The 57671-nt window shown below is 59.0% G+C and carries 47 protein-coding genes (2 of these 47 running past the window's edge); 33 read left to right on the top strand and 14 right to left on the bottom strand.

All coding sequences use genetic code 11. The features are described from left to right. The 3 genes from HMPREF3098_RS08525 to HMPREF3098_RS08515 all read right to left on the bottom strand — a co-directional run. A protein-coding gene (locus HMPREF3098_RS08525) for an alpha-(1->6)-mannopyranosyltransferase A (protein ID WP_035113411.1) crosses the window boundary here: on the bottom strand, positions 1-1213 show its 5' portion. The gene continues 383 nt to the left of window position 1, outside the view; 1213 of the gene's 1596 nt are visible here — the first part of the coding sequence; its start codon is at positions 1211-1213; its stop codon lies beyond the left edge, outside the window. 15 nt (positions 1214-1228) lie between these two features. Then, positions 1229-2914 (bottom strand): phytoene desaturase family protein, encoded by a 1686-nt coding sequence (gene crtI, locus HMPREF3098_RS08520; RefSeq protein ID WP_070434782.1) that lies wholly within the window; start codon positions 2912-2914, stop codon positions 1229-1231. A 110-nt stretch (positions 2915-3024) separates the two neighbouring features. Next, the gene (locus HMPREF3098_RS08515) at positions 3025-4212 is read right to left on the bottom strand and encodes a polyprenyl synthetase family protein (RefSeq protein WP_070434781.1); all 1188 of its coding nucleotides are present in this window, start codon (positions 4210-4212) and stop codon (positions 3025-3027) included. 70 nt (positions 4213-4282) lie between these two features. Here HMPREF3098_RS08515 and metF point away from each other — a divergent pair, with 70 nt between their 5' ends. Next, a complete protein-coding gene (metF, locus tag HMPREF3098_RS08510; RefSeq protein WP_070434780.1) occupies positions 4283-5251 on the top strand; it encodes a methylenetetrahydrofolate reductase [NAD(P)H] in 969 nt (322 codons plus the stop codon). A gap of 159 nt (positions 5252-5410) precedes the next feature. Here the strand turns inward: metF and HMPREF3098_RS08505 are convergent, their stop codons facing one another. Continuing rightward, a complete protein-coding gene (locus HMPREF3098_RS08505; protein WP_070434779.1) occupies positions 5411-6040 on the bottom strand; it encodes a GNAT family N-acetyltransferase in 630 nt (209 codons plus the stop codon). Positions 6041-6295: 255 nt separating this feature from the next. Between HMPREF3098_RS08505 and HMPREF3098_RS08500 the strand changes: the two genes are divergently transcribed. From HMPREF3098_RS08500 to HMPREF3098_RS08390, 23 genes are all read left to right on the top strand, one after another. Then, positions 6296-6742: an SAV_6107 family HEPN domain-containing protein gene (locus HMPREF3098_RS08500; protein WP_235700681.1), complete on the top strand. Its 447-nt coding sequence runs from the start codon at positions 6296-6298 to the stop codon at positions 6740-6742. 213 nt (positions 6743-6955) lie between these two features. Then, a complete protein-coding gene (locus HMPREF3098_RS08495; protein ID WP_070434778.1) occupies positions 6956-7381 on the top strand; it encodes a DUF3040 domain-containing protein in 426 nt (141 codons plus the stop codon). Positions 7382-8053: 672 nt separating this feature from the next. Beyond that, positions 8054-8485 carry a division/cell wall cluster transcriptional repressor MraZ gene (mraZ, locus tag HMPREF3098_RS08490; protein WP_035113408.1) on the top strand — a complete coding sequence of 144 codons (432 nt, stop codon included), beginning with the start codon at positions 8054-8056 and terminating at the stop codon, positions 8483-8485. 380 nt (positions 8486-8865) lie between these two features. Next, a complete protein-coding gene (gene rsmH / locus HMPREF3098_RS08485; RefSeq protein WP_070434777.1) occupies positions 8866-9924 on the top strand; it encodes a 16S rRNA (cytosine(1402)-N(4))-methyltransferase RsmH in 1059 nt (352 codons plus the stop codon). Between the two features lie 128 nt (positions 9925-10052). Further along, the gene (locus HMPREF3098_RS11545) at positions 10053-11009 is read left to right on the top strand and encodes a cell division protein FtsL (protein WP_168156005.1); all 957 of its coding nucleotides are present in this window, start codon (positions 10053-10055) and stop codon (positions 11007-11009) included. 330 nt (positions 11010-11339) lie between these two features. Beyond that, the gene (locus tag HMPREF3098_RS08475) at positions 11340-13178 is read left to right on the top strand and encodes a peptidoglycan D,D-transpeptidase FtsI family protein (RefSeq protein ID WP_141739727.1); all 1839 of its coding nucleotides are present in this window, start codon (positions 11340-11342) and stop codon (positions 13176-13178) included. After that, positions 13178-14926 (top strand): UDP-N-acetylmuramoyl-L-alanyl-D-glutamate--2,6-diaminopimelate ligase, encoded by a 1749-nt coding sequence (locus HMPREF3098_RS08470; RefSeq protein WP_070434775.1) that lies wholly within the window; start codon positions 13178-13180, stop codon positions 14924-14926. Before HMPREF3098_RS08475 ends, HMPREF3098_RS08470 begins: the two co-directional genes overlap by 1 nt. Before the next feature lie 7 nt (positions 14927-14933). Then, positions 14934-16448: a UDP-N-acetylmuramoyl-tripeptide--D-alanyl-D-alanine ligase gene (murF, locus tag HMPREF3098_RS08465; protein ID WP_070434774.1), complete on the top strand. Its 1515-nt coding sequence runs from the start codon at positions 14934-14936 to the stop codon at positions 16446-16448. 8 nt (positions 16449-16456) lie between these two features. Then, on the top strand, positions 16457-17557 hold the full coding sequence (mraY, locus tag HMPREF3098_RS08460; RefSeq protein WP_070434773.1) for a phospho-N-acetylmuramoyl-pentapeptide-transferase: 1101 nt from the start codon (positions 16457-16459) through the stop codon (positions 17555-17557). Positions 17558-17745: 188 nt separating this feature from the next. Next, complete coding sequence (murD, locus tag HMPREF3098_RS08455; protein WP_371440977.1) at positions 17746-19329, top strand: Mur ligase family protein; 1584 nt, start codon at positions 17746-17748, stop codon at positions 19327-19329. Then, positions 19326-20948, top strand: a complete 1623-nt coding sequence (locus tag HMPREF3098_RS08450; RefSeq protein ID WP_070434772.1) for an FtsW/RodA/SpoVE family cell cycle protein — start codon at positions 19326-19328, stop codon at positions 20946-20948. Before murD ends, HMPREF3098_RS08450 begins: the two co-directional genes overlap by 4 nt. A 6-nt stretch (positions 20949-20954) precedes the next feature. Then, positions 20955-22073, top strand: coding sequence for an undecaprenyldiphospho-muramoylpentapeptide beta-N-acetylglucosaminyltransferase (gene murG, locus HMPREF3098_RS08445; RefSeq protein ID WP_070434771.1), 1119 nt, complete (start codon positions 20955-20957; stop codon positions 22071-22073). Positions 22074-22090: 17 nt separating this feature from the next. Next, a complete protein-coding gene (gene murC / locus HMPREF3098_RS08440; RefSeq protein ID WP_371440976.1) occupies positions 22091-23566 on the top strand; it encodes a UDP-N-acetylmuramate--L-alanine ligase in 1476 nt (491 codons plus the stop codon). 104 nt (positions 23567-23670) lie between these two features. Then, complete coding sequence (locus HMPREF3098_RS08435) at positions 23671-24216, top strand: cell division protein FtsQ/DivIB (protein ID WP_371440975.1); 546 nt, start codon at positions 23671-23673, stop codon at positions 24214-24216. 107 nt (positions 24217-24323) lie between these two features. Further along, positions 24324-25622 (top strand): cell division protein FtsZ, encoded by a 1299-nt coding sequence (gene ftsZ, locus HMPREF3098_RS08430; RefSeq protein ID WP_070434768.1) that lies wholly within the window; start codon positions 24324-24326, stop codon positions 25620-25622. Between the two features lie 13 nt (positions 25623-25635). Then, on the top strand, positions 25636-26403 hold the full coding sequence (gene pgeF / locus HMPREF3098_RS08425) for a peptidoglycan editing factor PgeF (RefSeq protein WP_070434812.1): 768 nt from the start codon (positions 25636-25638) through the stop codon (positions 26401-26403). 71 nt (positions 26404-26474) lie between these two features. Further along, the gene (locus HMPREF3098_RS08420) at positions 26475-27167 is read left to right on the top strand and encodes a YggS family pyridoxal phosphate-dependent enzyme (RefSeq protein ID WP_070434767.1); all 693 of its coding nucleotides are present in this window, start codon (positions 26475-26477) and stop codon (positions 27165-27167) included. Between the two features lie 39 nt (positions 27168-27206). Then, positions 27207-27773: a cell division protein SepF gene (locus HMPREF3098_RS08415; RefSeq protein ID WP_070434766.1), complete on the top strand. Its 567-nt coding sequence runs from the start codon at positions 27207-27209 to the stop codon at positions 27771-27773. A gap of 51 nt (positions 27774-27824) precedes the next feature. Continuing rightward, positions 27825-28118: a YggT family protein gene (locus tag HMPREF3098_RS08410; RefSeq protein ID WP_070434765.1), complete on the top strand. Its 294-nt coding sequence runs from the start codon at positions 27825-27827 to the stop codon at positions 28116-28118. An 821-nt stretch (positions 28119-28939) separates the two neighbouring features. After that, the gene (locus HMPREF3098_RS08405) at positions 28940-30019 is read left to right on the top strand and encodes a DivIVA domain-containing protein (protein WP_070434764.1); all 1080 of its coding nucleotides are present in this window, start codon (positions 28940-28942) and stop codon (positions 30017-30019) included. A 632-nt stretch (positions 30020-30651) separates the two neighbouring features. Next, the gene (gene ileS, locus HMPREF3098_RS08400; RefSeq protein WP_070434763.1) at positions 30652-33855 is read left to right on the top strand and encodes an isoleucine--tRNA ligase; all 3204 of its coding nucleotides are present in this window, start codon (positions 30652-30654) and stop codon (positions 33853-33855) included. 59 nt (positions 33856-33914) lie between these two features. Continuing rightward, positions 33915-34904, top strand: coding sequence for an EamA family transporter (locus tag HMPREF3098_RS08395; RefSeq protein WP_083284362.1), 990 nt, complete (start codon positions 33915-33917; stop codon positions 34902-34904). Next, complete coding sequence (locus HMPREF3098_RS08390) at positions 34901-36361, top strand: DNA polymerase IV (RefSeq protein WP_070434762.1); 1461 nt, start codon at positions 34901-34903, stop codon at positions 36359-36361. The genes HMPREF3098_RS08395 and HMPREF3098_RS08390 overlap by 4 nt, the downstream gene beginning before the upstream one ends. Positions 36362-36413: 52 nt before the next feature. On the opposite strand, the gene HMPREF3098_RS08385 is transcribed toward HMPREF3098_RS08390, so the two are convergent. Beyond that, complete coding sequence (locus tag HMPREF3098_RS08385; RefSeq protein ID WP_070434761.1) at positions 36414-37370, bottom strand: asparaginase; 957 nt, start codon at positions 37368-37370, stop codon at positions 36414-36416. Between the two features lie 166 nt (positions 37371-37536). Here HMPREF3098_RS08385 and HMPREF3098_RS08380 point away from each other — a divergent pair, with 166 nt between their 5' ends. After that, positions 37537-38040 (top strand): WKL family lipoprotein, encoded by a 504-nt coding sequence (locus HMPREF3098_RS08380; RefSeq protein ID WP_070434760.1) that lies wholly within the window; start codon positions 37537-37539, stop codon positions 38038-38040. Positions 38041-38078: 38 nt separating this feature from the next. Here HMPREF3098_RS08380 and HMPREF3098_RS08375 read toward each other — a convergent pair whose 3' ends face one another. After that, positions 38079-39050 (bottom strand): hypothetical protein, encoded by a 972-nt coding sequence (locus HMPREF3098_RS08375; RefSeq protein WP_070434759.1) that lies wholly within the window; start codon positions 39048-39050, stop codon positions 38079-38081. A gap of 40 nt (positions 39051-39090) precedes the next feature. On the opposite strand from HMPREF3098_RS08375, the gene lspA reads away from it, so the two are divergent. From lspA to rarD, 4 genes are read left to right on the top strand one after another with little or no spacing between them, the layout of a single operon-like run. After that, positions 39091-39579: a signal peptidase II gene (gene lspA, locus HMPREF3098_RS08370; protein WP_070434758.1), complete on the top strand. Its 489-nt coding sequence runs from the start codon at positions 39091-39093 to the stop codon at positions 39577-39579. Beyond that, entirely contained in the window at positions 39576-40556 is a 981-nt protein-coding gene (locus HMPREF3098_RS08365) for an RluA family pseudouridine synthase (protein ID WP_246815901.1), read from the top strand. The genes lspA and HMPREF3098_RS08365 overlap by 4 nt, the downstream gene beginning before the upstream one ends. Next, on the top strand, positions 40540-41217 hold the full coding sequence (locus HMPREF3098_RS08360; RefSeq protein ID WP_141739718.1) for a hypothetical protein: 678 nt from the start codon (positions 40540-40542) through the stop codon (positions 41215-41217). Before HMPREF3098_RS08365 ends, HMPREF3098_RS08360 begins: the two co-directional genes overlap by 17 nt. A gap of 29 nt (positions 41218-41246) precedes the next feature. Further along, positions 41247-42146 carry an EamA family transporter RarD gene (gene rarD, locus HMPREF3098_RS08355; protein WP_070434756.1) on the top strand — a complete coding sequence of 300 codons (900 nt, stop codon included), beginning with the start codon at positions 41247-41249 and terminating at the stop codon, positions 42144-42146. Between the two features lie 64 nt (positions 42147-42210). Here rarD and HMPREF3098_RS08350 read toward each other — a convergent pair whose 3' ends face one another. Next, positions 42211-43389 carry an amino acid deaminase/aldolase gene (locus HMPREF3098_RS08350; protein WP_070434810.1) on the bottom strand — a complete coding sequence of 393 codons (1179 nt, stop codon included), beginning with the start codon at positions 43387-43389 and terminating at the stop codon, positions 42211-42213. Between the two features lie 79 nt (positions 43390-43468). Between HMPREF3098_RS08350 and dnaE the strand changes: the two genes are divergently transcribed. Continuing rightward, on the top strand, positions 43469-47038 hold the full coding sequence (dnaE, locus tag HMPREF3098_RS08345) for a DNA polymerase III subunit alpha (RefSeq protein WP_070434755.1): 3570 nt from the start codon (positions 43469-43471) through the stop codon (positions 47036-47038). A 107-nt stretch (positions 47039-47145) separates the two neighbouring features. On the opposite strand, the gene HMPREF3098_RS08340 is transcribed toward dnaE, so the two are convergent. Then, on the bottom strand, positions 47146-48936 hold the full coding sequence (locus HMPREF3098_RS08340) for an alpha-amylase family glycosyl hydrolase (protein WP_246815900.1): 1791 nt from the start codon (positions 48934-48936) through the stop codon (positions 47146-47148). A gap of 30 nt (positions 48937-48966) precedes the next feature. On the opposite strand from HMPREF3098_RS08340, the gene HMPREF3098_RS08335 reads away from it, so the two are divergent. From HMPREF3098_RS08335 to HMPREF3098_RS08325, 3 genes are read left to right on the top strand one after another with little or no spacing between them, the layout of a single operon-like run. Next, positions 48967-49623 (top strand): IMPACT family protein, encoded by a 657-nt coding sequence (locus tag HMPREF3098_RS08335; RefSeq protein ID WP_070434754.1) that lies wholly within the window; start codon positions 48967-48969, stop codon positions 49621-49623. Further along, positions 49613-49846 (top strand): hypothetical protein, encoded by a 234-nt coding sequence (locus HMPREF3098_RS08330; RefSeq protein WP_070434753.1) that lies wholly within the window; start codon positions 49613-49615, stop codon positions 49844-49846. Before HMPREF3098_RS08335 ends, HMPREF3098_RS08330 begins: the two co-directional genes overlap by 11 nt. Before the next feature lie 10 nt (positions 49847-49856). Further along, positions 49857-50234 carry an RNA-binding S4 domain-containing protein gene (locus HMPREF3098_RS08325; RefSeq protein WP_070434809.1) on the top strand — a complete coding sequence of 126 codons (378 nt, stop codon included), beginning with the start codon at positions 49857-49859 and terminating at the stop codon, positions 50232-50234. A gap of 42 nt (positions 50235-50276) precedes the next feature. Here the strand turns inward: HMPREF3098_RS08325 and HMPREF3098_RS08320 are convergent, their stop codons facing one another. From HMPREF3098_RS08320 to HMPREF3098_RS11380, 6 genes are all read right to left on the bottom strand, one after another. After that, positions 50277-51266, bottom strand: coding sequence for a GTP pyrophosphokinase (locus HMPREF3098_RS08320; protein WP_070434752.1), 990 nt, complete (start codon positions 51264-51266; stop codon positions 50277-50279). 57 nt (positions 51267-51323) lie between these two features. Continuing rightward, entirely contained in the window at positions 51324-53648 is a 2325-nt protein-coding gene (gene treY, locus HMPREF3098_RS08315) for a malto-oligosyltrehalose synthase (protein WP_070434751.1), read from the bottom strand. 10 nt (positions 53649-53658) lie between these two features. After that, complete coding sequence (locus HMPREF3098_RS08310) at positions 53659-54111, bottom strand: hypothetical protein (protein WP_070434750.1); 453 nt, start codon at positions 54109-54111, stop codon at positions 53659-53661. A 92-nt stretch (positions 54112-54203) separates the two neighbouring features. Then, positions 54204-55019, bottom strand: a complete 816-nt coding sequence (locus tag HMPREF3098_RS08305; protein ID WP_070434749.1) for a BRCT domain-containing protein — start codon at positions 55017-55019, stop codon at positions 54204-54206. 56 nt (positions 55020-55075) lie between these two features. After that, positions 55076-57289 carry a glycogen debranching protein GlgX gene (gene glgX / locus HMPREF3098_RS08300; RefSeq protein ID WP_070434748.1) on the bottom strand — a complete coding sequence of 738 codons (2214 nt, stop codon included), beginning with the start codon at positions 57287-57289 and terminating at the stop codon, positions 55076-55078. 2 nt (positions 57290-57291) lie between these two features. Then, positions 57292-57671, bottom strand: the 3' portion of a protein-coding gene (locus HMPREF3098_RS11380; RefSeq protein ID WP_070434747.1) for a TetR family transcriptional regulator. Its footprint extends 163 nt past the window's final position; 380 of the gene's 543 nt are visible here — the last part of the coding sequence; its start codon lies off the right edge, out of view — the gene reads right to left on this strand; it ends in the stop codon at positions 57292-57294.

Here is a 57671-nt window from a genome sequence, read left to right as displayed (position 1 = left end):
AGAGCCACCACGACACCACCAGGCCGATGCCCATCGCCAGCGTAGACCAGGGGCGGAAGGCTGAAACGAGGGAGTTGAACGTGATGGAATCATCGATGCGGGAAACAACGGGGTCCAAGGTGGATGCAATAAACGTGGGCAGAGCCAAGGGGTTGATGACCTTGGAGTTGCCCGTTAGCTCGCTGATCCATCCAGATGTTTGGCCCGATAACACGGTCACGGCCCACACCACGCCGACGGTGAGGACGACGGAGGCGATTCCGGTCCAGATCAACGTGAAGAAGCGCGGAAGCGTCTCGCGCCACACCGGGGTGGCGATTGCGCTGGAATGGGTGACCGGCAAGCGGCCTGCGATCCTGCAAACCATAATCCACACAATGAAAGGCAACGCGATAAAAGCCGTAGCCTTTAACGAACCCCCCACGGCCACGAGCGCAACGGCAAGGAAGCCACCGGGCAGGGGGCGCAGCTCGATCGCGGCGACAAGAGCGGTAAGTACGAGCGCCATCATCAGATTCTCGTTGTGCATGCCACCGATCAGATGAATCACACTCAGCGGGTTGAAGACACCCAGCCACACGGCGACATCGGAACGAACTCCGCAGTGAGGTGCCAAGCGCCACACGGCCCATGCCATGACCAGAACACTGCCGATGGACAGTGCTTTGAACACGAGCGTCCCGGCGGTGATGTTATCGCCCGTCACCGTGGTGATGGCTTTGCCCAAGCCTAGGTGGAGGGGGCCATATGGTGTGGTTGTGTTACGCCAGTCCGCAGATACTTCAAACAGCAACGGGCCGGGGTTGGCCGCGGCGCCGTGCTGGTATGCATCAATTCCATCGCGGGCTAGGGTGCCCTGCATGAGGTAAGAATAAAGATCCCGAGACATCAATGGCCCAGCGAAAGCCAGCGGGCCAATCCAGGCGGCAATGGCCGAACGCGCGAGGGACGCCCCGTGGCGGAGAATATGACCACCCACCATAATCCAGCTGGCGGCCATCAAGAGGATCCCGATCCAAAGCAAGATGACGAAGATGCCCGAAAGATGCCCAAATGTGAGGGCATCCAATCCCAAGGCCTGCATGATTCCACCGCGAGCGCGGATCGCTCCCACAGTGTGCGAGCACAGCGTCACAATGATGGATCCGATGAGGCCGACCTTGACCGCCGTTGAGTAGGAGGCTAGACGTAGTTTCTCTGCCAATCGATTCATCAGTTGTATTGTCGCTTATCGCACCCCGCCGCCGGTAATCCGCCGCGCGGCTAACGCCCCGGAAAGGATGACGGTGGGCACGCCCACGCCGGGTGTGGTGCCCGTACCGGCCAGCACCAGGTTGTTTAGTCCGAAAGCAGCGCGGTTGCGGGGACGGAACGGTCCCGTCTGGCTGAACGTGTGAGCGAGCGAAAACGGGGTGCCCGCAGCGAAACCGTGGTCCGCTGCCCAACTGCGCGGGGATTCCACCCGAGCTATGGCTAAGGAATCGGCCAGCCCGTGGAATCCACGTGATTCTAGTTCTGCGAGAAGCTCGGTGACATACGGACCGGTGATGTCTTGCCATCGCTGGCTGCCGCGCTGCACGTTCGGAGCGGGTGCCAAGATGCTAACCGGCTCATATTGACCTTGTTCGCCGAAGAGGCGGGACGGACTGGATACGGCGGGGCGGGTCACCAACAGGGACGGGTCGCTCATCAGAGCGCCGTCAGTAATCAGCTCGCTAAACGTGCGCTCCCAGCTCATGCCAAAACTGATGGTGTGGTGGCGTGAACTCGGCCAGTGTGCGGTGATGCGACTGGGAATGGAACCGTGCACCACCACAGCTGAGGGGGACCAATTGTATTTCAATCCTTTTCGGCGCCGTTTCAGCGGTTGCCCAAACAACTCGCCGGCCGCCCCTAAATCGATCGTGGAAATCACTACATCGGGGTGGAACTCTTTGCCGCTTTCAGTGCGGATTGTGGTGATATGACTGTCGGTCGTGCTCACACTCGTGGCTGCGTCACCCAGCACAATTTCCACCCCGGCATTGCGGGCGGCTGTGGCCATCGCCTCGGCGACCTCACCGATATTGTCCTGTGGATAGTACACACCCATGGTGGAATCCATATGCGAAATGACCGCGTACACCGCCCGTGCCTGCTTGGGCGAGGTTCCCGCGTACAGCGCCTGGAACGTGAACAGCTTCTCCAGTTCCTCGTCTGCCAGGTGCTTCCGAGTCACCGCTTGCAGGTTCCCAAACGCGCCGATTGCCGCTAGGTGGCCTAGATCCGACGCCGCGGCGGGAGTGGAGACCATATCCAATAGGCCATCGAAATCCGCGGCGAGGAAGTTGTCGTACGAAGCCGAAAACACTTCGCCCACCCACGCGCGGTGCCGATTGTAGCCCTCTACTAGGCGCGTGGCTTCCTCTGTGGCACGATCCCCGAATTTCTCGGCGGCGAAACGGGAGATTTCTGTGCGCATCACATCGGCGTCGGAATAAAGATCGATGTGCCGACCGGAGGGGAAGAGACCCCGATAAGCCGGCTGCAAGCGGCGGAATGTGAGGCCCAGTTCGGCCGGGGTTCGGCCGACGGCAGCGAGTGCGGAGGCCACCAGCTGGGGCATGGTGAACACGGTGGCGCCGGTATCCGCACGGAATTCGCCATGGGCGCTGGTCAAGGTCTCGGTGGCGCAGCGACCGCCGACGTGTGAGGTGGCTTCGATGACCGTGACTCGTTTACCGGCGCCGCGCAGGCGCAAGGCAGCAGAAAGCCCCGATAGACCCGCCCCGATGATGACTACGTTGTCGCAAGCGCCATGGTGCGACCGTACGGATTTGCGACGGGTGGGAAGAGTCAACGGGATCGCTGGGTTGGGAAGGTTGAGGTGGCGGCGGGGGCGCAACCGTGGGGAATCTGTGGAACGGGAATTCATGAGTGGGACCTGCTTAATGACGCAAAGGGCGATGCGAACTGAGGGATAGAACGGTGGGACAAAAAGGGTGGCGTTAATTGGGAGGTAGGGGCCGCGGTGAGAACCGAGGGCTAAAAGGACCGGGCGGTCAGTTTGCGGGCGTATCCCTCCAGTTCTGCAGTGAGATTCGGACTGAGGCCGGCTTTGTGAATGTCTTGGATAGCGGCTTCGGATTTCTCGGTGATAAGGCTTTCCACGTGACCAGCGGCACCCGAATCACGGATGATCGCACGGAGAGCATCGACATCGTCTTCGGCGGTCACGTTGCCGAGACCCTCGCGTAGCGCAGCAGCCTGGGCGGTAGATCCCATCTCGAGCGCTGAATCAATGAGGACGGTGCGCTTACCCGTGCGCAAGTCATCGCCACTGGGCTTGCCCGTGACGGCCGGATCCCCAAATACTCCCAGCTGGTCATCGCGCAGTTGGAACGCGATCCCGATGTTTTCACCAATCGTGCGTAGGGCTTGGACCAGTTGGTCAGATGCGCCAGCGAGAGCTGCACCTACGTGCAAGGGGCGAGAGACCGTGTAACTGGCGGTTTTGTATTTAATGACGGCCCACGCGTAATCCACGTTTTCTGTACCACTGGCTTCCACGGCGAGGTCAAGAATCTGCCCACCGATAACTTCAGTGCGCATTGCCCGCCAGGCACGGCGGCATTGGTGGAGCCTCTCAGGGCTCAAACCCGAACCCCACAGCAGGTCATCGGCCCAGGCCAAGGCAAGATCGCCGGTGAGGATAGCCTGACTCGTACCGTAATGGGCGGATTCACCCCACCATTCACGTTGACGGTGATGGCCCTCGAATACGCGGTGGACGGTGGGGGTGCCACGACGGGTATCGGATTGATCCACGATGTCATCGTGGATCAGGGCGCAGGCTTGAATGAATTCAAACGCGCTGATTGCCGAGAGGAAGGAATTCGCTAACGTGTTGGGATCTTGCGCATCGTTACCCGAGGTGGTGAGGGGCTGCCTTCCGCCAGCAGTTGTGGCCTTGGCTTCATCCAATCCGGCTCGCACACCCGCCCACGCAAATGTGGGGCGCACACGCTTGCCACCATTAACAATGAAATCACCCATGGTCTCAATGGCCTGCGTAACCAAGGGATTGATCTCGAGGAATTCAAGCTGCGATGCGGCCAAGTACTGGTTCAATCGGCGGTTCACAGCCACGGGAACTGCGTTCAACGGGGAATCCAGCGCCCAATCATCGGGAGTGTCAAAGGAATTGGCGAAAGCATTGCCCTGAGTTCTCATAGTTCCCCAGTGTAGAGATAATTCGCGGAGCTAACGGCGCCGGCGAAACTAGACAGGTTAGTATGTTTTCATGTCAGCTATTAATCGCCAGGTTGCCGTTTCTTCCTCTTTGAATTTTACGACGCCAGGGAGGATCCCCTTCTCGGTTGAATTCATGCCCCCGAGGGACGATGCCGCCGAGATGCGTTTGTGGAACGCGGCCGAAGCGTTCCATGACCTTGGGGTTAGTTTCGTGTCGGTGACTTATGGTGCGGGCGGATCAACGCGCGCCCGTACCCTTCGCGTGGCGGAGCGATTGGCGACTAAGCCGTTGACCACGCTGGTGCACATGACCCTGGTGCAACACACTGTGGAGGAGCTCAAAGAGATCCTGCGTGGTTACGCGGAGCTGGGATTGACGAATTTGCTCGCTCTGCGGGGTGATCCGCCAGGGGATGTGAATGCCGAGTGGATCCCTACTGAAGGTGGGTTGGAGTACGCACATGAGCTCATTGAGCTCACCAAATCGATGCCGGAATGCGAACACTTCGATATCGGTATCGCGAGTTTTCCCGAGGGGCACTTCCGCGCCGGGGATTTGGACAACGATACGAAATACACGCTGCGGAAGCTTCGGGCGGGGGCCGAGTATTCGATTACTCAGATGTTCTTTGATGTTGACCACTATCTGCGGTTGCGCGATCGACTAGCAGCGGTGGACCCAGAACATGGCGCGAAGCCGATTATCCCCGGGTTAATGCCGATAACGAGTTTGCGCTCAGTGCGGCGTCAGATGGAATTGGCGGGAGCCAGCCTGCCTTCAACCCTTGAGCAACGACTGCTGAAGGCGGCGGCAGGTGGCGAGGAAAGGAACCGTGCCGCGATCCGCGAGGTGGGGATTGAAGTGACGACCGAGATGGCAGAACGGCTCATTGCGGAAGGTGCACCGGACCTGCATTTCATGACTATGAACAACGTGCGGGCGACACAGGAAGTTCTGCATAACCTAGGAATGGCGCCGGCATGGGGGCCCGATCTGGGACACGACATGGTGCGTTAGTGGCTGCTTGGCGGTCGTACCTCGTCCGCGTTGTTTGATTGTGCACGTGGTGCGAGTGAGAAGATGTGTGCACGTGGTGCAAGTGGGACGATATGTGCATGTGGTGCGAGTGAGACGATATGTGCACGTGGTGCGAGTGAGAAGATATAGGGGGGGGAGTTAGGGGGTTGTTGTAGTGGATTTGTTGAGTTGTAGGATCCCGAACGGCCGGGGGTCTGCGCTGAAGCGGAAGTTGCGCAGTAGGTCGGTGAACCCTTTACTGCGGTAAATCTGCCACGCGGAATTTCCTTCGAGTGGGACCTCTGGGGTGGACAGCATGATCGTTGGTCGCGTTAAGTGTTCCACGATGTGGTCTAACAGGGTATGGCCTAGGCCCAGACCTTGGAATTGCGGATCGACGTGGATTTCTGCCAGTTCAGAGTAGTCGGACAGCATCTGAGCAGCCCGATTTGCGGGCAATCCGGCCTCGATTAATCCACGACGTACCTGCGAGTACCACCATGAATGGGGTTCGCCTGTGAAGCCGTAGGCTACTCCGGCGATGGTATGTGCCGGGTTGTGAATTGAGGGGGCCTGGTCTTGGGGGTGGGAAAGGGCAAGTACGCAGGCGAATCCCGCATTGTCAGCACTAGATCGCCACAGTTGCCTGCGTTGGTTGCGCGTGGATTCGGAATATGCCATGGCGCGCAGGTGGATGGTGATGAGCTCTTCCAGTCGGGAGAGAAATTCCGTAGGGCTGGCGGGGACGATCGAAAACATCTCAGGAGAGTTGGTGCTGGAGCTGGGCATGCATTCTAGTGTGCCATTTATATGTAGGGGGCAATGCGGAATGTCGTAGGTTTGTCAGCGTCGATTACCGGAAGGGTGAAGGGGAGGGGTGACATATTCTTTAGAGCATATGTTCGATTATGTGGGGCGAAATGGATGGGGTGTCTGGGGTGCTTTTTAGGTTTAAGGGTGCAAGGGAAACGAGGCACGCTCCTCTGAAGATTGGCATAGGTTGGCTCTACCGAGCGGAAGTTGTGGTCAAGGAGGGGTGAGTTAATGACGAAAGAGGACATCATGGCATCGCAAAATTTCAAGGGATCAAACGTAACTCGTATTTCTGGGCGCAAGATTGTCAGCGCGCGGAGCTTTATCGATGATGCGGAAAAACAGTTAGAGCGTTCTCGGTTCTCGGGACGGGTAGATGATCGGGTGGTGTTTGCCTATCGGGCGGCTCTGCGTGCGGCGGGCGCGTTGGTGCAAACTGCAATGGTTGGCAGGAAACGTTCTCCGCGGGGTAGCGCATGGGAAAAGCTTCGTGTGTTGCATCCGGATTTGAAGGATTGGGTAAAGCTCTTCGAGGGGTATGCTCGCATGGCTAGTCGCGCAGGTATGGGGCTGGAATCGGGAATGGATCCCCAGCTTGCCGATCAGTTGTACGCGGATGCTGCTCGGTTCATAGACTTGGCGCGCGAAGAAACGGGTTACCTGCCGAGCGTTGCGTAGTTTGGGGGTTGGGTCCCTATTTTTGGGGTACAGTGGGTTAACAAATATGAATAAATCGGCGACGGTGGAACCTTTTGCGAGGTTTATGCGTTGTGCTGGGTGAAGACCTAGGCGCGGAGGATGGACAAGTTGGGGTCATCGCCGGAATAGGTGGTGGCGATCCAGTCTCGCTGGAGCGCTAGGAACGTGTCTAACAAGACCTGGAGGTCGACAGTGGCTCTATCGGAGCAAGAAAAGCGCATGTTGGAGGAGATTGAGCGTGCCCTTATCGCGGAAGATCCGCGCTTGGCACGCAGGGCTTCTGTGCGTGAAGGCTCGGCACCTGGCCTCACGGTGGGGATTCGCTCCATTGCTTTAATGATGCTTGGTCTCGTGATGCTTATTGGTGGCATCGCATTGGCGCAGAATTCCCTGTGGTTCGTTGTCTTGAGCGTGGTCGGTTTTCTCGTGATGTTCGGCGGTGGATTGCTGATGTTCAAGCCGGAAATTGCGGGAGTGTCTAGAAACAAGACCAATGCTGCAAGTCAGATTCGGATGGGGGATGGCGGTGCGGCCAAGCGCAATGCGCATAAGCGGACCAGCGATGGTGGCTTCGGGGACCGGTTGGAGGATAGCTTCAAGAAGCGCTTTGATCGGTAACTGGGCAAGGTTCGCGTAGAGCGCGCAAAACAACTCCCACTGAGAGAGTAGTGGCGCACGTCGTCAATCCCTCGGTCAGTTTCTTTTCCGGTGAACCCTAGGCTTCCTGCTCCTTGAGTAAAGGAGGGGAAGCCTAGGGTTTTTCTATGCCTGATCCGCTCGCGCAGATGTTCTCGGGTTGAGGGAAGTCCCCCCACACTGGCTACAGAAAAGGGAAAACTCCCCACTTGCCAACCATGCGTAGGGAAACCCGTCTCGATGAAACCCAAAATGAGAGTCATGGTTACGTCGGGTTGGCTTTCAGCTGAGGCTAAAGCGCCATTAATTGGCCATGATAAGCACAAATGCAGTTACGTTTGCTTGAGGTCGCCAGGCGGTTTCGATCGGCCGTGCCCGTCCGAGTTGAGCCCGGTCGGTGTGGTCTGTGCGCTAAAAACGGGTTACTCATCGAGACTTCCCTGTTTTGTCGATACAATTTTCGGCGTGTGCTGGTCTTGGTGGGGTGAAGTGGGGTAAAGTGGGGATCGTTGGTGAGTGGTTACTAAAAGACGCGCTCTGAACAGTGCAAATGTAGTCATCTGCCGGCCTCGGTAGACAAAAACAACCGAGATACAACTTCATGTGTGACAACTGAACAGTGGATGGAGTTGACGGGAAAGGAGCCAGGTTCAGATGTTCTTTGGCACTTTTACCCCGAAACTCGACGACAAGGGTCGCCTTACCCTCCCGGCTAAATTTCGGGCGGATTTAGAGGACGGCCTGATGGTCGTCAAGGGGCAGGATCGCAGTTTGGCTATCTACCCGCGTGACGAGTTTCTTGTCCGTGCCCGGAAAGCTGCCGCGGCATCTCGTACCAATCCCAAGGCGCGAGCTTTCGTTCGTAACTTGGCAGCGAGTGCGGACGAGCAGAATCCGGACTCGCAAGGGCGAATAACAATCGCCCCTGGGCATCGCCAGTATGCGGGACTATCCAAAGAGTGTGTGGTCATCGGCAATGTGGATTTTGTTGAAATCTGGGATGCGGAAGCTTGGCGGGACTACAGCTCTCGCTACGAGGAAGATTTCTCCGCCGGTGATGATGAAGCCTTTGCTGAGTTCTTGTAGCCCGAAGCGCGGAGGCGCCTTAGGCAGGATCGAGAGCTCGGGAGAGTGTGCGCAGGCCCTTACCTGCGTGGACGACGTGACGTTTGATGTACTTCCCCAATATCAAACCCACACCCACGCAGGTGAGGCCCTGTTCGCACTCTCTTTTTGTTGAAGGCCTCGCTATCCGTTTCGCCGCCACGTGGCACGCGCCACTCGGCATTCCGCGACCCGGGTTCCTGACTCCGCAGTCCGATACGGCACCGTAGCCCGACAATGCGCGAAGGTATGGGCTGCAGCTCAGCCCAGCACTGCACCGCGGGTCAGTACCGTCCCGCCCACGATCTTGACAACAGAAATAAGCATCCACGATCCCGACAACAAAAGAAAGGAGGAAAAGCATGAACCAGAACACAGAAATATCCAACAATAAAGCGCAGGAACACGGCCATGTGCCTGTGATGCGAGACCGCATGGTCGAACTCGTCGAAACGGGTGTGCGCAGCGATAGTGCTCCAGTCACACCAATCATCATCGACGGCACGCTGGGTGCCGGTGGGCATACGGAGGCTTTTCTTTCTTCTTTTGAGGACGCCATTGTCATTGGCTTCGATCGGGACCCCAATGCATTGGAGGAAGCGTCTGCGCGTCTTGCGCCCTTCGGGGACCGGTTCGTGCCCTTCCGTACCCGTTTTGATGGGATCACGGAAGCTATCGAGGACTTAATCGCGCTAGACCGTATCCCGGACGACGTGAAAAGGACTGGTGTCTCCGCGTTTTTCTTTGATTTAGGCGTGTCCTCCATGCAGCTGGACCAAGCAGAACGTGGTTTTGCCTACCGAGTGGATGCTCCCTTGGATATGCGCATGGATCCTCGGTTGCCACTCACAGCGGCGGAGATCCTTAACACTTACTCCCACGGTGATCTCGCTCGAATCCTCAAAACCTACGGTGAGGAACGCTTCGCGGGCAAGATCGCCTCGGCGGTGGTGCGCGAGCGGGAGAAGGAACCGTTCAAAACTTCGGCTCGTCTGGTGGAATTGCTCTATTCCTCTATTCCGGCGGCTGCCCGCCGTACTGGCGGACATCCCGCAAAGCGAACCTTCCAAGCGCTGCGTATCGAGGTGAATGCCGAGTTGGAGGCACTGGAAAATGCACTTCCCATCGTCGCGGCGTGGACTCACATCGGAGGGGTGAACGTCTACATGAGTTACCAGTCCCTTGAGGACAAAATCGTCAAAAGTGCTTTTGGTGGCCTCACGTCCTCGCAAACTCCGCCGGGACTTCCCATGGAACTTCCCGGTACGGAGCCGGAGTTTGCGATGATCACCCGCCGTGCCGAAAAGGCAACGGAACTGGAAATCGCAGAAAACTCCCGCGCGGCGCCAGTTCGAGTTCGCGCGGCACGGCGGGTCAGCGATAGGGGAAAACAAGGTTTCCCCTACGCCAACCACAACTAAGCGCACAGAAGCGAGAATTCTCGCAGATCATCCGAACTAGCTCTCAACTTCCAAGCGCTTTCGATGAAATCTTTCGCACACCTCTCACCACAACCCTCAACCTCAACTAGAACATTAAGGAACAAAGAATGACACCGACAGGTACCCTCCGCGACCTGCACGAGCCATCCGCTTCCAGTTCCCGCGTGGCTTCTCGTCGTGAGAAGTCGAGCGCTTCCTACGCCGAGGATGCACAGCCTACGTCGAGGGCATCTCGGTGGGCCACAACACAGAGTTCTGGTGTGCGCGCCCCAGAACGCGAGCGCCGGACCAGTCGCCCACAGCGAACGGGCTCACCGGTGCGCACCACGCCCCGTCGCAACTCCCGTGTTGGCTCGAAACAACAGATCTCGGTCCGTGGACGTCGGGTCATTGCAACATCTCCGGCCAACACCCGCCTTCGCCGTCGCATTGTCGGTTCTGCTATTGCCTTCGTCCTGGGTATCGCTGGGGTGATGGCCCTGTCCGGTGTGACTACCGAGCAGTCCTTCCAGATCGCCGACGCGAACGCGCGCAGCAAGCAACTGGATAACGAATTGGAGAGCCTCAACCGGGATGTGGAATTGGCGAAGTCCTCAGGTCGCATCGCAGCTGAAGCCACTAAAATGGGTATGCTCGCCCCCGACCAGGCGGCGGTTCTAGATGCCAATGGTAAAAAGATCAAGGAAGTCCGCCCAGGGGACAGCTCCAAGGATCGCGAGGTCATTGATGTCAACGGTGAGGTAAGCCGTCGCGGTGCAACAAGTAATCCCAACGAGACCAACCGCGTGGAGGGGTTGGCTCCCAACAATCCAATGCTGGCTGGCAACGTTGCCCCCCGAGGTCGGACATCGGCTCCTAGCAACAATGGCGAGCTGCCGTACAGCGATTCGCCGGTAGGGGCACCCGCGGGCAACCGTGCGCCTGCCCCGGCACCAGCACCAGCACCAGCACCAGCGCCGCGCGGACAAAACGCGCCCGCGCCTGCACCCGCCCCCGCTGCCAACCGCGCTCCGGCACCCGCACCCGCCCCAGCACCTGTCCAGGCCCCGGCACCTGCTCGGTAGGGTCCATTGGACGCGAACGTGGGCACAGGGTGGCGTCGGATAAAAGGTGCAGCTCAACCGCCGCGACGGCAAACTAGCCAACCAACCTGGAGCCCACGCGGCGGGGAAACTGGATGGCACAACTGCACCAGCACCAAACGCACGACTTCGAGACACGCCGGGGTTAAACCCCCGGCTTCTCGCGGTTGAGTGGGGACAATAGGCAAGCATTGAAAAATGAGGAGGAACGAGACTGTGAGACCGCAGCGATCTGAACCACCGCGGCGCAGCGACGCGCCGCAGGACAGGGGTTCTGCATCTCGTGGTAAGGAGACCTGGTGGCGCGCCGCCATGGCCCTGGAACACAGTCCGGCTACGTTCAACAAGCGCGTGCGCCTTGTTATCGTGATTATCTTTATCCTCGTCATCGCCATGGTTCTGCGCTTGGCATGGGTGCAGATCATCGCGGGGGAGAGGCTGTCGATGCAAGCGCAGGCACAGCGCACCGCAACCATTGCAGATCCCGCGCACCGCGGAAAGATTGTCGATCGGAATGGGCAGGTGCTGGCCTATACGATGGAGGCCCGCTCGCTGTCGGTCCACCCCAACAAGCTGCGGGGATGGATGCAAGAGCATCATGAGCAGAACCCGGATGAAGTTCTGCCTCCGGACCAGCGCATCGACCAAATTGCGGAGGAGCTACCCAAGCTGATCTCCAAAGACGGCGATGATATTGAGCCGCAGGAGATCAAGGACAAGCTGACCAGCGAGGAGACCTACGTGGTTCTGGTCCGCAACGTGGACCCCGATATCGCGGCCCGTGTTGTGGAGAAATTCCCCGAGATCACCTCGGAACGTCAAGATATTCGGCAGTACCCCAACGGTGCGGTTGGCTCCAACTTCATTGGAAAGATCAGCACCGATAACCAGGGGCAATTTGGGTTGGAGCTTTCCCAGGATTCCAAGCTGCAGGGCATAAATGGTTCACGCACGGTAGATATCGCCGGCGATGGATACCTGATTCCCGGCTCCACACGCGATCAGCACCCTGCTGTCGACGGGGACCAGTACAACTTGACCATTGATGTCGACGCCCAAACGTTCATCCAGCAACAAGTTCAGCAGGCGCGGGAGAAGTCCGGTGCCAAGTCCGTATCCGCGGTGGTGCTGGATTCCCAGTCAGGCAAGATCCTTTCCTTGGCTTCCTCGGACACGATCAACCCGAACGGGGATGTCGAAAAGCAGCTGAAGCAGAAGAAGGTCTTCGGTGACCGAAATACTGCCGACTCGTTTGAACCGGGTTCAGTTGCCAAGATTATGACGGCTGCGGCGGCGGTGGAGGATAAGAAGACCCGCCCGGGCGAGGTTTTGAAGGTTCCCGGCTCCATCGAGATGTCCGGGGTGACCGTTCGCGATGCGTGGCAACATGGAGTTCTGCCTCTGACCACCACGGGTGTGTTTGGCAAGTCTTCGAATGTCGGCACCCTGATGCTGGCCCAGCGTGTGGGTGAGGACAAGATGTACGATTACTTCCGCAAATTCGGGGTGGGCCAAGCCCCGGGTGTGGGTTTGCCGTATGAAACTGCGGGATACATGCCAGATCGCAACCAGTGGTCGGGTGGCACTTTCGCAAACCTACCCATCGGACAAGGCATGTCCATGAGCTTGTTGCAAATGGCTAGCATTTACCAAGCCTTAGCCAATGGCGGCGAGCGTATTGAACCCCGCCTGATTGAAAAGACCATCAAGGCTGATGGCACGGAGATCCCGGGTACGGAACCAAAGCGTACCCAGGTTGTCAGCCCCAAGACCGCGCGTACGGTGATCGATATGTTCCGGGCAGTGACCCAAAGTGATCCCACGGGTGTGCAGCAGGGCACGGGTTCATCCGGAGCCATTAAGGGATACCAAACATCGGGCAAGACAGGTACCGCGCAGCAGGTGGACCCGAAGACGGGTTCGTACTCCAATTCGAACTACTGGATTACATTCGCTGGCATTGCGCCCGCCGATGATCCGCGCTTTGTCGTGGCCCTGATGATGGACGACCCACAGCGCGGACCCGATGGCGGGGCCGGAGGGTCAGCCGCACCGCTGTTCAGCGATATTGGATCGTGGCTGTTGGATCATTACAACGTCCCACCATCGCCCACCGAGGGGCCAAAACTTATGTTGGAGGCAAGGAACTAATGACTACTTTGCGGATTCTCGCTGAGGTCACTGGCGGTCGTATATCCCAAGGGCATGATGACGTGGCGGTGACCAGTGCGGCAATCGGTTCTTCGGATGTTGCCGAAGGAGGACTGTTCTGTGCGGTTCCTGGGCTTCACGCACATGGTGCGCAATACGCGGCTTCTTCTAAGGCAGCGGCGGTGCTCACGGATCCCGCGGGCGAGGAGATTCTTCAGGCCCAAGCCAGCGACATACCTCGGTTGATTGTGGATGACGTCCGCGCTTGGATGGGCCCGGTCGCGGCTGAGATTTACGGTTATCCTGCGCGCAAGCTGTCCATCATTGGAATCACGGGTACGTCGGGTAAAACAACCACCAGCTATCTGGTGGAAAAGGCTCTGTTGGCAAAGCATTCCGTAGGCATTATCGGCACCACCGGAACCCGCATTAATGGCCGGCCCATCCCCACGCAGCTGACTACACCCGAGGCGCCCACCATGCAGTCCCTGCTGGCGACCATGGTGGATGAGGGCGTAACCCATGTGGTCATGGAGGTATCCTCTCACGCGCTGGAACTCGGCCGCGTGCGTGGTATCGACTTTGATGTCGCCGCCTTCACGAACCTCAGCCAGGACCACCTGGATTTTCACCCCACGATGGAGGATTACTTCCAAGCTAAGTCGCGGTTGTTTACTGGCGCAGATTCTTCCAGTCTTTTTAACGACGCCCCCTCGGGCTCAGCGGACACCGATCTGGCTGTGGGGGCCAACGAGCCCGAGGGCGCTGCCCGGGATCCTCATGCGCGAGCTACCTCAGCCGTCCCCGCTGCTGTTATTTGTGTGGACGATGAGTGGGGACAACGTATGGCCGCATTGGCTGCACGACGGCACGGCCCGTCCGGCGGTGCAGTTGCACCGGTGCTGGCCGTACGTACAACTGGAACGGCGAAGGAGCCAGCGGACCCCTTCAGTGCTCAGACTGCTCAAGCAGAGGCACAACCCATCCCAACGTGGACACTGGATGATGTGCATGTCACCGCGTCCGGGCGCCAGGAGATTCGCTTTAATACGGGAACCGACCAGGAGCTGGAATACTCCATTGGTTTAGCCGGCAGCTTCAACGTGGCCAATAGTGCTGTAGCCCTAGCGTGTGTTGCGCAATTGGGAGAGGACGTCGAGGCCGCAGCCCAGCACCTCCGCGATGTGCAGGTGCCCGGACGTATGCAGGCCGTGGACGAGGGGCAGGATTTCCTCGCCATGGTGGATTACGCCCACAAGCCCGGTGCCGTAGCCGCAGTGGTTCGCACTCTCGCTGATTACTTGCCTTCGCCGACCGGTCGCATTGGCATCGTGATTGGCGCTGGCGGTAACCGCGATCAGGACAAGCGCCCGAAAATGGGGTACCAGGCAGCACTTGTTGCTGATGCCGTGTTCGTCACCGATGACAACCCCCGCGATGAGGATCCGCGCCCGATCCGTGAAGCTATTGTTCAGGGCGCGGAGGCTGGATTCGCTGAGCGCGGCGTCGAGAAAATGGCCGTAACCCTTGCCAATATTGCAGATAGGGCAGAGGCCATCGAAGCGGCGGTGCAGTGGGCACAGACCGGTGATGCGATCGTCGTGGCAGGTAAGGGGCACGAAACTGGGCAATTGGTAGCCGGAGTGGTGCATGAGTTTGACGATGCCCAGCGGTTACGGGCTGCGATAAAAAGTGTTTTGGCTGGGCGAAAACAGCAGATAAATACAGGTAATCAAGGCGGGATGTGAAGCAGAAATGATTGAATTAACTGTTGGGAAAATCGCCGAGATTACTGGCGGTGAATTGGTCGACGGGGCCGAGCCCGATGCTCCAGTCCTGGGGCCCGTGGAGTTCGATAGCCGTCGCATTGAGCCCGGTGGCATTTTCATGGCATTGCCGGGTGCACAGGTGGATGGGCATGACTTTGCAGAATCCGCTGGAGAGCAAGGGGCCGCGCTGTTGATTGTGGGCAAGCCGGTTGGCGTGCCGGCGCTAGTGGCCCCGGAGGCGGGAATCAGCCAGGAGGCCTCGAACGCCTCGGCTTTCGAACACGACACTCAGGGCCATGGAGCTGCTGTATTGGCGGCGGTTGATCGGCTGGCTCGTTTTAATACCGACGTTCTTGTGGCGGACCACGGCATGACAGTCGTTGGGGTCACAGGTTCCGCGGGTAAGACCTCGACGAAGGACCTTATCGGTGCAATTTTGCGCGTAGCAGGGCCGACAGTCGCGCCTCCCGGCAGTTTCAACAACGAAATCGGGTTGCCGTATACGGCTTTGCGGGCGGGGGTTGGCACCAAGTTCTTGGTCTCCGAAATGTCGGCCCGAGGAGTGGGGCATATCCGTCACCTCACCGAGGTCACGCCGCCTAATATCGGCGTGGTGCTGAACGTTGGTTCGGCACACCTGGGCGAGTTTGGTAGTCGCGATGCCATTGCGCAGGCCAAGGGTGAATTGGTGGAAGCGCTGCTGCCGACTGGGCTGGCAGTTCTCAACGCGGATGACGATAAGGTATCAGCCATGTCTGCGCGCACAGATGCCCGTGTGGTGCGCTTTTCCACGAACCGGTCCACGTGCATCAGCGCGGGGCGGGAAGTGCCGGTGGACTACTACGCCAGCGATGTTGAACTGGACGAGGTAGCCCGCGCGCGGTTCATGCTGCATCACCCACACGGTGAACCCGTCCGTGTTGAGCTGGGAGTTTTCGGTGCACACCAGGTTTCCAACGCCTTGGCTGCTGCAGCCGTTGGCATGGAATGCGGCATCAGCGCGGACAATGTGGCGCAGGCCTTGTGCCAGCACGTGGCCGCTAGTGTTAACCGTATGGACGTACGCACACGTGCCCGTGATGGGGTAACCATCATCAACGATTCGTATAACGCGAATCCCGAATCCATGCGCGCTGGGATTGACGCCCTGGCCTACACCGCGTCCGGTCGCGATGGAGCCGAAAGCTGGGCGGTTTTGGGCCAGATGGGCGAGCTGGGTGACGATGCTACCGAAGAACACGCGGAACTGGGCCACGCGTTGCGCCAGCGCCGCATTTGTCACGCGGTCATCGTTGGCAACGGTGTGAACCAGCAAGCGCTGGCGCACGCCGCGCGCGAAGACGGTGTGGATACTCACATCGTGGAAAATGCAGATGCAGCCGTGAATTTCTTGGACTATAGCCTTCATAAAAACGATGTTGTATTGATTAAAGCCTCGTACTCCGATGGCTTGTGGGCAGTAGCTGAGGGCTTACTCCTCGGTGAAGAAGAAGGAGCGTAACACCCCTCATGACGCAGATTTTTGTGGCCGGCGCGTTGGCTTTTCTCGTGTCCGTGTTCTTTACCCCTGTACTGATCAAGCGGTTTTCCGCGGAAGGGCTGGGGCAGGAGATCCGCGAGGACGGTCCAAAGTCCCACCTGAAAAAGCGCGGTACGCCGACCATGGGCGGTATCGCCATCCTTGTCGGCATCACCGTTGGGTATGTGGCCGCCGCACTCCTAGGCTGGGTGACCAGAGGCGCGGGGCCGGGAATCTCGGGTTTCCTAGTTTTGGGCCTTACCTTGGCTTTGGGCAGTTTGGGCTTCGCAGATGATTACATCAAACTGGTTAAGGGTCGCAACCTGGGGTTGAACGCAAAAGCTAAGCTAGCGGGGCAGTTCGCCACCGCCATCGTCTTCGGAATTCTGATACTGCAATTCCCCGACGAGCACGGGTTGACCCCAGGGTCCACCCACCTGTCGTTCATCCGCGATATTGCCGTGTTCAACTTCGACATTGGCCCCACTGTCATTGGCATCGCCATTTTCCTAGCCTTCATCTACTTAGTGATTGCCGCGTGGTCCAACGCGGTGAACCTGACCGATGGGCTGGACGGTTTGGCCTCCGGTGTGACGGCCATGGTCATGGGTACATACGTTCTCATCACGTTCTGGCAATTCAGGAATTCGTGTTCGACGGGTGCTGCCGCGGGATGCTACTCGGTACGCGACCCACTGGACCTTGCCATGCTGGCCTCCGCGGGCCTCGGCGCCTGCCTTGGCTTTTTGTGGTGGAACGCCGCCCCAGCGAAGATTTTCATGGGCGATACCGGATCCCTCGCGTTGGGTGGTCTCGTGGCTGGCTTGTCGTTGACCACTCAAACCGAGCTGCTGATGGTGCTGGTTGGACTAGTCTTCGTAGCAGAGGCAGCCAGCGTGATGATCCAGGTGATCGGCTTCAAGGCTACCGGTAAACGCGTGTTCCGCATGGCGCCCATTCACCACCACTTCGAAAATGGCGGGTGGGCAGAAACAACCGTGGTCATTCGCTTTTGGCTGATAGCCGGCCTCGCGGCCATGAGTGGATTCGCCATCTTCTATGGTGAATGGCTCACTTCGGTCAGTTTGTAATCGCAGCTTGACATCACCGCACGCCTTCGAGTTAGGAAACACGACCGTGACTCCCGCACACCCCGCAAACGCCTAAAGCCCGCACAGCCACACCCCTTCTAGTTTGAAAGCAGCACCGTGACTCCCGCACACCCCGCAAACGCCTAAAGCCCGCACAGCCACACCTCATCGAGTTAGGAAACACGACCGTGACGAATACCCCCACTCTTAGCGATCCCCATCACGCCGTGGACGTGATGCGCCGCCGGCCTGTTCTTGTCGCCGGTGCAGGCGTGGCCGGTCGTGGCGTGATTGCGATGCTCAAGGCCTTGGACGCTCAGCAGGTGACCGTGGCCGATGACCACTCGGACCTGGCGCATGTCACCGTGGAAGAAGCAATTGCGAAGGTGAAAGACGGTCAGTTTGACCTGGTTATCACTTCGCCCGGCTGGGCCCCCACATCACCATTATTGGTCGCAGCTGCGGATCGTGGCGTGCCGATTATTGGAGACATCGAGGCCGCTTGGCTGACTGATCGCGCAGAAGCTTTCGGCCCCGCCCGCACGTGGGCCGCTATTACGGGAACGAATGGTAAAACCACCACGACTGCAATGCTGACCGCAATGTGCGTGGCCGACGGCCGTGCGGCGATGGCTGTGGGCAATATCGGGGTTTCACCTGCGCTGGCTCTCACGGCAGAGTTGCGCGGGGAGCCACGAGCGGACATCCTGGTCGCTGAAGTCTCCAGCTTCCAGCTGCACTGGGCCCCGACGTTCACGCCGGAGGTCGGTTGCGTTCTCAACATCGCTGAAGATCATTTGGATTGGCATGGTGACTTCGCTAGTTACGCCGCCGACAAGGCACGTGTGCTGCGGGCAGACTACCCGGTTTTTTCTCTTGATGACGCCCACGTAATGTCTTTCTACGAACCCCACAGGGTTGCTAATGCCCTCGGCTTCACGGCGGGTGATCTGCGCCAGGTCGTAACGAGCTTCGATTCAGAGGTCGCAGCCGATGCCGTGCCCGCGGCGGGGGACAACATGAACCGCACTTCCGGTACTGGTGTTGCAGCGCGCGACGGCGCAACGAGTTTTGACAGGGGCTACGCAGGACTGCGCCGAGTTGTCGGAGTCTCTGGCGACAATATTGTGATGTGGGAACGTGGCCACGATACATCCCATGGCACCGAGCCTTCCGCGAGTGAGCGCGAACTCGCACCCGTTGCAGGGATTTCCCCTCCGGGGCCAGCCGGCATCGCGGATGCCAGCGCGGCCGCGGCCATGGCATGCGCAATAGGTGTTTCACCCGCTGCTATCGCCCAGGCTTTGTCCACATTCCGCGTACAGGCGCACCGCGGTCAGGTGGTGTACCAACACGACGACGTGACGTGGGTAGATAACTCGAAGGCCACGAACCCCCACGCAGCCGTGGGCGCACTGCGTGGCCAGCGCAACGTCATCTGGGTCGCAGGCGGGCAGCTCAAAGGAGCCAGCGTGGTTGAACTCATCGAAGAAACTAAGGATGGAATCAAGGCGCTGGTGGCGCTGGGCGTCGATAGACAAAAGTTTGCCGACGAAATGCGGGCCCAAGCCCCCGAAACCCCAGTGACCCTAGTAGACACCACGGATCCTGACAAAGCCATGGAAGAAGTTGTGCGCGCCTGTGCTGATTACGCGGAATCTGGCGATACCGTGGTGCTAGCGCCCGCGGCGGCTTCGCTGGATATGTACACAGGCATGGCGCAGCGCGGAGACCTATTTGCTCAATATGCCGTACAGGTGGAATTGCGATGACTCAGAGTTTGCCCCGCCGAGCTTCAAATCGCCGGCTGACGCGCGATCGCGCACAGCGCGCGCCCGAAAACCGCGGATCACAAGCGCCTCGCCGCGAAGACCAGCCCAGTAAGGCAACAACCAAAGGACTAGCCCGGTTGGCGACCCCGCAGTTGAATTACCTTGTGATCATGGCTGTCACCGGGATCTTGACGGCAGTGGGACTGACCATGGTGTTGAGTTCGTCCATGGTGACCTCTTATGCCCGTGGATCAAGCGTGTGGGCGGAGTTCATCAAGCAGGCCATTGTGGTGGTCATCGGCCTGATTGCTATGCGTTTTGCGCTCCAGTTGCGGCCCGCGACAATCCGGAGACTGGCACCATGGATGATGGTGTTATCGATCGGGCTGTTGGTGGCCGTGCTGATCCCGGGTGTTGGTGTGGGTGGAGACGAAGTTGGTTCCAACTCGTGGATCCGCATTGGCCCACTGGGTATTCAGCCCTCTGAGGTGGCGAAGCTGGCCTTGGCCATGTGGGGTGCATCAATACTGCCGCTATCCAAACGGCCCGGCAATGATAGACAAACGGTTCCCGCTTTTTTGGCTGGTACGGGCCTCATTCTGGGGTTGGTGCTGTGGCAAAAAGACCTGGGAATGACCTTCGCCCTGGCCATTGTGGTGGTGGCACTGTTTTTCTTCAGTGGAATTAGCACGCGGGTTATCACCGCAGGTGTGGGCCTGCTGGCGCTCGTGGGCCTAATCTTCACAATGTCCCACAGCTTCCGTTCGGCACGATTTACCACGTGGGTGGAAACCTTCACCCTGAAGTTCTCCGAGGATTCGACCCAAGGGTCCTCCTACCAGTCGCATCAGGGAATCCTGTCCCTTTCCGACGGCGGGTTGATGGGTGCTGGGTTGGGACAATCGCGCGCAAAGTGGTTCTACCTGCCGGAAGCCAAAAACGACTTCATTTTTGCGGTTATCGGCGAGGAATTAGGGTTCTTCGGTGCCGCAATCGTGGTGATTCTATTTGCCACATTGGGGATCTTCGGAATTCGCACGGCACTGGCACAAAAGGACCCATTCATGCGCTTGCTGGCGGCCACCCTGACCGTCGGCGTTGTGGTCCAAGCCTTCTTCAACATGGGCTACGTGGTGGGATTCGTGCCTATGACGGGTGTGCAGTTGCCTCTGATTTCTGCGGGTGGTTCGTCCGCAATTGTCACGTTGTTGACATTGGGCCTTTTAGCCAACTGTGCACGCCATGAACCCGAGGCAGTGTCAAGCATGCAGCACGAGGGTCGGCCGTTTATTGATCGGCTGCTGTGGTTACCCGAGCCCGTTTCCTACGCGGCGGGGGATCAACGTCGGACAGAGCGACGCACCACCACGCACGTCTACGGTGAACCCGTCACACGCCAGCGTCCCATCGGCGGGGCGGTGAGCCAAGACTATGCCAGAGATCGCAGACGCACCGAGCAGCTGCGGGAGCGGAACCGAAGGTATGGCGGCGGTGTCTCAGCCGATCGCTACGATAGGGCTAGGCGTTCCCTGTTGCCAGACCGCGAAGACACTACAACGCAGCGACCACGGGCAACCAGGCGCAGCGTCCCACGCAATAACCCGGGGCAAAGGAGCTAAAACCCGATGAAAAGCCACAGCACGGACCAATCCCACACGCCATCGATTGTGGTGGCTGGCGGTGGAACCGCGGGCCACATTGAACCCGCGATGGCGGTAGCCGAGGCCGTTGCGGCAACTCGACCGCAGGCACGTATCACCGCGTTGGGCACTGAGCGCGGTTTAGAATCCACTCTGGTCCCTGCTCGTGGTTTCGACCTGCGGATGATTCCACCGGTTCCGGTTCCCCGCAAGGTAAACAAGGACTTGTTCACCTTGCCACTGCGCTTAGTACGCGCGTTGCGGGAAACCCGACAGGTTCTCAAAGACGTCCGCGCCGATGCCCTGATCGGGTTCGGCGGCTACGTATCCGCGCCCGCATACTTGGCAGCCAGGTCGCTAAAGATCCCATTCTTCGTCCATGAGGCAAATGCTCGGGCGGGCGTGGCCAACAAACTGGGAGTGCGCTTGGGTGGCAAGGGTTTGGCCGCGATGCCCGACTCGGGGTTGGAAGCCGAGGTCGTGGGAATCCCGGTTAAGCGCAGTGTGCTGGAACTCGACCGGGCTGGGTTGCGCGCCGAAGCTCGTGAGTTCTTTGGCCTTCCTGTGGAAGGCCCAGTCCTGTTGGTCACCGGTGGCAGCCAGGGCGCGGCGTCGATTAATAAAGCAGTGACTGCAGCGGCCGACACTCTACGACATGCGGGAATTGCCGTACTGCACGCGTATGGCAAGAAGAACCACATCACGGTTCCGCAGGAAAGTGAAAAGGCGGGCATGTACCGCGCTGTTCCTTACATCGACCGAATGGATATGGCGCTGGCAGCTGCCGACATGATTCTGTGTCGCGCGGGAGCGCTCACAGTTGCGGAGGTATCCGCAGTGGGTTTGCCGGCGGTATATGTTCCACTGCCACACGGTAATGGTGAACAGGAACTCAATGCCCGACCGGTGGTCAGCGCCGGTGGTGGTGTGATTGTTCCCGATAGCGACCTAGACGGGCAGCGCGTGGCCAAGGAAGTGATTCCCACCTTGCGTGATCCGGCACGGTTGCGCGCGGCAGAGAAAGCAGCACAGCTGGCGGGGCACCGCGGTGCAGCTCAGGCAATCGCGGATCGTGTTCTCGCAGCAGCGGATAAGAAGCGGTAGGGCGCAAAACTACCGTCATGGCAACGAAAGGCCAAAGGAAAACAGTTATGACCTCAAACATCGACCTCAGTCGGGTTCACATGGTGGGCATTGGTGGTGCCGGCATGTCGGGCATTGCTCGAATCTTGCTGTCGCGTGGCAGCTCCGTGACGGGGTCCGACATGAAGGATTCGCGCAGCATTTTGGCACTCCGCGCGGCCGGGGCGCAGGTCACTGTTGGGCATAGTGCGGAAAACCTTCACGTCACGGGGCAGCTGCCAACTGTTGTTGTAACGTCGTTCGCAGCGATTCCCCAAGACAACCCCGAGTTGCTGGCAGCGCGCGAGCATGACATCCCGGTTGTGCGCCGCTCCGATGTTTTAGCCCAACTGATGAGTGATCGGCGGGCATTCCTGTTGGCCGGTACTCACGGAAAAACGTCTACGACCTCCATGGCCGTGGCTGCGATGCAAGCTGCGGGCTGGGATCCGTCCTTCGCCATCGGCGGGCAGCTCAACCGCGCGGGAACCAACGCGCATCACGGCACGGGCGACGTTTTTATCGCTGAAGCCGACGAATCAGATGGATCGTTTTTGTCCTACCAGCCCGAGGTAGCCGTGGTGACGAACGTCGAACCCGACCATCTCGATTACTTCGGCACCGAAGAGGCCTACCGCCAGGTGTTCGAGCGTTTCGCTGGCTGTGTAGTTGACGGTGGCACGTTGGTTGTTTGTGTGGACGACGCCGGCAGCCGCGCCCTCGCTCAATCTCTCCTCACAGCGGAATCGGCTGACGGGCCACACTGCCGCATCATCGGCTACGGCACCCGCGAGGCGATGGAAGCAGCTCCCGAGATCGAAGCCGGCGCCATCATTGATGAGCTGAAGGTTTCGAGTAAGGGGACGGAAGCTCGGGTGCGCTTTAGCGGGGAAGAGGCTCCCCGTACGCTGCGCGTTGCGATTCCTGGCACGCACATGGTGCTCAACGCCACGGCCGCGGTTTTAGGCGGCGCGCTATTGGGGGCTGACTTGGACAAGCTGCTCGAAGGTGTTGCTGAGTTCGACGGCGTTCGCCGCCGCTTCGAGTACCACGGCACCGTGAAGGGCGTTCAGGTTTACGATGACTACGCGCATCACCCCACTGAGGTAACGGCGGTTCTTTCCGCAGCGCGGGAACGAATTGGCGCTCAGGGGGAGGGGCGGGTGATCGCCGTATTCCAACCACATCTGTACTCCCGCACTATGACGTTCGCCGACGAGTTCGCGGCGGCTTTGAGCTTGTCCGATGAAGTAGTATTGCTGGATATTTTCGGGGCGCGCGAAAACCCTGTTGAAGGCGTGGATAGTCGTGTGATTGGTGACAAGATCACGGTGCCATGGGAGTACGCTTCTGAGTTCACCGGGGTGCCACAGATAGTTGCCCAGCGGGTGCGTACCGGGGATATGGTCCTGACTATCGGCGCCGGTACCGTCACGATGCTTGCAGATGAGATTCTGCGTGAATTGGAGGGCTAGTGCCCAAGAAAATCATCGCGGGTGTGATCGCGGCCATTGTTGTGGTGGCCATCGCCCTGTATGCGTTCCCGGTTCTCAAGGTTAGTTCCATCGAGGTTGAGGGTGTGCAGAATGCCGATGCGGGTGTGGTTAAGGAGGCTGCCAGTGTGGGTTCTAGCGCCAATATGCTGCGCGTAGATACGGACGCGGTTGCGGAAAAAGTCGCTCAGGTTCCGTGGGTGGAGCAGGTCACTGTGTCCCGCGCATGGCCTTCTACGCTGAAGGTGCAGGTCACTGAGCATACGCCGGTGGCGTATTTCCGCAACGGGAACGAGGTCTCCGCGGTCAATGAAGCCGGGAAGGTCTTCCTCAAGGGTGTGGCTCCGGAAGGCGCGAAGGAAATCGCGGGAGTAAAGCCCGAGGATTCCAAAGCCATTACGGCAGCAACCACCGCCATCACGGCGCTACACCCCAAAGTGAGGGAGAAGTTAGAGCGTGTGGAAGCCAAGACGGCCGAAAGCCTAGTCCTCCAGTTCGCGGAAGGGAAAACCGTTGTGTGGGGATCCGCGGAACGGGCGTCTGAAAAAGCAGAGGCCACCCGTGTTGTCCTCACACAGGAGGGCAAGAAGTGGAACGTATCCAACCCCGCCATGCCCTCCGGCAGACCTTAAAGTAGACCTTTAAACATACGACACGCGCAGAAAAATGTCCGCCCGAAACTTGTGACGTACAAGGAAGATGGTGTGGAAAGACTCCACAGAAAGGCAGACAGCAACTTATGACCTCTCCAGGAAACCACCTCGCCGAAATCAAGGTGGTAGGCGTAGGTGGTGGCGGTGTGAACGCCGTCAACCGCATGATCGATGAAAAGCTCCAAGGCGTGGAGTTCATCGCCATCAACACTGATGCGCAGGCTCTCATGCTCACGGATGCGGACGTCAAGCTGGATATCGGCCGGGAGGAAACTCGTGGCCTCGGCGCAGGTGCAAACCCTGACGTCGGACGCAAGTCCGCAGAAGATCACAAGGACCAGATCGAGGAGATCCTCGCCGGTGCTGACATGGTCTTCGTGACCGCTGGCGAAGGTGGCGGCACTGGTACTGGTGCGGCCCCCGTTGTCGCCAACATTGCGAAGAAGCAGAACGCACTGACCGTTGGTGTGGTCACCCGTCCATTCAGCTTCGAAGGTCGCCGTCGTACCAAGCAGGCTTTAGAAGGAATTGAAGCTCTGCGTGAGGTGTGCGATACCCTCATCGTCATTCCGAACGATTCCTTGCTGCAGCTCAGCGACGAGCAAATGTCCATGATGGACGCTTTCCGCAAGGCCGACGAAGTTTTGCTTTCTGGCGTGGAGGGCATTACCAAGCTGATCACTACCCCAGGTGTGATCAACGTGGACTTCGCAGACGTCCGTTCCGTCATGACCGATGCAGGTAGCGCGTTGATGGGCATCGGTACCGCCCGTGGTGAATCGCGCGCGGTCAAGGCCACCGAGGCCGCAATCAATTCACCGCTGCTGGAAAACACCATGAAGGGTGCACGCGGCGTGCTGCTGTCCTTCGCCGGTGGTTCTGACTTGGGCCTCATCGAGGTTTCCCAAGCTGCGGCTCTGGTTGAGGATCTGGCCGACGAAGATGCCAACATTATCTTCGGCACCATCGTGGATGACCAGCTGGGGGATGAGGTTCGTGTGACCGTGATCGCGACCGGTTTCGATGATTCCCCGTCTGCAGGTTCCGCAGCACAACGCGGTGGTCAGCACCGGACGCAGGAGGCAGCCCAGTCCAGCTCCGCTTCTATCTTCGGTGGCGAGCAGGCCCCCACAGCCCAGTCTTCCGCTACTCCTGCGCAACCCGCGCAGCAGGCGCAGCAGGTGCAGCCTGCCCAACCTGCGCAACAGGACCCACAGCCCGGCGCCGCACAGCCTGCCGGTAGCAGCTTCGCGCAGCGCACCCGTGGAGATATCCCACAGGGCTCCACCGCGAATGGTCTATTCACCTCCCGCCAAGACAACGATGCCGCTGGCCGTCACCACCTGGACGATGAGGATGACCTCGATCTGCCAGATTTCCTGTAGAGGCTGAATGGCAATGACCCCTGCGGCACAGAATGGCACCCCACGGGTCCGGAAGGTGTTCACCGACCGGTCCGGCGGGGTCTCCCGCGCTCCGTACGACAGCTTCAACTTGGGCGATCACGTAGGAGATGACCCCAGTGCAGTGGCGGCTAACCGCACTCGGTTGGCACAATCCGTCGGACTGGAGTTGCATGATCTGGTGTTTATGGAGCAGATTCATTCTCCTACAGTTACCGAGTTGACAGCCAAAGAACTCGCTGCTTTGTGCAACCGCACCGAAGCTGGGGACAGCCTGACTGTGGAAGCTACCGACGCCCTCATCACCACAGTGCCGGGCATTGCCCTCGTTGTCCTCACCGCGGACTGCGTGCCAGTTCTGCTTTCCGACGAGCAAGCGGGAATTGTGGCTGCCGTCCACGCGGGACGCATGGGTGCCAGGAACGGCATCATCCCGCGAACCATCGCGCGAATGGAGGAGCTGGGCGCGGTCCCGGCTGGAATCCACGCGCTGCTGGGCGCGGCGGCGTCGGGAAAAAAGTACGAAGTGCCAGAGCACATGGCGGCGGATGTGGAGTCTAAGCTGCCAGGTGCTCGTATGAGCACGGATGCCGGCACTACTGGCCTGGATATTCGGGCGGGGTTGACTAGGCAGTTGCTGAGTTTGGGGGTTCGTAGTATCGACGCCGACCCGCGTGACACGATCGAGAGCCACAACTTTTTTTCCTACCGCAGAGAGGGCACAACGGGGCGACAAGCGGGGATGGTCTGGCTGACCCGCTAGAGGAACTGTGAGTGTACCTTTGCCACTGAAGATGTCAGGTCACCGTAGGAATTGAATGAAAGGTTTGTGTCGTGGAATTGACCCAGCAACAACAAGACGATCTCGCGCAGCGCCTGCGTGACGTTCGCCAACGCGTGGCGGTGGCAGGTGGTGCGGATTTGCTGCCGATCACCAAATTTCACCCCGTAGAAGCGTTGCGAGTTCTGGCCCAATTCGGTGTGGGTGCCGTGGGAGAAAACCGTGAGCAGGAGGCCAAGGCCAAATACGAGGTGCTGGCCGGTCGCCCCGAGATCCACATGGTGGGGCAGATTCAAACCAAGAAGGCGAATTCGGTGGCCCGATGGGCTGCCGCAGTGCATACAGTGGATTCTTCGAAATTGTTGCAGGCGCTGGACCGTGGCGCTGGCCTGGCGATGGAACGTGGTGATCGGCTGGAGAAGCTGCCTGTGCTGCTGCAGTTCAGTGCGGACGGCGACCCGCAGCGCGGTGGTGTAGTAGCAAATGACATCGATGCCCTAGCAGATGAAGCACAACACTGCGCGAACCTAGAGCTGCGCGGGTTGATGACCGTTCCACCGCTGGGATCAGATGCGGCCAGTGTGTTTGCGCAGGGCCGGAAGCTTCTAGACAGCATTGCAGATAGGGTAGTGGGTGTTCCGGTGTACTCGGCGGGTATGAGCCAAGACATGGAAATCGCGATCGCCGAGGGCTCGACGTTGGTGCGTGTCGGAACAGATATCATGGGCCCGCGCCCAGTAATTTGATTTATTGACTTTGAATACGGGAAAGGACCCCTTTAACTGATGTCTGACGGATTCGGCAACAAGTTCAAAGAGTTTTTCGGCTTTGGCGAGGTAGACAGCTACCAGGACCCGTATTTCCGCGACGGCGCCGCGGATTCTCGTGAGCGTGCCGATGAGCACGATCACCGCGATCGCGGTATTAGCGAGTCTCGCGAGGCTCGTTACGGTGGCCGTGACCGTTACAGCCGAGAAGAAGATGACTTCCGGGATCGTAGCCGGGCGCCACGAGATTACGAGGCCCGTCCTTCCCGTTACGTCCGCGAGGAATCCGTTTCTCGTCCCGCACCGCGTGCACACGTGGAGCCACAGTATGCTCGTCTGTCGTTGAGCTCCTACACGCAGGCTGGCGAGATCGCCGAGATCATCAAGACCGGTGATGTGGCGGTATTCAACCTAGGTGGCATGGAGAAGGCCGAGGCTACTCGCGTTCTGGATTTCACGGCCGGTTTGGCGCGCGGGCTGGACGCAAAGCTAAAGAAGCTGCGCGGTGTGCGCAACTTCGTGCTCATTCCAGCAGATGTGACCTTGGAACAAAGCCAGCTGGATAAGCTGGCCGAGGACCTGTAAGCCGTACCCACAGATCTAGCACAGCCGGAAACTTCGGTAGTAAGAGTAAACGTGAACTCAGCTATAGTCTTATTGATCCTCCTGTTGAAGCTGTACATTTTGGTTCTGATCCTCCGGATCATCATCGAGATGGTGCAGTCCTTTTCAAGGAATTGGCGCCCGCAGCGGTGGTTTAGCATCTGCGCGGAGCCCATTTTTGTGGTGACGGATCCGCCTGTGAAGGCGCTGCGCAAACTTATCCCGCCGGTCCAGCTGGGTGGTGTGGGTCTCGACGTCTCCGTTTTGGTTCTTTTCTTTATCCTGCAGCTTCTCATGATGATTCTGGGGCGGATGTTAGCTCTCTAAAGCTGGGCGGTTCACTGGCTTTCTGTTTGCCATAACCTTCTTTTCGGACGCCAAGGGGTGCCCGGGGACATATCCCGCGGGGCCCCTTTCGCGTATCTGCTGCAGATATGGCGCGTAGCGTCAGCGTGCGGCGGGGGTGTTTGGCACGTGTTGAATTGACCACGGTTGCTGTGGAGTTGTCTGCGCCGGAGTGAAGGCTGGTTGGTGCAAGAAGTGGGAGAAATGTGGTGAAGAAAGGCCTCGCGGGAATGAGAATCATGAAAAATGCGTAAATAATATACTAATTTTGCCATCCGACAACGTGTTCGACAGTGATTGTTGATATCCGTTGTCAGCAAACCTGGCTCGGCGGTGTAGAGTTTCCCCCAACATTGGGGTGCTTCAGCTGTGCGGTATTACCGTCGGGGGTATGAGTTTTTAGGCCAATATTTGCGGTTGTAAGTGTGTATATAACTAAAAAATATTGGTTAGAAGAGTGATCCTTATCTAATTCCGTTTGAATTTTTGGAATCTTCACCCATATTGCTGATTAAAGGACTTGTTGAACGGTTTCGTGTTGGATACACTTGTACCATCTCCGCGGTATTTGAGTGAGGCCGTGGAGATGTCGTGTGTAGTGATGGAAGCCGTCACCGAGGGAAATGTGGGTCCCCCGGTGGCGGCTTTCTCTTATTCTTGGGTCAATTCTGGCTAAATCTCCACATTAAGTTGAGCTTTACTCGTGGTCCACTGGTATGCTGTGAGAAGTTTGTAACTATAGGGAAGATCCTCATTAGCGCGAGACCACTCAATGAGGCGTTTTCGAACCGGAAGGGAATCTAATGCCGCTGACTCCAGCTGATGTGCACAACGTCGCCTTTAGCAAGCCACCAATTGGTAAGCGGGGCTATAACGAAGATGAGGTTGATCAGTTCCTCGATCTCGTTGAGGACACGCTTGCGGAGCTCCAGGAAGAAAACGCCGACCTGAAGCAGAAGCTCCAGTCTGCGCCAGCGCAGAATGCGTCCGCTCCAGCAGCGCAGCCTCAGGTGAGTGAGGCAGAGCTGCGCAGGAAGATTGAGGCTGAACTGCGTCCGCAGATCGAGGCTGACGCACAGCGTAAGGCGCAGGCTTCCACTGCACAGACCGAGTCCTCTGCCCAGGTTGAGGCTCGCGTGAAGGAACAGTACGAGGCCCGTCTGAAGCAGGCTGAGGATCGTGCTCGCCAGGCAGAAGAGAATGCCCGCAAGGCTCAGGCCGAGGCCGCTGAGGCTAAGAAGGCTCAGCCAGCCCAGGTGTCCCAGGCTGCTACCGCCTCCAGCGATGCTGGAAAGGACGGCGCTGCAACTCCGGATACGCACATGCAGGCAGCCCGCGTTCTATCTCTGGCGCAGGAGATGGCAGATCGCCTCACTGGCGATGCCAAGGCCGAATCCACCACCATGCTGGAGCAGGCTCGGGCACAGGCTAAGAAGACCATCGAGGATGCAGACGCAAGCTCTAAGGCCACCTTGGATGATGCAAAGCAGAAGTCCGAGGCTCAGCTAGCGGATGCCAAGACCCGTTCCGAGAAAATGCTGGCCGATGCCAAGCAGCAGTCTCAGGCGCAGTTGGCCGACGCAAAGCAGAAGTCCGAGACCATGGTGTCCGATGCCACTGCTCAGTCTCAAGCTCAGATCCGTCAGGCCCAGGAGAAGGCGAACGCCCTGCAGCAGGATGCCGAGCGTAAGCACACTGAGATCATGACCACGGTCAAGAGCCAGCAGCAGACCTTGGAGGCGCGTATCGAAGAGCTGCGCACCTACGAGCGCGAGTACCGCACCCGTCTAAAGACCTTCCTCGAGTCTCAGCTGGAGGAGCTCAACAGCCGGGGTACCGCCGCTCCTGCCGGCTCCATCGACTCCCAGAACAACAACCGCTAAACGTTGGGCTGGCAACAGCCCAACCGTGTGACACGGTGACCTGAAAACGAAAGCACCATGCTTGCTTTAGCAATTAGCCTCGCAATCATCGGCTTTGCGGTCCTCGTCTTTGCTCTGTGGCAAGGATCGATGGCCCTAGCTTGGATTTGTATCGGAATTGCCTCGGTAGGCGTGGTGCTTTCTCTTGTGGACCTCGCCAGGCACCGTAAAAGGTCTCGTGAAACCACCACGAGTGATGAGGGTAGATCCTAGGGTAATCCTCTAGGTAAACCCCACAGGAAAAGTGCTCGCTTGCACGGACGACTTCGTGGTGTAGCATCTAACTCACATGCTCGGAACCATCACGCACGAGGGAACGAGAAACGCAATGATCCGGCCATCACCGGGGAGTGTCGTCGGAAGAACAGCTTTTCGGGAGGATTCTCCTGATAGGCCCAGTAGAACCGGCCGCATTCGGGGCACGTCACGCCTTAAGGTAAGTGGGACAGCTTGAACACCGTGCGACCGCCTAAGGCGGGGGGAAGGCTGTTCAATCAGGGTGGTACCGCGAGGAAGACCAAGACCATACTTGGCCCCAATCGTCCCTGTTGTTTAGCACTTTGAACCGCGACAACAGCGAAGGACAGCGCGCTATGAACGCCACTCCAGCCGGCGGGGCATACCCCCGCGTTGATATGTCCAATGGTGGATCAACCGCCTTCCCAGATCTCGAGAATAAGGTCTTGGAGTATTGGAAGCAGGACGGAACCTTCCAGGCCTCCATCGAGCAGCGCACTGGAGAGGACGAGTACATCTTCTATGATGGCCCCCCATTCGCTAACGGCCTGCCACACTATGGCCACTTGCTGACGGGTTACGTCAAGGACATCGTGCCGCGCTACCAAACCATGCGTGGTCGCCATGTTCCGCGTGTATTCGGCTGGGACTGCCACGGCTTGCCCGCCGAGCTGGAAGCAGAGCGCCAGCTGGGTATCAAGGGCCGGGACGGCATCGAAGAGATGGGCCTGCAGAAGTTCAACGAGTACTGCGCCACCAGCGTGCTCCGCTACACCGATGAGTGGAAGAACTACGTCACTCGACAAGCTCGTTGGGTGGACTTCGACAACGGCTACAAGACGATGGACCTGAACTTCATGGAGTCCGTTATGTGGGCGTTTAAGACGCTCTACGACAAGGGTCTCATCTACCAAGGCTTCCGCGTGCTGCCGTACTCGTGGGCCGAGCAAACTCCGCTGTCCAACCATGAGACCCGCCTGGATGATTCTTACAAGATGCGCCAGGATCCCACGCTCACGGTGACCATGCCGTTCACTGGTGCGCGGGAAGGCACTGCCGCTCAGGCGACATTGCGAAAGCACCCTGAATTGCTCGAGGCTGCGGCTATTGCTTGGACAACCACGCCATGGACTCTGCCAAGTAACTTGGCGTTGGCGGTTAATCCCTCGGTGACCTACCAACTGGTTCGCGTGGGCGAGGACGGAGAAGACGGCTTCGCTGGAAAGCTCTTGGTGCTGGCCGAGCCTCTGGTCGGCTCGTATGCCAAGGAATTTGGCGAAAGCCGGGAGGTTGTGGCGTCGTTCGCAGGAGAAGAGCTGGTCGGCCTTACTTACGAGCCAGTTTTCGACTACTTCCGCAACGCCCGGAACGCCTTCCAGGTTCTCAGCGCTGACTACGTCACCACAGAAGACGGTACGGGTGTGGTTCACCAAGCTCCGGCCTTCGGTGAAGATGATATGAATACCTGCGAGAAGGCCGATATCGAGCTGGTGATCCCCGTGGACATCGACGGAACCTTCACTTCCCAGGTCCCCGATTACAAGGGGCAGCTTGTTTTCGACGCCAACAAAGCCATCATCAAGGACCTCAAACAGGTGGGCCGTGTATTCCGGCACCAGACGATTGAGCACTCTTACCCACACTCGTGGCGTTCCGGAGAACCGCTGATCTACATGGCCCTGCCATCTTGGTTTGTGGCTGTGACCAAGTTCCGTGACCGTATGGTGCAGCTCAACCATGAGCAGATCGAATGGATGCCAGCCCACATCCGGGATGGTCAATTCGGCAAGTGGTTGGAGGGTGCCCGTGACTGGAATATCTCTCGCAACCGCTACTGGGGTGCCCCGATCCCTGTCTGGGTCTCGGACAACGATGAGTACCCACGCATCGATGTTTACGGAAGTCTCGACGAGCTGGAGCGTGACTTCGGCGAGCGTCCTCAGTCCTTACACCGTCCACATATTGACCAGTTGGTTCGTCCAAACCCTGACGACCCAACGGGTAAGTCCATGATGCGTCGTGTACCTGAGGTCTTGGACTGCTGGTTCGAATCCGGCTCCATGCCTTTCGCGCAAAAGCATTACCCGTTTGAAAACCGGGAGTGGTTCGAAACGCATTCGCCCAGTGACTTCATCGTGGAATACTCGGGCCAGACCCGTGGCTGGTTCTACACGCTGCACGTGCTGGCAACCGCGTTGTTCGATCGTCCGGCGTTCAAAAAGGTTGTGGCCCACGGTATCGTACTCGGTGATGATGGACTGAAGATGAGTAAGTCCAAGGGCAACTACCCGAACGTCAACGAGGTGTTTGAGCGGGACGGATCCGATGCGATGCGGTGGTTCCTCATGAGTTCGCCAATCCTGCGTGGCGGCAACTTGATCGTTACCGAGCAAGGCATCCGCGAGGGTGTTCGCCAAGCGATGCTGCCCATGTGGAACGCGTACTCGTTCCTGCGTCTGTACGCCTCCCAGCCAGCACAGTGGGATGCGTCGTCCACGCACGTATTGGATCGCTACATCCTCGCCAAGCTGCACGACACGGTGTCAGCAGTAACTGATGCCTTGGATAGTACGAACATCGCTCTGGCGTGTGATGAGGTGCGTAGTTTCTGCGACGTTCTCACCAACTGGTTCGTCCGTCGATCTCGCGACCGGTTCTGGGCGGGCGATACCGGTGAAGCCGGCCACCCGGAGGCATTCAACACGCTGTATACGGTGTTGGAGACCCTCAGCCGCATTGCTTCACCCGTGTTGCCCATGACCACCGAGGTGATCTGGCGTGGTCTGACTGGGGAGCGCTCCGTGCACCTGGCCGAGTGGCCCGATGCGAACGCGTTGCCTGCCGATGCCCAGCTCGTGGAGGCAATGGATGCCGTCCGTGCCATTAGCTCCGCGGCGAGTTCCCTGCGTAAGGCGCACAAGCTCCGCAACCGTTTGCCACTTCCAAAGCTGACCGTGGCGCTGCCGGAGGCAGAAGCACTGAGCGATTTTGTCTCGATCATTGCCGATGAGGTGAATGTCAAGGAAGTTGCCTTGACTAAAGATGTCGCTAGTGTGGGTTCCTTCGATGTCGTTGTCAATGCTCGGGCGGCGGGTCCACGCCTGGGGAAGGATGTTCAGCGTGTCATCAAGGCCGTGAAGTCCGGCAACTATTCAGTTGCAGACGACGGCACGGTATCCGCCGATGGCATCGAGCTGCAGGATGGAGAGTTCACGCGCAAGCTTGTCGCCGTTGACCCGGAACACACAGCGGAGGTTGCCAGCGAGAATGGCTTGGTGGTGCTGGATACCACCACCACCGAAGAACTGGAAGCCGAGGGTTGGGCCGCAGACCGCATCCGCGGAATCCAGGAGGCCCGCAAGTCTAGCGGCTTGCAGGTTAGTGATCGCATCGCGCTGCGGCTATCAGTTCCGGAGGGTAAGGAGGATTGGGCTCAAACCCACGCACAGCGCATCGCCGCCGAGGTGCTGGCCACCGATGTGGAGGTCATCAAGGGCGAGCAGTTGACCTATGATGTCGCCGACGGCTGCAGCGTGGACGTCACCAAGAACTCCCAGTAGTTTGCCGCCGAAAAAGCGGTGGCAGTTCTCCCTGAAGGGTGGTGGAACCTGAAGTGAGCATGTTCGCTCCACATGGTCCTGCGCGGGGCATTGGTCGCTTCGCGCTGGCGCCTGTGCTGCCTCCCGCTCTCATGGTGTTATCGGGGTTATCCCTCTACGCGGGGGCAGCCGTGGCGGTGGGTCTCTTTGAGGTTCTACCCCCGGCGGTTGTTGCCTGGCTGCGCCTTGCATCAGCCGGAGTCATCCTGCTCGTTCTGCGCCGCCCACCCTTGGCGGAATTTTTGGGCCGATCGGGGGTTCTCGCGCTCGCATTTGGTCTCGTTACCATCGCCATGAATATGACCTTCTACGAGGCTATCGCTCGCTTGCCGTTGGGAACCGCCGTCGCCATTGAATTCTTGGGCCCCATCGTGGTGGCGGCTTGTGGTAGCTCCAGCGTGCGCGATTGGTTGTCCTTGATCTTGGCGGCCCTGGGGGTTGTGGTGCTCTCTGGTGCGCAGTGGTCTACGGAGGCCGCCGGAGTGCTGTTTGCCCTTGGCGCGGCTGCTCTGTGGGCGGGTTATATCGTGGTTGGTCATCACGTATCGGGTTCTCCGAATTCACTTGCCATTGGCTTTTTTCTCTCCGCACTTGTGATGGCCCCTCTTGCTTTGGTGCTGTGGCCTGGGGGACCTTTTGGTTCGACGCCACCCAGTCCCGACCTCGACCCCATTATTATTCTCGGATTGGCTGCGGGGCTGGGCGTACTGAGTGCGGTCATTCCGTACAGCCTGGACCAAGTGATACTGCGCGTGGCGGGACAGGCGTATTTTGCGGTCCTGTTGGCGCTACTGCCATTGACAGCAGCAGTGTTGGGCGCGGTCGCGTTGGGCCAAAGGCTCAGTGGCGTCGAAATTGGTGGCATCGTCTTAGTGGTGACAGCCGTGGCTTTGCGTAAGCCAGCGAGTGGCGAAACGGCAGCGGCGGTGGAGTCGCCCGTGGACGATGACGCGGCGAGCGGATCCTCCTACGGCGACTGCACCGCTGAAACCTCCGAGGAATCCGCATGAATCAGGACGGACTTCGCGGGCGGTGGGTCGCACACATCGATATGGACGCGTTCTACGCATCCGTAGAACAGCTCACCCGTCCGGCATTGCGCGGCCGGCCCGTGCTGGTCGGAGGCACATCGGGCAAGGGGGTCGTTGCCGGTGCGTCCTACGAGGCCCGCACCTTCGGGGCGCGCTCGGCGATGCCGATGCACCAGGCGATTCGCATGTGCCACCACCGCGCGGTCGTGGTTAACCCGCGGCGCGAAGTGTACCAAGCCGCATCGCGGAAGATTTTTAGAATCATCTCGCGCTTCGCGGGCGTCGTGGAACAAATCTCGATCGATGAAGGGTTCGCGGAGCCCTCCGAGCTAGTCGGCCGCGAGGGTGCAGAGGGGGTTGAGGCGGCGCGCAGCTGGGCGTCGGAATTACAAAAGGCGGTAGAAGACGAAACGGGACTGCCGTGTTCCATTGGCATGGCGGCCACCAAGTTGGATGCGAAAATGGCTAGTGATCTGGCAAAACCGCACGGCATCTTTGTGGTAGATCCGGACCGGCGCGCCGATGTGTTCCACGAGCGTTCGGTGGCGGAAGTGTGGGGGATCGGCCGGGTCGCGCAAGGGCGGCTGCATGAGGTGGGAGTGGAGACCATCGGCCAGTTTGTGCGGATGGATCGCACGGATGTGCGCACCTTGCTGGGAAATACCGGACTGGAACTGCAGCGGATGGCGGCAGGGCAGGATCTGCGCCCGGTGGCCCCGCGAGCGCGAGCTAAGCAGGTGAGTGCGGAACAAACTCTGGCGGCGGATGTGCGGACCACGCGCGAGGTGCTGCCACATTTGGATAGGAGCGTGCGGCACGCACATGCGCGTTTGCTCAAAGACGGCCGGGCTGCCAAGACAATCACGGTGAAGATTCGCACGGCTGATTTTCAGATCCACACGCGGTCAGCCACGCTCGCCGCGCCGACTGAGGATGTGGATGTGATTCTGAGTGTCGCCCGTAGGATCCTGCCACGGCCGGAGGATCTGGGCGCGGTGCGTCTGGTGGGATTGGGGTTGTCTGGGTTGGCCGACGATCGCCAGCAGCTGCTGTTTCCCGAACTGGATACGGACAAAGCCAGCGGATTGGCAGGGGCCGACGTAGTGCGCATCAGCAGCGATATTGGTCGCACAGGTGGGGTGAGCGGGACAGGAGGGGAGCTGGCGACCCCGGTTGACGAGGCATCCGCGGAGAAGATCGCGGCTCGGCGTTGGCGCCCCACCCAAGATGTGCATCACGAGGAGTTCGGCCATGGGTGGGTCCAGGGAGTGGGTGAGCACGTGTTGACGGTGCGATTCGAAACACGGGCAACGGATCAACCTGGGCGCGTGAAGAATTTTCCAGTGACCACAGATGAACTCCGGGTGTGCGATCCCTTGGAATCGCTGGACTGGGAATTATCGCGGGTGGAGGGCGACGGCGGGGGAGAGGATTAGTCCGGACGGGCCGCATTCAGCTCTGCGGTGTAAGTCAGCCTCGCTGTCTCAATCACCTCCGTTGTGCTGCGAGTTCCGTCAGCAACCACATCCGCGCCTGCGACGGGCGCAGGTTCCCCGCTGAACGAACACCATGCCGCGCCAGATCCGCCCCGCCACCTGCGCTGCCGTAGACAAAGTGGACACCCCCTTCCGGCACTCGAGTACTGATCAGCACTGGCACGTCCAGCGCCTCCAGTGCCTTCGCCATCGCCGCCGGCACATTTCCCGACCCCATGGCGGAAACCACCAAGCCGTCGATGTTAGTCGCGGCTAGCCGCTCGATGAGAACTCCGTCGGCTCCCGCGTAGGCGTCAATAATTGGGATGTGTAAACCGGCCAAACGCGATACATAATCTTTTTGTACCGACGCCGCCACGGCGAATTCGTCCACACCTTCCGCTAGGCGGAAAGCCGCATCTTCCGTGGTGTGCCATTTGGTGGTGCCTATCGCGGGCAACACTTGACCGCCGAACGCGATCCGCACCAGGGATTGTTCGCTGTCGACATTCAGTAGTTTCGTCGCAGTTGCTACCGCAGCGCGAAGATTCAGCGGGCCATCCGGATTCTCGTCATCAGCGGGGCGCTGCGCACCGGTGAAGACAATGGGGCAGGATAAATCCGCGCACAGACGGGCAACGGCGAACGCAGTTTCCTCCATCGTGTCCGTGCCGTGGAGGACGATGACAGCATCGGCCGGGGTCACCTCATCGGATTCCGAATCGCCCGCAAGCACCGCCGCGCGAACTCGATCGATGATGAAATCCATGTCTGCCAGGGAAATATCGGAAGAATCCACTGTCATGATGTCCTCGCCGGTGATCTGCGGCTGCCCCGCACCCGTGGCGAAACCAGCGCGGCTGATCAGGTCTGAGCATTGCAGACTGGGGATTAAGTCGCCATTGTCATTGTGCAGGCAGCTGATGGTGCCGCCGGTGCCGAGAACGTGAATGCGGGGTGGAACAGTCATGGCCCCAATGTACCGTGGAGACGGTTTATCCCTACCGTGGAGTGGCTTTCGGCTGCGGCAAACTGGTAGTCACAATAGTCCCATGTGTAACATTGCGGTGTTAAAGATTGCAGGGATCGGTGTCCCTCCAAACGACTAACCCGATTTAAGGAGAATCCACGCACTCATGATGAAAAAGACAATGGCCGTAGCCATCACCCTGGCCACTACGCTGACCATGACCGCGTGCGGTGGAGACAAGGAATCGACGGACTCTGCTTCCAGCTCCACCGCTGCCTCCAGCTCTTCTGCTCCTAAGAAGGACACGCCTACGGCTGCTGAGCTGACCAATACCCTCAACCGTGCGGTGGATCCGAACCTGCCACCGGAGCAGAAGACCGACACGGTCGTTGGTGGCGAAAAGGCCCCACAGCTTTTCACTGCACTGACGAAATCCAAGCAGCAGTCCAAGGCACAGCTCAAGGTCGTCGATCCAGTGCTCCCATCACTGACCCCGGGTAATGTCTCTGCCACCGTTTCCCTGACCTTGCCTCAACAGCAGCCCAACAACATCACCGGTGTGGAGTTCGTTAATGAGGGTGGCAAGTGGAAGTTGGATCAAAAGTGGGCTTGTACCTTGGTAGAAAACGTTCTGCCGGATCAGGTTCCACCAATGTGCAAGCAGGGCTAAGCCAGCGCGATAAGGGCTCACCGGCAAGCGTATCCCCGCTAGCTATCCCATTCGGTGCGCTGCACCGTCTCCTGGTTGACCCTCACCTTCGAGCCCTGTTTGCCGAAGGTGAGGGTTTGCTTGATTTCTACCCGTCCTCTCACCGGCAAGGGCTTGGTCAGATCCAGATTGAGCTGACCGGATGCCTGGGTGGTGGAATCCAATACGTTCAAATCGGTCTGTGCGAGGTTTTTTACGGCTGGCGCGCGGTCAACTGCCACCCGCAAGCGAACGGCCTGCCCCTTGCGCTCAACCAGTGTGTACGTCACCGTCTGACGCATCGAGATCACTCCGTCGATTCGGCTGGACACGCTCCATGTCGCACCTTCACCGATGGCCTGTTCAGGGAATACGATGGGCATATCGGTGACCTGGGTCAGTGCATGTTCGATACTTGCCCGGGCCGAATCCGTCGCTGTTTCCGGAGCGGATAAAGTGCGGCTGGAAACGCGACCATCTGCGGTGCTAGTGGAGCTAATCTCAAAACCCTCGGCGGTGGAAATATCCTCATTGCGGTCGGCATTCGTGCCCGTAGGTTTGCCCACGATGACCGTCACGTTGTGTTTGTTGCCATCGGTGCTGGAGGAGGCCTTGACCGGAAGGTTCATGGTGACTTCCTCGTAGCTCAAGTCCCCTTGGTCGTCAGTGGCATCGCTGTTCCCGGCCGCCTGGCTGGCCGCATCTTGGCGCTGGTTTTTCTTGCCACCTGTCGTGGTCTGGGACATTCCTTCAGTCGTTTTAATGTTGACTTCTTGATCGCCCGGATCACTGAACCACACGAGGGGAGTACGTGGCGCGGCACCCTCTCCGAGGAGTTTCACCGTCACGCCCGGAACAGTGGCTTGAGCTGGTCGCATGGCTACTGGCTTTTCCCCGGACGAGCAGGCCACTAAGCCCGCGCCCCCCAAGGTCAGAACTGCAGCGAGAAACGCTGTTGCTTTCCTTGTGCCAGACAGAGTTGTTTTACCCACAAGTTCACAGCCTAACAGGCGGGGGCTAGACTCTTAGAACGTGACTTCCAAACGAGCCTCGCTTCTCGCCGTGAGCCTCATGCTCGCCATTATCGCGATCGATCAGTTGAGTAAATGGGCAGTCGTGGAAAATCTTGCGCCCCGCACGGCTTACCCAATCCTCGGTGAGTGGTTCCGTCTTTACTTGGTGAGGAATCCAGGTGCGGCTTTTTCTTTTGGTACCGACGCCACCATCGTGTTCTCGTTCATTCAAATAGCTGCAGTCGCGCTATGCCTGTTTTTGGCTTTCCGTGCGAGGAGCTGGTGGACGATCCTACCCATCGGGCTCATCGGTGGTGGTGCAGCTGGCAACCTCATTGACCGCATCTTCCGCCACCCAGCGGGATTGCACGGGCATGTGGTGGACTTCTTCAGCTTTGGAAGCTTTGCCATTTTCAACGTGGCGGACTCCGCCATCACGGTGGGGGTGGTGCTTTATCTCATCTACACCCTGTTCGTGGAACCACGTCGCCAAGGGGTGCGCGCATGAGCCGATTTGATCAGCAACCTGCGACCCAATCAGCCAGTGCTCACCGCGAAAACCGTGTCCTGCCCGTTCCCGACGGTTTGGCGGGGATGCGGGTGGATGCTGGGCTCAGCAAGCTTTTGGGCCTATCGCGTACGGTGGTAGCGCAGCTTGCCGCAGACAATGACGTACTCATGGACGGAGTATCTGTTGGCAAATCGGATCGTCTGGTGCCCGGTGCATGGTTGGATATCAACTTGCCGGAGCCTCCCCGGGATTTGGCCAACGAGCCACCACAGTTGGTGGAGGGCATGGACATTCTGTATGCCGACGACGATGTGATTGTGGTCGACAAGCCCGTGGGCGTTGCGGCTCACCCCACCTTGGGTTGGGAGGGTCCCACGGTCACTGCGGGGTTGGCCGCAGCGGGGTTCCGGATTTCCACTTCCGGACCGCCGGAGCGCAAAGGCATCGTGCAGCGTTTGGATGTGGGAACCTCCGGGGCCATGGTCGTGGCAGCGAGTGAACGGGGATACTCCCTTCTGAAACGGGCATTCCGGGATCGTGAAGTGGATAAGACCTATCACGCGCTAGTACAAGGGCACCCGGATCCCACCACGGGCACGATTGATGCTCCCATCGCTAGGCACCCCAGCGCGGGGTGGCGCTTTGCTGTTCGTGATGATGGTAAGCACGCGATCACACACTACGACACGCTAGAGGCGCATCGCCAGGCCAGCTTGCTGAAAATCAAGCTGGAGACAGGGCGCACGCACCAAATTCGTGTGCACTTTTCCTCGTTGCATCATCCCTTGGTGGGGGATCCAATGTACGGATCGGATCCCACGTTGGCCGAAAGGCTTGGGCTGATCCGCCAGTGGTTGCACGCGGTTGAACTTGGTTTCCCACACCCGTCAGGGCAGTGGATGACCATCCAGTCTCCGTATCCGCAGGACCTAGCTACGGCTTTGGATCGATTGCGAGATGCCAATGACGCATAAACCCGGCAGCCAGGATGCCTATCACCGGCGCCGGTCGCAAGCCATTGCGGTGAATAAGCGCCGTCGCAGGCAGTTGGATTGGGAGGACACGCGTAAACCCGCGTGGGTAGCGTGGCTTTCGGGGGTGTGCACCATCGCGTTGCTGCTGACCTTGTTGGCCTTGGGCGCAACGGAGGATTCCACCGCGCCGATTGCCAACGGGGACCGACTAGGGCCTTTTGATACGTCCCGGATGCAGTACCAACACCGAGCCCAACAAACGCTGGCTGAAGCACAGGGCGACGAACCCCGCTGGGCCTTGGTCTTGGCGGATAGACCGTGGACGTCCGATTCCATGGCCAAGCTGCTCTCGGATGTTGAAACCTCCCATCAGCGCTTGCGCGTGAGCACTGTGTATGCCGCCGGCTCTGGGTTGGTGGCCGAGGCGGTGGGGGAACCCGCCATTGGGCACACGAGGGCAGATGTTTTCGCCAACGTCGCCTTGGACTTAGCCGGTGAGAACCCCCGCGTCGCCAAGCGGGTGGTTTTCGATGCGATGCTGGTCTACGGCAAACCCGACACGCTGCGGGCGTTATCCCAACGAGTGTTCTCCGTGGAGCCGGCGCCAGTGGACGCTGTCTACGGCAAGATCGGGGTGCGTACGCAGGCACTAGATCAGTAGCCGTACGGTAGAACGAGGGAGAAGCAACGATGGTGTGGGGATTTGGAGCGTACCTGCTGTGGGGTGTGTTCCCGGCGTTTTTCCCGCTGTTGAAACCCGCGGCGCCGGTGGAGATCTTGGCGCACCGGTTTATCTGGACGCTGGTGTTCATGTCGATCGTGGTGGTGGCCGTGGGTGCGATGAAATCCATGCGGCACATTTCGCGGGACCAGTGGCTGAAGGTCACGTTGGCGGCAGTGTTGATCTCACTGAACTGGGGCTTGTACATCTACGCCGTGAATACCAATCACGTGGCCGATGCAGCACTGGGGTACTTCATCAATCCGCTGGTCACGGTCATGTTGGCCGTGGTTGTGCTGCGGGAATCGCTGCGGCCGATGCAGCTTGTGAGCGTGGCTATTGCCTCGGTGGCGGTGATTATTCTGACTGTGGCTCTGGGCCAGCCTCCGATTATCGCCCTGGGGTTGGCGTTGAGCTTTGGGTTGTATGGTCTAGTCAAGAAGCAGGTGAAACTCAGCCCAATCCAGTCCCTGACCGCGGAAACCCTAGTGTTGGCTCCGGTTGGTTTGGGGTACATCGTTTACTTGCAGTCCCAGGGGCAGAACACATTTGTGCAACACGGCCCAGGGCACGCGGCGCTGTTAATGACCGCCGGAGTGGTGACGGCGGTGCCGCTGCTGCTTTTCTCCAAAGCTGCTCAGGCATTGAGTTTGACTAGTTTAGGCATGATCCAATACATCACCCCGGTGATGCAGATGCTGTGGGCGGTATTCGTCAATCAGGAAGCCATTCCCGCGGCCCGATGGGTGGGCTTTTGCATCATTTGGGTGGCGGTCATCATCTTCATCGTGGATATGATTCGGCACCGCCCGCCGCGCATTCGGCACCAGCGGATTGCCCGCAGATTGTCACAGGGTAGCGCTGACTGAGCGGGCCTATGTGCCCGTGACGGCACGGCCCACCACGCATTCGGCACCAGCGGATTGTCACAGTTTAGACGAAGCTCTTGCCCTCGCCACGGTACGTCAGCCACGTATCGATAATTTCCCCATTGGAAACTACGAGTACTTGATCCGTCCACTCGCACTGCTCGCCACCTTTGGCGTGGCGCATCCACACGTGGGACCCCAACTGTAGGTTGCGCGCCGCAGGCCCCGTCAGCGGAGTTTGTACTTCGCCAGGCCCCTCCAGCGCGGCCATCTTCAGGTCGCGAGGCCAATCAACTACCGGCAGACGGTCTTTGCCTGTTGGTCCCGACGCCACGCGCCCCCCACCCGCGACCGTGACGGTGTTCGGGCCGGGCCGGCGAACGACGGGCACTACGAACCACTCGGCCGGGGTGGGAGTAAACGTCTTGTAGTGATCGAACAACGCGGGGCCGACCACACCCGAGCCCGCGCCGATTTCCGTTATGACTTCTTCGGAACGGGTGGTTTCGATTGAACCCGTTCCTCCGCCATTGACGAATTCCAGCGCGGGGCGGCCGGTGGCACGCAGTTCCTCTTGGACGATGCGGATCAGGACCTCGCGGCGCTTGGCTAGCTCCTTGACCGACACGGACTTCATGACCGCTACGGCCGGGGAAGTATCGGTGGTTCCAGCGATCTGGCCTTCGTATGCCATCACACCCACGATGTCGAAACCTTGGCGGGCCAAGATGCTGCGTACGAAGGAACGCAGGTGATCGGCAGATCGGATCGGGGAGCGTAGGGCACCGATATGGACGGGGCCGACTTCCAGCGAGGCGTCGAGATCAATACACACCCGCACCGAGCCACGCTCTTGGGGTGGGACTACGGCATCGATGAAGTTGAGGTGCTCCACGGAATCAACCATCAAGGTGATGCAATCGCGCAAGTGCACGTCGCAGAGCAGACGGTGGAGGGATTCCCGGTTGGCGCTGGGGTAGGCCACCAGCACGTCGTCGCACGTACCACTTTCCACCAACCACATGGCCTCGTCCAGATTGAACGCCAAAACTCCCTGGTATCCCGGGAGCTCCAACACGCGCCGGATCAGTTCGCGGATACGGATGGACTTGCTGGCCAGGCGGATAGGGGTGCCTTCTGCACGCCGAGTCATGGATTGGGCATTTTCAATGGCCGCATCCAGATCGAGGACTGAAAAAGGGGCGTCCAAGTGGGTAACTGCGGCACGTACGTCTGCTCTCATGACTTCAAGGGTATATCCCTTTACGAGCCGAAATGGGGCGATGGGGAAATTGAAAACGAACGCGCTAGTATGGCCTACCATGAGCGGTTCTTCTTTCGTACATCTGCACAATCACACCGAGTACTCCATGCTCGACGGAATGGCGAAAGTGGACATGCTGGCGGCGGAAGCGAAACGTCAGGGTATGCCCGCTGTAGGTATGACAGACCACGGAAACATGTTCGGCGCCGATGCGTTTTACCGCGCTATGACAGCCGCAGACATCAAGCCCATCATTGGCATTGAGGCATACATCGCACCGGAATCCCGCTTCAACCAAAGCCGTGTGCGGTGGGGTAGCCCCGAACAAAAGTCCGATGATGTTTCGGCTTCGGGTGCGTACCTGCACCAGACGATGATTGCGGAGAACGCCACGGGTTTGCGAAACCTCTTCTACTTGAGCTCCATGGCCTCTTACGAGGGCCAACTGGGTAAGTGGCCCCGCATGGATGCCGAACTGATCGCCGAGCACGCCGATGGTATCATCGCCACCACCGGTTGCCCCTCCGGTGACGTGCAAACCCGCCTGCGCCTGGGGCAGTTCGATAAGGCCCTAGAAGCAGCCGCGATGTGGCAGGACATTTATGGGAAGGACAATTTCTTCCTGGAGCTCATGGATCACGGCCTGGAGATTGAGCGCCGCGTGCGCGACGATCTGTTGGAGATCGGGCGCCGCTTGGAGCTGCCGCCACTGGTGACCAATGACTGCCACTACGTGTTGGAATCCCAGGCCGCGGCCCACGAAGTGATGTTGTGCGTGCAGACGGGCTCTACCCTAGACGAGCCCACCCTCGATGAAGGCGGTAAGCGCTTTGCCTTCTCGGGTTCCGGGTACTACCTGCGGACCGCGGAGGATCTGCGCGCGCAATGGGACAAAGAAGTGCCCAAGGGCTGCGACAACACCTTGTGGGTTGCTGAGCGCGTGCAAGATTACAGTGAGGTCTGGGACGAGCACCCCTTCGATCGCATGCCGATTGCAGATGTGCCAGAGGGTGAAACTCCCACCACCTGGCTGACGCACGAGGTGATGAAGGGTTTGGAAGAACGCTTTCCAGGCAAGCCGGTGCCTACCGATTACATTGACCGCGCGAAGTACGAAATCGAAGTTATCGATATGAAGGGCTACCCTTCGTACTTCCTTATTGTGGCGGAGCTCATCAAGTACGCCCGCAGTGTGGGCATTCGCGTGGGACCTGGCCGTGGTTCTGCTGCGGGTTCCCTAGTGGCATATGCCTTGACGATTACCAATATCGACCCGATGGAACACGGCCTGTTGTTCGAACGCTTCTTGAACCCGGAGCGCCCATCGGCACCGGATATCGATATCGACTTTGACGATCGTCGCCGTGGCGAGATGATTCGCTATGCCTCGGAACGCTGGGGTGAGGACAAGATCGCGCAGGTGATCACGTTCGGAACGGTGAAGACCAAACAGGCGATTAAGGATTCCGCTCGCGCGCACTATGGGCAAGCCGGTTTCCAGATGGCTGACCGCATTACGAAAACCCTGCCACCGGCAATTATGGCCAAGGATATTCCGCTGTCTGGCATCATGGATCCAGAGCACGAGCGGTATAACGAGGCTGCTGAGGTACGAAGCCTTATCGAAACCGACCCGGACGTCAACAAGATCTATCAGGACGCCCGCGGATTGGAAGGCGTGGTCCGCCAAGCGGGCGTACACGCCTGTGCGGTGATTATGTCCAGCGTGCCCCTGCTGGACTGCATCCCCATGTGGAAGCGCAAGCAGGACGGTGCACTGATCACCGGTTGGCCGTATCCAGCGTGCGAGGCCATTGGCTTGCTGAAGATGGACTTCCTGGGTCTGCGCAACCTCACGGTCATTGGCGATGCCTTGGACAACATCAAGTCCAACCGGGATTTCGATCTGGATTTGGAAAACCTATCCACGGAAGACGACCCGACATACGAACTTCTGGCCCGTGGCGAAACCCTCGGCGTGTTCCAGCTGGACTCCGGCGGCATGCAGGAACTGCTAAAGCGGATGAAGCCCACCGGGTTTAATGACATCGTGGCCGCACTGGCGCTGTACCGTCCAGGCCCGATGGGCGTCGGCGCACACTGGGAATACGCCGATCGCAAAAACGGTCGTAAACCCATTGTGCCGATTCACCCGGAGCTGGAAGAACCGCTTAAGGAAATCCTCGAAGAGACTTACGGTCTGATCGTGTACCAAGAGCAGATCATGAAGATCTCCCAGAAAGTCGCGAACTACACCGCCGGTCAAGCAGATGGATTTCGCAAGGCCATGGGTAAAAAGAAGCCTGAGGTGCTGGAAAAGGAGTTCGTGAACTTCGAATCCGGAATGAAAGACAATGGCTTTTCCGATGCCGCCATCAAAACCTTGTGGGATACGATCCTGCCGTTCGCGGGTTACGCGTTTAACAAGTCCCACGCCGCTGGTTACGGGTTGGTGAGTTTCTGGACCGCCTACTTGAAGGCCAATTACGCGCCGGAATACATGGCCGCGCTGTTGACTTCGGTGGCAGACAAGAAAGACAAGTCCGCGATCTACCTAGCGGATTGCCGTCACCTGGGGATTCGGGTGCTATCACCGGATGTCAACGAATCCGCGTACACCTTCCAGTCGGTGGGTGCGGACATCCGCTTTGGCCTGGGCGCGGTGCGTAATGTGGGCGAAGAAGTGGTGGAATCCATCATCCGTTCCCGCGAGGATAAAGGCGCATTCAAGGACTTCTCCGACTACTTGGACAAAATTGAGATCGCAGCGGCTTCTAAGCGCGTGACCGAGTCCCTCATTAAGGCCGGTGCCTTTGACTCCCTCGGCCATCCCCGCAAGGGCTTGGTGCTGGTGCACGAGGATGCGGTGGATGCGGTGATCTCTACGAAGAAGGCCGCGGCGAAGGGGCAGTTCGACCTGTTCGCGGGCTTTGGGGATGACGAAACCGTGGGGGATGTCTTCCGTGTGGACGTGCCCGATCAGAACTGGGAGCGCAAACACGAGCTGGCGATGGAACGCGACATGCTGGGCCTGTACGTTTCGGGCCACCCGCTGGATGGCTTCGAAGATGCTCTAGATGCTCAGGTTGATACCCCCATGACCGCGGTGATCTCCGGTGAGTTGCCACACAACCGGGAGGTCAAGATCGGCGGCATTATTTCCTCGGTGGAGCGACGTGTTGACCGCAACGGTAACCCGTGGGTGATTTGCACGCTGGAAGACCAGCACGGTGCGCAGGCGGAACTATTGGTGTTTGCCAAGACCTACCAAATGGTTGCCCCGCAGATCGTGGAGGACAACATTGTCCTAGCTAAGGCACGAATCTCTTACAAGGACGACCGCATGAGCCTGTTCTGCGAGGATCTCAAATCCGCGGAGCTGTCTGTCGGCGCGGGCAGCGGCGTGCCCCTGCGCTTGAGTATCCGCGTGCACCAGGCAACTCCTGACAACATGGCACGCCTCAAGCGTGTGCTGCGACAGAACAAGGGTGATTCGGACGTGTACCTCACGCTCATCGATGGGGAACAGGAAGTTCAGTTCCTGCTGGGCCCCGAAATGCGCGTAAACAAATGCCCCGCCCTCATGGGCGATCTCAAGGCCACCACGTGGGAGGGAATCTTCGCCTAAACCTTCGGTGATGACAACTTGGGGAGCGCGGGGGTGCGTGCAGGGGTGTGCTACGTTCCGCGCCGCATGATCCCGCAGGCTCGGGGGAGGTGAGGACGGGGAGCCGCTTAGCGTGCGGCTTCTCCTTCCCCTTCGCCTTCAACTTTTCCAGCTTCCCCATCGCCTCCATAGTCCCCGCCTTCAGCATCGCGTGCATCCACGTCGATGCGCACCTCCCATGGTCCTAATTCTGGACCGTCGGTGGGCAGGCGCGTGGCGTCGGATAAATTGGCCGACACTGTGATCACATAAGCCTCGGTTGCATACCCCATGCGCACCCAGCCTTCGCCGTGAGCGGCCTCGACCACCTCGGCATCGACGATCCCCAGCTGCGCGCGCATGGCAATCAGGTCGCGGTAAGCCTCGGCGATACGGGCATGGTCGCCGTCGAGCCGTTCTTCCCACTTCAGTTTCGACGCCTCGAAAGTCCCCACCGCCGCGGGATCCGGCACGTCCTCGGGGGCCCAGCCCATACGCGCAAACTCGCGGAGCCGCCCGGCGCGGGTAGCATCGTTGAGCTCCAGGTTTTCATGGTTGACGAAGAACGCGAAAGGCGTGGAGGCGCCCCATTCTTCACCCATGAACAGCATGGGGGTGTATGGGCTGATCAACACGAGAGCGGCCTTGAGAACCTGCTGCGGTCCGGTGAGGTTCATGCTAGGCCGATCGCCCCGGGCACGGTTACCGGTTTGGTCGTGAGTGGTGGTGTAGGTCACCAGCTGGTGGCGCTGCACGACCTCAGTATTGCTTTCATGACTATTGCCTTCATGCTCGGTGGTTTCCCCATCCTCAAAGTGAAGAGCCCGGCCATGCGTGCGCCCGCGGAACGTGGAGTACTTGCCGTCGTGCCAGAACCCGTTCTTCAGGGTTTCCGCCACCACTTCCGCGCTGCCGAAATCTGCGTAGTAGCCATGGGTCTCTCCAGATACCGCTGCGTGGATAGCATGGTGAATATCGTCATCCCACTGGGCAATACCGAACTGCTGGGTGTACTTCGGATCGTTTTGATCGGTTTCTGCAATGACAAAACTCGGCGCCGCGGCATCACGGATCTGTTCGGTGATGCTGTAAGCTCCCGTGTCATCAAACGCATGCACTGCGTCCAACCGCAATCCGTCGATACCGAAATCTTGTGTCCATTGGCGCACAGCTTCCAAGATGTATTTACGCACACCATCGGATCCGTGACCCTGCAGGTTCACGACTTCGCCCCACCCGGTCGAACCACCCGCGGTGTATGGTCCAAACAGGTTTCCGTATGCCCCATCCGGTCCAAAGTGGTTGTATACGACATCCAAGATGACGGCGAGGCCACGGTCGTGCGCGGCGTCGACAAACCGAACCAGTGCGTCCGGCCCACCGTAAACCTCCGAGACGGCGTGCCAGTAAACCCCGTCGTAACCCCAGTTCCGTGCGCCACCGAACGGCTGTACGGGCATCAACTCCACGGCAGTAACGCCCAACTCGGCCAGGTAATCCAGCTTCTCAATCGCAGAATCCAACGTGCCATCGGGTGTGAACGTGCCCACGTGGAGTTCGTATAGTACCTGCCCGGCCAGTTTGGTGTTGATCGGGGAGCGTGGCTGATCGATCTCCCAATGCTCCGACAACCCGTGAATACCGTCGGGCTGGCGGCGCGAGCATGGATCACCAATGGGATCCCCACCGTCGATACTGAATCCGTACCGATCACCCACCTGTGGCACAACGTCGCTGGTGAACCATTCCCCGTCACGGGTCATGGGGTGTTTTTCCCCGTTGACCACCAGCTGCATTTCACCTGCGCGGGGAGCCCATACGCAGTAAGTGTTCTTGTTTGCTGGGGTATCGTGCACGCCTGCAATCATGGCTTCATCCATAACCCCAACCCTAACTGCGATAATGATTCCATGCCGACCAATACCGAAGACTACCTTTGCCCTGCTGCGCACTCGGGTGACGTGGCTGCGCAGGCCGAGATCGAAATCAAACGCTCCCAATTCATCGGTTTGGCCGCCCGCACACAGACGGAAGAGGCCGCCCGCGATTTCATTGCGCATATCCGCTCGCAATACCCCGACGCCCGCCATCATTGCAGCGCGTACATCATTCACCAGGAGGGCGCTCAGCCGGTAGAGCGTTCCAGCGATGATGGCGAACCTTCGGGTACCGCGGGCAAGCCGATGCTCGAGGTCTTGCGCGGTATCGAGGACATCACGGTGGTTGTGGTGCGCTACTTCGGTGGTGTGCTATTGGGCACCGGCGGGCTTGTTCGTGCGTATCAGGATGGCACTCGGCGGGCTCTCGGGGAGCTTTCTTTGGTTCGACGCCGCCAGCGTCAGCTCTTCCGATTCCAACTCGGCCACGCGGATGCCGGCCGGGTGGAAGCCGATATCCGCGCTGCGGGGTTTGACGTGAAAGACGTGGAGTATGGGACCGAGGTCACCATGTCCGTGGCTTCGGATGACGGAGACGGGTTGGCCAGCAGGGTAGCGGCGCTCACTGGTGGCCAAGTCGAGGTCGAACACCTCGGTTCGGTGTGGGTAGAATCGCCCCATGCTCAATAATCAAAACAACGGTGATATCGTTTCCCAGCGCAAGGCAGAGGTCCGGCAGCGAACCCGCAGCATTCAGATTGCCGGTGGTGTGGTTGTCGCCAGCACTTTAGCGGGTGTTTTCCTTGTGAAAACTCCGCTGCTGACGTTCGTCATTCCGTTGCTTGGCCTGCTGTTTGTGCTGTACAACATGTACAAGGTTCGCGAGATCGTGAACCACAAGGACCAGTGGTAAACCGTTGCCGTTGACTGCCGATACGGAAGCGCCCAAGAAGGTTCGCATCGATGCTTGGGTGTGGTCAGTGCGTTTATTTAAGACCCGCTCGCAAGCAGCACAAGCGTGTCGCGCTGGGCACGTAAAGATTAATGGTGAAGCGGTGAAGCCCGCCCAGGCGGTTGAGGTGGGCGATGATGTGCGCGTGTGGGTGAACCACCGGGAGCGGATCGTGAGAGTACGCACACTATTGGCCAAAAGGGTGGGGGCGGATGTCGCTCGTGAGGCCTATGAGGACCACACACCGGAGCAGGTTATGCCCATGATGCCGCGCCGCGATCGGGGTGCGGGGCGGCCAACTAAACGCGAGCGACGTCAGTTGGAGCGCTTTAAGCGGGGGATGCTGTAACCTCTCCGCCCACGGGATCCGGTACATCCCTTAACAACCGGGCTAATTCTGTGGTTTCTTGTCTTGGGCACCAATGGAATTACCCAGTAGTGTTTTCTGATCCAGCTTCTGCCAGCGACTACCCAGCCGCCCTGGGCGCGAACCCGCGTTTTCTCCAATGTGCACAGTCTTGCGAATGTGATCCCGACCAAAGGTGTACAGCAACATATCGTCGATGAGGCGCACTTGTCCCGGACGATACGGGTAATTCATCGCCGCCTGTAGCTTGTCCAAGTTGCGCATCAACGCGCGTAGCTGCTTATAGGTGGTAATTCCGTGGGCATGCAGCATGTCCACCGCGTAGTTGTAGTACTCCACCCGACTGGTGGGGTACTTATCTCCGGCTATGAGGGTGAGCTCGCGAGGCAGGGTATCAGCGGTGATCTTGTCCTCTTCGCCCTTGGTGTCCGTTTGCACGCCACTTTCCATGAATTCGGCAATCTTGTCGAATTGCTCATCCGCTAATTCGATTAATCCCGCCGCCAGCGTGAACGCTCGGTCGACTTCCGGATCGTTGACGTGGTTCTTGTAGCGAATGTCGTGTTCGAACTCTGCCCACGCGTGCTGCAGCACCGTGCGCAGCTGAATCTCCACCAGGCTGTTCCCATCGCGGGCGATCAAGTGCTGCGAGGCGTAACCAAACCGGCCTGCACGCGCCGTTTCCGCGGCCTTATCCACTTCTTGCTCAATGGTGAAAACTTCACCGAGAGCTTGCTTGAGCTGGGGGATCTCCGAAGAGTGATAGGCAATCACGCGCACGCCGAGAATGTCGTATGCACTATCCAAATCCACGTATTCGGGGTATGCGGAGTTGCGAAGCTTGGCTGCGAAGCTATCGCGGTCTTTCACTCGAACGGCTACCTGGTCAAAGGCCAAGCCGGCATCATCGAGGGCGTCGATAACCTTTTCCCGTAACTTGTTGGCGGCATAGGGGTTATTTAACCGCCATGAGTCGTAGGCAGCGAGGGTTGAATCGTCGTTGCGCTGTGACAAGTGGTTAACCTTTCTGCCCGGGGAACATCACGGTGAACAATGAAACCTCCCCGCGCGTTAACTACCCGCGCGCGTGAGGATCGCCTGCGGGCGGGTTTTAAATAACGTTGATAGCTTCACCGTACCTTCAAACATTCCGCCGCCAAGTTGCTCCTCCCACATACCCTCTGGCAGGGTGACGGTGGTATCCTCCCAATCCGGCAGCGTGCGTGGGCGACGAGTCACCAGTACCATGACGTCCTCACCGCGGAGCATGCCCAATAAATGGCGCTCATACTGGCCCGCGGCCATCACGGGCAGATACTTGGCGTGATCCAATTGGAACTGTTTGCGCACACGTAGTGCGGTCGTCACCAGGTGCATCCGTTCATCATCACGGGAGCGAATATCCCCGCGGCCCACACGCTCCAGCGTGTCTTCCAATGCGCGGAAGTCCACCGGGCGACGGTTATCGGGATCCACCAGGTGATCGGTGAGGATCTCGGTACCTTGGTAAATATCCGGAATGCCGGGGGCCAGCAACTGGAGCACTTTTTTGCTGTTGGCGATGGTGATGGAGGCTTCGTCGATCAGCTCTGCGAATTCCCCTAGTTCATCCGCATAGTTGTCGCATACGTCGTCGATCCACGCATGAATGGAATCCTCGAATTCCTCGTTCACGTCGTACCACGTGGTGTGCACACCGGCTTCCCGCATAGCCTTCATGGCGTAATCGTGTAACCGGGAACGCAGCTGGTTCGTAACCTCCCCGGTGGCAGGCCACACACCGATCATGTTCTGCAAGAGGAAGTGGCAGGTCACACCGTCTGTATAGGGGATTTTTTTCACCAGCGCTGCGAATTCCTCGGGGAATTCGGTCAAGCTAGTAATCCGGCTTCGCACGTCCTCACCACGTTTTGTATCGTGCGTGGTCAGCGTGGTCATCGCCTGCGGCCACAACCGTGCACGTTCGGCCTGCAACAGATGGAACTCCGCGGGCGACACGCCGAAACGACCCGGCGCGCCGCCTACTTCCTGCAAGCTAACCAGGCGCGAACCGCGATAAAACGCAGTATCCTCCACCCCCTTGGCCATCACAGCGCCACACACCTGCGCGAAGCGCGTGTTTGCCTCGGAGCGGGAAATCAGGGCGGTAGCAACCAGATCCAGGGCATCTTGCCATTCAGGGCGCTGCATCATTTTTTCCGCGATAACTGTGCTGGTGACCCGCGATAAGGATTCGTAATCCGCGCGGTACACCGGCATCGCGGCGATCAACTCTACGAGGACTTCCTGCAGTTCCTCATCCGATACGCTCTCACCCGCGGTGGACCAGTTGTCGGTGCGCACAGCCGCCGCCAAGCGCCGGATTTCCGCTCCCAACTCGTCTGTTGCCGCGACTTTTTTCAGCTGGTTTTCGGCAGCGGCAAAATCTTCGGCATTCCACCGGGTGCCCGTGTGCTGCTCGGCAAGGTCACCCAAGATGGCTTCGGAGGGGCGGTGGACGAACACGCCATCGAATTCCCGCAAGGCATCATAGCCCGTGGTGCCATCGACCGTCAGGCGCGGATCCAAGGGCTCATCCACGCCCAGGATTTTCTCCACCAACAACCAGCGGTCTTTCCCGATGAGCTTGCGCAGCTTTTTTAAATACTGGAACGGGTTGGCCAAACCATCGGGGTGATCCACGCGCACACCGTCCACCAAGTCGGCAGCCAGCAACTGATTGAGAATGCGGTGCCAGTGCTCGAAGACCACTGGATCTTCCTGTCGGATTCCGGCTAGGCCATTGATACTGAAAAAGCGACGGTAGCTGATGATGCCATCGCGCCAGAACATCAGCTTGTAGTGTTGTCGATCGTGGATGTCCTGCGGCGTGCCGTAGTTCGTGCCCTCAGCGATGGGGAACCGGTGGTCATAATAAACCAGCTCATCGCCTTCCACCTGCAGTGCTGCCACATCTTGCGCACTTCCCAATACGGGCAGACCAATTCGACCGTCGGCACCATTATCGGCGGAAAAATCGATATCGAAGTAGTTGGCAAACTCGGAATTCTTTCCCCGCGCCAGTACATCCCACCACCACGGGTTCAACCGTGGTGTATCCACCCCAACGTGGTTCGGCACGATGTCGATCAGCACCTTCAGGCCCGCGTCGTGGGCTGTCTCAGCCAGTTCGCGGAAGCCCTCTATCCCGCCGAGCTCCGGGTTGATCTGCGTGGGATCCGTGACGTCATAACCGTGGGTCGATTCCACGGGGGCTGTCATGATCGGTGACAGATACAGGTGAGTCACCCCTAATCGGGCGAGGTAGGGCACGCACGCGGTGGCGTCGGCAAAAGTAAAGGCCTCGGCAGGGGAGTTCCCGGGGCCACGAAGTTGAAGGCGGTAAGTCGCGGACATGTCCCCAAGTCTAGGTGAGTGGTGCGGTGCTCACCTGCCGACAAAACCCCTGGGATAGGGCCAGTGGGCCAATCCAGCCGTCTACAGTGGTGGCCAATCGCTGGGGGCACGCACGGATGTCACTGCCGTGAACGTAAAACACGCTGGGCTCGCCGAACAACGTGGAGATAGCGCGGTCTAGATGCTGCGACAGGCTGGGATGAGCCAGCATGACGGACATTGGCATGGACGTCTGCACGACCCGCAGCTCGATGAGGGCATCATCGACCCACCGATATTGCAGACGCGCCCCGCGTGCAGCCAGAACGTCCTCCAGTTGCGCTTCTACAATCGCGGCGGCTTTGATCCAGCGCTGACTGACGGGTTCGGCCCCTTCCGGCACTTCCACGCTTAAACCCCCGCCGAGTGTCACACGAACAGGGGAGGAGTAACAGTTGCTGGGTTTCGTCGTGACTTTCAACATGCCTCATTAGACCGGTTGGCCACGCAAAAGGTTCCCCGTGGGAGATTGCGGGGCCACTATCACCGACTGCCCCAGCATGCACGCCCTCGCAGCTACTCAGCACCCACCATCGTCAGGAACTCCTGCAGGGAAACCAGCTGAATCTCTTGGCCCTTGCCAATCAATTCGCGCGCCCGCTTTTCCTTACTGGTTGTCGTCGCCCACTCGCCGATGATCAGCATCGTGGTTTTCTTCGTCACATTCTTGCCGACCTCGCCACCGGCCCCGGCAATCATGTCCCAAATCTGGCCCTTGTCGTACGGCTCCACGTCGCCAGTGACACACACGACCTGGCCGTACACAGGATTGTCGATATCGGCCTGCTCATTGGTCTCCGGCACTTCATCCGGGGTAGCCACCGCGGCCCACGGTGCCGGTCCGCGTTTGGCTCCACCCGACTTTCCGGACCCCTGCGCTGCCGCCTCATCCGCGCCACCGTCGATGTCGAATGCCAACTGCCCCTGCCCGGCTTCTGTCACCCAATCTGCATCGCTGATGGTCGAAGACTGGACCTGTTGCTCAGGCTTGTCGCTACTCGCTGGATTTTTGTCCGACGCCGCCCCGGGCTCCCCAGCCCCCGCCTCCAAGGGGTACCCGGCTTGCACGTTCGTGAGAGCGCGGTCGATGTCCACGAAATCCTGCTCATCTGCGGGAGAAAAATTCAGCGTGGTGGCGTCGGTAAAAAGACCATCCTTACCCACCAGCAATTCGATGAAACCAGGGGAGGTGCCATCGGGGGCTTGCCTGTTCCATCCCAGCAGGTCCTCCACCGCAATGGTTTCGTCCTGCCACAAGCTGGCCCCCAATGGCGAGCGCGTGATGGAGATGCGCTGGGTATCAATGGAAACGTCGGCGCCGCGGGCATGCATGATGGGAAGTCCTTCGCTGGATAGGGGAATTCAACTCAAAGGCAATACCGCTAACCCTAGTGGGTGCCAGCTCCTTCGGGCAGGAGGGGATCGGTCAACGGGCGCTGCAACACGACGATGCTTCGGGCTGCGACCTCCAGATCATCTCCGGGCTGCAAGGTGGTGAGTTCGGGACGACCACCTGTGTCCTCCGCGGTATCGATGACCACGGTCCACACCTGCTCTTCAGCCGGTTCCACGTGCATCACGTTGTGGCGGCGCGGCAAGGTGAACGTAATGGACTCATGGTGCGCGTTGAAGCACAGCAGGAACGAATCGTCTTCCACTTTGCGCCCGTGCTTATCCGGTTCCGCGATGGCCTGACCGTTGAGGTGCACCATGAGGGACTTACCGAACTCCGTGGACCAATCCTCTTCATTCATCAGGCGACCGTCCGGGGTTAACCACGCAATATCGCGTTCGGCTACATCCATACCCAGCGGGCCACCGGCCAGGAAACGACGGCGGCGGAAGACGGGGTGCGCTGCGCGCAACTTGGTGAGGAAACGGGTGAAAGCATGCAGATTCTCATCTGCGTTGTCCCAATCCATCCATGAAATCTCGTTGTCCTGGCAGTACACGTTGTTATTGCCGCCCTGCGTGCGGCCCAGCTCGTCACCGTGCGACAACATGGGAGTTCCCTGGGAAAGAAGCAGGGTTGTCAAAAAGTTCCGCCGCTGCTGATCGCGTAGCTTCAGGATCTCCTGATCATCTGTCTCACCCTCCACACCGCAATTCCAGCTGCGGTTGTGGCTTTCCCCGTCGCGGTTATCTTCCCCGTTGGCCTCGTTGTGTTTCTCGTTATAGGACACAAGGTCGCGCAACGTGAAACCGTCGTGGGCGGTAACGAAGTTGATCGACGCCGAGGGGCGACGACCCGCGTACAGGTCCGACGATCCTGTCAGTCGGGAGGCGAACTCACCCAGCGTGGCCGGCTCACCGCGCCAGAAATCGCGCACCGTATCGCGGTACTTTCCGTTCCACTCTTTCCACAATGCAGGGAAGTTACCAACCTGGTAGCCACCCTCGCCCACATCCCAAGGCTCAGCAATCAGCTTGACCTGGGAAACAGTGGGATCCTGTTGCACCAGATCGAAGAAGGCCGACAGGCGATCCACATCGTGGAATTCGCGCGCCAATGTCGAGGCCAAATCGAAACGGAAACCATCAACATGCATTTCCGTTACCCAGTAGCGCAGCGAATCCATGATCAACTGCAGGGTGTACGGGTGACGTACATTCAATGAGTTTCCGGTGCCCGTGTAGTCCATGTAGTGCGCTTCATCGCCATCGACCAACCGGTAGTACGCCTGGTTATCAATGCCACGGAAAATTTGTGTCGGGCCTTGGTGGTTGCCCTCCGAGGTGTGGTTGTATACCACATCCAAAATGATCTCCATGCCCGCATCGTGGTAACTGCGTACCATCTGCTTAAACTCCGCCACCGCGCCCTCTGCTGAATTGGAAGCTGCATAATCACGGTGCGGCGCGAAGTAACCAAGGGTGTTGTAACCCCAGTAGTTGCGCAGGCCCTCATTCTTGAGGTGGTCATCGTGGACGAACTGGTGAACCGGCATCAGTTCCACCGTGGTGATGCCCAAATCTTTCAGATACTGGATCACACTGTGGTGACCCAAGCCGGCGTAGGTGCCACGCAAGTGATCGGGAACATCCGGGTGGGTCATCGTCAGACCCTTCACGTGGGTTTCGTAAATCACCGTATCCGTATCGGCAATATTCGGCCGACGGTCATTGGACCAGTCAAACCATGGGTTGATCACCACGCTGCGCATGGCATGCGGTGCCGAGTCCTCCTGGTTGCGCTCCTCCGGATTGTTGAGGTCATAGCTGAACAGCGAAGGGTGCCCGTCGAACTCCCCATCAAAAGACTTGCCGTAAGGATCCATCAACAACTTCGACGGATCGCAACGTTGCCCCCGTGCGGGATCCCAGGGGCCGTGCACGCGGTAACCATAGCGCTGGCCCGGAACAATGCCAGGCAGGAAGCAGTGCCAAATGCCGGCATCCTGCTCTACCAAACGAATCCGGGTTTCACTGCCGGCATCATCGAACAAGCACAGGTCAACTGCAGTGGCGACCTCACTGAAAAGCGCGAAATTCGTGCCATTTCCGTCGAAGGTCGCGCCGAGGGGGTAGGCCTTACCAGGCCACACTACGAGTGGATCGCCCGGCGCACGCAGACCACTTTTATTTGACAGGCTTAAAGACATGTCTATGAGTCTAACTGCTTGAGACCGTTTAGCACGGCGGAGACATTAGCCCCTACATCCTCAGTTTTAATATCAAATTCCGCATCCGTGATCCCCGCCTGCAGTGCCGCTTGCCGCGCCTGCAACTCTAAGGCGCAACCCATCACGTAGTGAAAACACACACTGGCTGCCTGCGCTCCCACCAAACTGGAGAGCTCATCATGGATGTCCCTATCCAATGTTTCCGACGCCACCGCGGCCAGCGTGATCTCTGCCCCATCGCGCACACTGGTCACAGCTTGAAAAAGCTCTTCGCAATACATCCGAGCATCGCCGTGCGCTTCAGGGGTGGAAACCTCGGAGACCAACCGTTGAGCAATTCCACCTAGCAGCGCTTGCTTGT

This window comes from Corynebacterium sp. HMSC28B08 (assembly GCF_001806865.1).
GTDB lineage: Bacteria > Actinomycetota > Actinomycetes > Mycobacteriales > Mycobacteriaceae > Corynebacterium > Corynebacterium auriscanis.
Note: the sequence above shows the minus strand (reverse complement) of the source record. Positions and strands in the feature narration are given on the sequence as shown.

Bases quoted from the DNA above. Each gene is read 5' to 3' on its own strand.
- HMPREF3098_RS08475 (WP_141739727.1), top strand. From the start codon at position 11,340: ATGGCCCTGGAACACAGTCCGGCTACGTTCAACAAGCGCGTGCGCCTT.
- metF (WP_070434780.1), top strand. From the start codon at position 4,283: ATGTCAGCTATTAATCGCCAGGTTGCCGTTTCTTCCTCTTTGAATTTT.
- HMPREF3098_RS08390 (WP_070434762.1), top strand. From the start codon at position 34,901: ATGAATCAGGACGGACTTCGCGGGCGGTGGGTCGCACACATCGATATG.
- HMPREF3098_RS08505 (WP_070434779.1), bottom strand. From the start codon at position 6,040: ATGCCCAGCTCCAGCACCAACTCTCCTGAGATGTTTTCGATCGTCCCC.
- murC (WP_371440976.1), top strand. From the start codon at position 22,091: ATGGCAACGAAAGGCCAAAGGAAAACAGTTATGACCTCAAACATCGAC.
- HMPREF3098_RS08470 (WP_070434775.1), top strand. From the start codon at position 13,178: ATGACTACTTTGCGGATTCTCGCTGAGGTCACTGGCGGTCGTATATCC.
- HMPREF3098_RS08380 (WP_070434760.1), top strand. From the start codon at position 37,537: ATGATGAAAAAGACAATGGCCGTAGCCATCACCCTGGCCACTACGCTG.
- dnaE (WP_070434755.1), top strand. From the start codon at position 43,469: ATGAGCGGTTCTTCTTTCGTACATCTGCACAATCACACCGAGTACTCC.
- glgX (WP_070434748.1), bottom strand. From the start codon at position 57,289: ATGTCTTTAAGCCTGTCAAATAAAAGTGGTCTGCGTGCGCCGGGCGAT.
- mraY (WP_070434773.1), top strand. From the start codon at position 16,457: ATGACGCAGATTTTTGTGGCCGGCGCGTTGGCTTTTCTCGTGTCCGTG.
- HMPREF3098_RS08335 (WP_070434754.1), top strand. From the start codon at position 48,967: ATGCCGACCAATACCGAAGACTACCTTTGCCCTGCTGCGCACTCGGGT.
- HMPREF3098_RS08385 (WP_070434761.1), bottom strand. From the start codon at position 37,370: ATGACTGTTCCACCCCGCATTCACGTTCTCGGCACCGGCGGCACCATC.
- HMPREF3098_RS08395 (WP_083284362.1), top strand. From the start codon at position 33,915: ATGTTCGCTCCACATGGTCCTGCGCGGGGCATTGGTCGCTTCGCGCTG.
- rarD (WP_070434756.1), top strand. From the start codon at position 41,247: ATGGTGTGGGGATTTGGAGCGTACCTGCTGTGGGGTGTGTTCCCGGCG.
- HMPREF3098_RS08350 (WP_070434810.1), bottom strand. From the start codon at position 43,389: ATGAGAGCAGACGTACGTGCCGCAGTTACCCACTTGGACGCCCCTTTT.
- murF (WP_070434774.1), top strand. From the start codon at position 14,934: ATGATTGAATTAACTGTTGGGAAAATCGCCGAGATTACTGGCGGTGAA.
- HMPREF3098_RS08330 (WP_070434753.1), top strand. From the start codon at position 49,613: ATGCTCAATAATCAAAACAACGGTGATATCGTTTCCCAGCGCAAGGCA.
- HMPREF3098_RS08365 (WP_246815901.1), top strand. From the start codon at position 39,576: ATGAGCCGATTTGATCAGCAACCTGCGACCCAATCAGCCAGTGCTCAC.
- treY (WP_070434751.1), bottom strand. From the start codon at position 53,648: ATGTCCGCGACTTACCGCCTTCAACTTCGTGGCCCCGGGAACTCCCCT.
- HMPREF3098_RS08450 (WP_070434772.1), top strand. From the start codon at position 19,326: ATGACTCAGAGTTTGCCCCGCCGAGCTTCAAATCGCCGGCTGACGCGC.
- HMPREF3098_RS08305 (WP_070434749.1), bottom strand. From the start codon at position 55,019: ATGCATGCCCGCGGCGCCGACGTTTCCATTGATACCCAGCGCATCTCC.
- HMPREF3098_RS08360 (WP_141739718.1), top strand. From the start codon at position 40,540: ATGCCAATGACGCATAAACCCGGCAGCCAGGATGCCTATCACCGGCGC.
- ftsZ (WP_070434768.1), top strand. From the start codon at position 24,324: ATGACCTCTCCAGGAAACCACCTCGCCGAAATCAAGGTGGTAGGCGTA.
- HMPREF3098_RS08515 (WP_070434781.1), bottom strand. From the start codon at position 4,212: ATGAGAACTCAGGGCAATGCTTTCGCCAATTCCTTTGACACTCCCGAT.
- HMPREF3098_RS11545 (WP_168156005.1), top strand. From the start codon at position 10,053: ATGACACCGACAGGTACCCTCCGCGACCTGCACGAGCCATCCGCTTCC.
- murG (WP_070434771.1), top strand. From the start codon at position 20,955: ATGAAAAGCCACAGCACGGACCAATCCCACACGCCATCGATTGTGGTG.
- rsmH (WP_070434777.1), top strand. From the start codon at position 8,866: ATGAACCAGAACACAGAAATATCCAACAATAAAGCGCAGGAACACGGC.
- HMPREF3098_RS08500 (WP_235700681.1), top strand. From the start codon at position 6,296: ATGACGAAAGAGGACATCATGGCATCGCAAAATTTCAAGGGATCAAAC.
- HMPREF3098_RS08415 (WP_070434766.1), top strand. From the start codon at position 27,207: ATGTCTGACGGATTCGGCAACAAGTTCAAAGAGTTTTTCGGCTTTGGC.
- HMPREF3098_RS08310 (WP_070434750.1), bottom strand. From the start codon at position 54,111: ATGTTGAAAGTCACGACGAAACCCAGCAACTGTTACTCCTCCCCTGTT.
- ileS (WP_070434763.1), top strand. From the start codon at position 30,652: ATGAACGCCACTCCAGCCGGCGGGGCATACCCCCGCGTTGATATGTCC.
- HMPREF3098_RS08340 (WP_246815900.1), bottom strand. From the start codon at position 48,936: ATGGATGAAGCCATGATTGCAGGCGTGCACGATACCCCAGCAAACAAG.
- pgeF (WP_070434812.1), top strand. From the start codon at position 25,636: ATGACCCCTGCGGCACAGAATGGCACCCCACGGGTCCGGAAGGTGTTC.
- crtI (WP_070434782.1), bottom strand. From the start codon at position 2,914: ATGAATTCCCGTTCCACAGATTCCCCACGGTTGCGCCCCCGCCGCCAC.
- mraZ (WP_035113408.1), top strand. From the start codon at position 8,054: ATGTTCTTTGGCACTTTTACCCCGAAACTCGACGACAAGGGTCGCCTT.
- HMPREF3098_RS08405 (WP_070434764.1), top strand. From the start codon at position 28,940: ATGCCGCTGACTCCAGCTGATGTGCACAACGTCGCCTTTAGCAAGCCA.